50 protein-coding genes and 1 pseudogene (1 of these 51 cut by a window edge) are annotated in these 55,105 nt (G+C 72.3%); 25 read left to right on the top strand and 26 right to left on the bottom strand.

Annotation, left to right across the window (positions count from 1 at the left end; all coding sequences use genetic code 11):
- Positions 1–673: pseudogene (locus tag ACZ45Z_RS28920) on the bottom strand (alpha-amylase) (its annotated part extends 740 nt beyond the left edge of the window); the annotation flags it as partial.
- Between the two features lie 263 nt (positions 674–936).
- Positions 937–1,362, bottom strand: a complete 426-nt coding sequence (locus ACZ45Z_RS28915; protein WP_468368429.1) for an ATP-binding protein — start codon at positions 1,360–1,362, stop codon at positions 937–939.
- 205 nt (positions 1,363–1,567) lie between these two features.
- Between ACZ45Z_RS28915 and ACZ45Z_RS28910 the strand changes: the two genes are divergently transcribed.
- Together ACZ45Z_RS28910 and ACZ45Z_RS28905 are read left to right on the top strand one after the other, a co-directional pair.
- Complete coding sequence (locus ACZ45Z_RS28910) at positions 1,568–2,401, top strand: helix-turn-helix domain-containing protein (RefSeq protein ID WP_468368427.1); 834 nt, start codon at positions 1,568–1,570, stop codon at positions 2,399–2,401.
- On the top strand, positions 2,398–2,646 hold the full coding sequence (locus tag ACZ45Z_RS28905) for a DUF397 domain-containing protein (protein WP_468368425.1): 249 nt from the start codon (positions 2,398–2,400) through the stop codon (positions 2,644–2,646). The genes ACZ45Z_RS28910 and ACZ45Z_RS28905 overlap by 4 nt, the downstream gene beginning before the upstream one ends.
- 1 nt (position 2,647) lies before the next feature.
- Here the strand turns inward: ACZ45Z_RS28905 and ACZ45Z_RS28900 are convergent, their stop codons facing one another.
- Genes ACZ45Z_RS28900 through ACZ45Z_RS28880 form a run of 5 tightly spaced genes read right to left on the bottom strand, consistent with a single transcriptional unit; the run spans position 2,648 to position 8,393 of the window.
- The gene (locus tag ACZ45Z_RS28900) at positions 2,648–3,694 is read right to left on the bottom strand and encodes a LacI family DNA-binding transcriptional regulator (RefSeq protein ID WP_468368422.1); all 1,047 of its coding nucleotides are present in this window, start codon (positions 3,692–3,694) and stop codon (positions 2,648–2,650) included.
- The gene (locus ACZ45Z_RS28895) at positions 3,682–5,349 is read right to left on the bottom strand and encodes a glycoside hydrolase family 13 protein (RefSeq protein ID WP_468368420.1); all 1,668 of its coding nucleotides are present in this window, start codon (positions 5,347–5,349) and stop codon (positions 3,682–3,684) included. The genes ACZ45Z_RS28900 and ACZ45Z_RS28895 overlap by 13 nt, the downstream gene beginning before the upstream one ends.
- 1 nt (position 5,350) lies before the next feature.
- Positions 5,351–6,178: a sugar ABC transporter permease gene (locus ACZ45Z_RS28890; RefSeq protein ID WP_468368417.1), complete on the bottom strand. Its 828-nt coding sequence runs from the start codon at positions 6,176–6,178 to the stop codon at positions 5,351–5,353.
- 2 nt (positions 6,179–6,180) lie between these two features.
- On the bottom strand, positions 6,181–7,059 hold the full coding sequence (locus ACZ45Z_RS28885; RefSeq protein ID WP_468368560.1) for a carbohydrate ABC transporter permease: 879 nt from the start codon (positions 7,057–7,059) through the stop codon (positions 6,181–6,183).
- 53 nt (positions 7,060–7,112) lie between these two features.
- Positions 7,113–8,393 carry an extracellular solute-binding protein gene (locus ACZ45Z_RS28880; protein WP_468368415.1) on the bottom strand — a complete coding sequence of 427 codons (1,281 nt, stop codon included), beginning with the start codon at positions 8,391–8,393 and terminating at the stop codon, positions 7,113–7,115.
- A gap of 249 nt (positions 8,394–8,642) precedes the next feature.
- On the opposite strand from ACZ45Z_RS28880, the gene ACZ45Z_RS28875 reads away from it, so the two are divergent.
- The 3 genes from ACZ45Z_RS28875 to ACZ45Z_RS28865 all read left to right on the top strand — a co-directional run bounded on the left by ACZ45Z_RS28875 (position 8,643) and on the right by ACZ45Z_RS28865 (position 12,344).
- The gene (locus tag ACZ45Z_RS28875) at positions 8,643–10,304 is read left to right on the top strand and encodes a glycoside hydrolase family 13 protein (protein WP_468368413.1); all 1,662 of its coding nucleotides are present in this window, start codon (positions 8,643–8,645) and stop codon (positions 10,302–10,304) included.
- A 24-nt stretch (positions 10,305–10,328) separates the two neighbouring features.
- A complete protein-coding gene (locus tag ACZ45Z_RS28870; protein WP_468368410.1) occupies positions 10,329–11,378 on the top strand; it encodes a LacI family DNA-binding transcriptional regulator in 1,050 nt (349 codons plus the stop codon).
- Between the two features lie 192 nt (positions 11,379–11,570).
- Positions 11,571–12,344 (top strand): phosphatase PAP2 family protein, encoded by a 774-nt coding sequence (locus ACZ45Z_RS28865; RefSeq protein WP_468368407.1) that lies wholly within the window; start codon positions 11,571–11,573, stop codon positions 12,342–12,344.
- Here ACZ45Z_RS28865 and ACZ45Z_RS28860 read toward each other — a convergent pair.
- Entirely contained in the window at positions 12,333–12,743 is a 411-nt protein-coding gene (locus tag ACZ45Z_RS28860; protein ID WP_468368404.1) for an RICIN domain-containing protein, read from the bottom strand. The two genes, ACZ45Z_RS28865 and ACZ45Z_RS28860, sit on opposite strands and share 12 nt — an antisense overlap.
- A gap of 298 nt (positions 12,744–13,041) precedes the next feature.
- Between ACZ45Z_RS28860 and ACZ45Z_RS28855 the strand changes: the two genes are divergently transcribed.
- From ACZ45Z_RS28855 to ACZ45Z_RS28840, 4 genes are all read left to right on the top strand, one after another.
- On the top strand, positions 13,042–14,283 hold the full coding sequence (locus ACZ45Z_RS28855; protein WP_468368402.1) for a helix-turn-helix transcriptional regulator: 1,242 nt from the start codon (positions 13,042–13,044) through the stop codon (positions 14,281–14,283).
- A gap of 207 nt (positions 14,284–14,490) precedes the next feature.
- Positions 14,491–14,799 carry a hypothetical protein gene (locus tag ACZ45Z_RS28850; RefSeq protein ID WP_468368399.1) on the top strand — a complete coding sequence of 103 codons (309 nt, stop codon included), beginning with the start codon at positions 14,491–14,493 and terminating at the stop codon, positions 14,797–14,799.
- Entirely contained in the window at positions 14,796–15,026 is a 231-nt protein-coding gene (locus ACZ45Z_RS28845) for a DUF7848 domain-containing protein (RefSeq protein ID WP_468368396.1), read from the top strand. Before ACZ45Z_RS28850 ends, ACZ45Z_RS28845 begins: the two co-directional genes overlap by 4 nt.
- Positions 15,027–15,218: 192 nt before the next feature.
- Positions 15,219–15,551 carry a hypothetical protein gene (locus tag ACZ45Z_RS28840; protein WP_468368393.1) on the top strand — a complete coding sequence of 111 codons (333 nt, stop codon included), beginning with the start codon at positions 15,219–15,221 and terminating at the stop codon, positions 15,549–15,551.
- A 504-nt stretch (positions 15,552–16,055) separates the two neighbouring features.
- Here ACZ45Z_RS28840 and ACZ45Z_RS28835 read toward each other — a convergent pair.
- A complete protein-coding gene (locus tag ACZ45Z_RS28835) occupies positions 16,056–19,079 on the bottom strand; it encodes a bifunctional [glutamine synthetase] adenylyltransferase/[glutamine synthetase]-adenylyl-L-tyrosine phosphorylase (protein ID WP_468368391.1) in 3,024 nt (1,007 codons plus the stop codon).
- Between the two features lie 27 nt (positions 19,080–19,106).
- Positions 19,107–20,468, bottom strand: coding sequence for a type I glutamate--ammonia ligase (gene glnA / locus ACZ45Z_RS28830; RefSeq protein WP_468368389.1), 1,362 nt, complete (start codon positions 20,466–20,468; stop codon positions 19,107–19,109).
- A 193-nt stretch (positions 20,469–20,661) separates the two neighbouring features.
- On the opposite strand from glnA, the gene ACZ45Z_RS28825 reads away from it, so the two are divergent.
- Complete coding sequence (locus ACZ45Z_RS28825; protein ID WP_468368387.1) at positions 20,662–22,416, top strand: NAD+ synthase; 1,755 nt, start codon at positions 20,662–20,664, stop codon at positions 22,414–22,416.
- A 7-nt stretch (positions 22,417–22,423) separates the two neighbouring features.
- Here the strand turns inward: ACZ45Z_RS28825 and ACZ45Z_RS28820 are convergent, their stop codons facing one another.
- The 4 genes from ACZ45Z_RS28820 to ACZ45Z_RS28805 all read right to left on the bottom strand — a co-directional run bounded on the left by ACZ45Z_RS28820 (position 22,424) and on the right by ACZ45Z_RS28805 (position 27,257).
- Positions 22,424–23,662 (bottom strand): MFS transporter, encoded by a 1,239-nt coding sequence (locus ACZ45Z_RS28820; protein WP_468368385.1) that lies wholly within the window; start codon positions 23,660–23,662, stop codon positions 22,424–22,426.
- A gap of 167 nt (positions 23,663–23,829) precedes the next feature.
- A complete protein-coding gene (locus tag ACZ45Z_RS28815; RefSeq protein WP_468368558.1) occupies positions 23,830–24,750 on the bottom strand; it encodes an endonuclease/exonuclease/phosphatase family protein in 921 nt (306 codons plus the stop codon).
- Between the two features lie 258 nt (positions 24,751–25,008).
- A complete protein-coding gene (locus ACZ45Z_RS28810; protein ID WP_468368383.1) occupies positions 25,009–25,647 on the bottom strand; it encodes a TetR/AcrR family transcriptional regulator in 639 nt (212 codons plus the stop codon).
- Positions 25,644–27,257 (bottom strand): MFS transporter, encoded by a 1,614-nt coding sequence (locus ACZ45Z_RS28805; protein ID WP_468368380.1) that lies wholly within the window; start codon positions 27,255–27,257, stop codon positions 25,644–25,646. The genes ACZ45Z_RS28810 and ACZ45Z_RS28805 overlap by 4 nt, the downstream gene beginning before the upstream one ends.
- Before the next feature lie 201 nt (positions 27,258–27,458).
- Between ACZ45Z_RS28805 and panB the strand changes: the two genes are divergently transcribed.
- The 3 genes from panB to ACZ45Z_RS28790 all read left to right on the top strand — a co-directional run bounded on the left by panB (position 27,459) and on the right by ACZ45Z_RS28790 (position 30,455).
- Positions 27,459–28,358, top strand: coding sequence for a 3-methyl-2-oxobutanoate hydroxymethyltransferase (panB, locus tag ACZ45Z_RS28800; protein ID WP_468368378.1), 900 nt, complete (start codon positions 27,459–27,461; stop codon positions 28,356–28,358).
- 220 nt (positions 28,359–28,578) lie between these two features.
- Positions 28,579–29,628, top strand: a complete 1,050-nt coding sequence (locus ACZ45Z_RS28795) for an ATP-binding cassette domain-containing protein (protein WP_468368375.1) — start codon at positions 28,579–28,581, stop codon at positions 29,626–29,628.
- On the top strand, positions 29,625–30,455 hold the full coding sequence (locus ACZ45Z_RS28790) for an ABC transporter permease (protein WP_468368372.1): 831 nt from the start codon (positions 29,625–29,627) through the stop codon (positions 30,453–30,455). Before ACZ45Z_RS28795 ends, ACZ45Z_RS28790 begins: the two co-directional genes overlap by 4 nt.
- Before the next feature lie 21 nt (positions 30,456–30,476).
- Here the strand turns inward: ACZ45Z_RS28790 and ACZ45Z_RS28785 are convergent, their stop codons facing one another.
- Positions 30,477–33,968, bottom strand: a complete 3,492-nt coding sequence (locus ACZ45Z_RS28785; protein ID WP_468368370.1) for an AfsR/SARP family transcriptional regulator — start codon at positions 33,966–33,968, stop codon at positions 30,477–30,479.
- Between the two features lie 240 nt (positions 33,969–34,208).
- On the opposite strand from ACZ45Z_RS28785, the gene ACZ45Z_RS28780 reads away from it, so the two are divergent.
- Positions 34,209–35,015: a site-2 protease family protein gene (locus tag ACZ45Z_RS28780; RefSeq protein ID WP_468368367.1), complete on the top strand. Its 807-nt coding sequence runs from the start codon at positions 34,209–34,211 to the stop codon at positions 35,013–35,015.
- Positions 35,016–35,047: 32 nt separating this feature from the next.
- Here ACZ45Z_RS28780 and ACZ45Z_RS28775 read toward each other — a convergent pair whose 3' ends face one another.
- Together ACZ45Z_RS28775 and npdG are read right to left on the bottom strand one after the other, a co-directional pair.
- Positions 35,048–35,275, bottom strand: coding sequence for a hypothetical protein (locus ACZ45Z_RS28775; RefSeq protein WP_468368365.1), 228 nt, complete (start codon positions 35,273–35,275; stop codon positions 35,048–35,050).
- Between the two features lie 99 nt (positions 35,276–35,374).
- A complete protein-coding gene (npdG, locus tag ACZ45Z_RS28770; protein ID WP_468368362.1) occupies positions 35,375–36,115 on the bottom strand; it encodes an NADPH-dependent F420 reductase in 741 nt (246 codons plus the stop codon).
- Positions 36,116–36,211: 96 nt separating this feature from the next.
- On the opposite strand from npdG, the gene ACZ45Z_RS28765 reads away from it, so the two are divergent.
- Positions 36,212–36,835, top strand: coding sequence for a hypothetical protein (locus ACZ45Z_RS28765; RefSeq protein WP_468368361.1), 624 nt, complete (start codon positions 36,212–36,214; stop codon positions 36,833–36,835).
- A 74-nt stretch (positions 36,836–36,909) separates the two neighbouring features.
- Here the strand turns inward: ACZ45Z_RS28765 and ACZ45Z_RS28760 are convergent, their stop codons facing one another.
- A complete protein-coding gene (locus tag ACZ45Z_RS28760) occupies positions 36,910–37,155 on the bottom strand; it encodes a hypothetical protein (protein ID WP_468368360.1) in 246 nt (81 codons plus the stop codon).
- A gap of 67 nt (positions 37,156–37,222) precedes the next feature.
- On the opposite strand from ACZ45Z_RS28760, the gene map reads away from it, so the two are divergent.
- Entirely contained in the window at positions 37,223–38,080 is an 858-nt protein-coding gene (gene map, locus ACZ45Z_RS28755) for a type I methionyl aminopeptidase (RefSeq protein WP_468368359.1), read from the top strand.
- A gap of 59 nt (positions 38,081–38,139) precedes the next feature.
- On the opposite strand, the gene ACZ45Z_RS28750 is transcribed toward map, so the two are convergent.
- Positions 38,140–38,346, bottom strand: coding sequence for a hypothetical protein (locus ACZ45Z_RS28750; protein ID WP_468368575.1), 207 nt, complete (start codon positions 38,344–38,346; stop codon positions 38,140–38,142).
- On the opposite strand from ACZ45Z_RS28750, the gene ACZ45Z_RS28745 reads away from it, so the two are divergent.
- Complete coding sequence (locus ACZ45Z_RS28745; protein WP_468368555.1) at positions 38,291–38,920, top strand: biliverdin-producing heme oxygenase; 630 nt, start codon at positions 38,291–38,293, stop codon at positions 38,918–38,920. The genes ACZ45Z_RS28750 and ACZ45Z_RS28745 overlap by 56 nt on opposite strands.
- 35 nt (positions 38,921–38,955) lie before the next feature.
- Here ACZ45Z_RS28745 and ACZ45Z_RS28740 read toward each other — a convergent pair whose 3' ends face one another.
- A complete protein-coding gene (locus ACZ45Z_RS28740) occupies positions 38,956–39,621 on the bottom strand; it encodes a PhzF family phenazine biosynthesis protein (RefSeq protein WP_468368356.1) in 666 nt (221 codons plus the stop codon).
- 283 nt (positions 39,622–39,904) lie between these two features.
- Here ACZ45Z_RS28740 and efeO point away from each other — a divergent pair, with 283 nt between their 5' ends.
- From efeO to ACZ45Z_RS28720, 4 genes are all read left to right on the top strand, one after another.
- Positions 39,905–41,059, top strand: coding sequence for an iron uptake system protein EfeO (gene efeO / locus ACZ45Z_RS28735; protein WP_468368353.1), 1,155 nt, complete (start codon positions 39,905–39,907; stop codon positions 41,057–41,059).
- A 39-nt stretch (positions 41,060–41,098) separates the two neighbouring features.
- Entirely contained in the window at positions 41,099–42,418 is a 1,320-nt protein-coding gene (gene efeB / locus ACZ45Z_RS28730; RefSeq protein ID WP_468368350.1) for an iron uptake transporter deferrochelatase/peroxidase subunit, read from the top strand.
- A 75-nt stretch (positions 42,419–42,493) separates the two neighbouring features.
- The gene (gene efeU / locus ACZ45Z_RS28725) at positions 42,494–43,486 is read left to right on the top strand and encodes an iron uptake transporter permease EfeU (protein WP_468368347.1); all 993 of its coding nucleotides are present in this window, start codon (positions 42,494–42,496) and stop codon (positions 43,484–43,486) included.
- Positions 43,383–44,348 (top strand): SCO2278 family lipoprotein, encoded by a 966-nt coding sequence (locus ACZ45Z_RS28720; RefSeq protein WP_468368344.1) that lies wholly within the window; start codon positions 43,383–43,385, stop codon positions 44,346–44,348. Before efeU ends, ACZ45Z_RS28720 begins: the two co-directional genes overlap by 104 nt.
- A gap of 111 nt (positions 44,349–44,459) precedes the next feature.
- Here the strand turns inward: ACZ45Z_RS28720 and ACZ45Z_RS28715 are convergent, their stop codons facing one another.
- Complete coding sequence (locus ACZ45Z_RS28715; protein WP_468368341.1) at positions 44,460–45,206, bottom strand: bifunctional DNA primase/polymerase; 747 nt, start codon at positions 45,204–45,206, stop codon at positions 44,460–44,462.
- A 142-nt stretch (positions 45,207–45,348) separates the two neighbouring features.
- Complete coding sequence (locus tag ACZ45Z_RS28710) at positions 45,349–45,945, bottom strand: TetR/AcrR family transcriptional regulator (protein WP_468368338.1); 597 nt, start codon at positions 45,943–45,945, stop codon at positions 45,349–45,351.
- A gap of 123 nt (positions 45,946–46,068) precedes the next feature.
- Between ACZ45Z_RS28710 and ACZ45Z_RS28705 the strand changes: the two genes are divergently transcribed.
- Positions 46,069–46,287, top strand: a complete 219-nt coding sequence (locus tag ACZ45Z_RS28705) for a DUF6243 family protein (protein WP_468368335.1) — start codon at positions 46,069–46,071, stop codon at positions 46,285–46,287.
- A gap of 34 nt (positions 46,288–46,321) precedes the next feature.
- Here the strand turns inward: ACZ45Z_RS28705 and ACZ45Z_RS28700 are convergent, their stop codons facing one another.
- From ACZ45Z_RS28700 to ACZ45Z_RS28685, 4 genes are all read right to left on the bottom strand, one after another.
- Complete coding sequence (locus tag ACZ45Z_RS28700) at positions 46,322–47,308, bottom strand: small ribosomal subunit Rsm22 family protein (RefSeq protein WP_468368333.1); 987 nt, start codon at positions 47,306–47,308, stop codon at positions 46,322–46,324.
- A 102-nt stretch (positions 47,309–47,410) separates the two neighbouring features.
- Positions 47,411–48,502, bottom strand: a complete 1,092-nt coding sequence (locus ACZ45Z_RS28695) for a serine hydrolase domain-containing protein (RefSeq protein ID WP_468368330.1) — start codon at positions 48,500–48,502, stop codon at positions 47,411–47,413.
- A gap of 89 nt (positions 48,503–48,591) precedes the next feature.
- The gene (locus tag ACZ45Z_RS28690) at positions 48,592–49,914 is read right to left on the bottom strand and encodes a multidrug effflux MFS transporter (protein ID WP_468368327.1); all 1,323 of its coding nucleotides are present in this window, start codon (positions 49,912–49,914) and stop codon (positions 48,592–48,594) included.
- A gap of 53 nt (positions 49,915–49,967) precedes the next feature.
- Complete coding sequence (locus ACZ45Z_RS28685) at positions 49,968–51,620, bottom strand: alkaline phosphatase D family protein (protein WP_468368324.1); 1,653 nt, start codon at positions 51,618–51,620, stop codon at positions 49,968–49,970.
- Positions 51,621–51,836: 216 nt separating this feature from the next.
- On the opposite strand from ACZ45Z_RS28685, the gene ACZ45Z_RS28680 reads away from it, so the two are divergent.
- The 3 genes from ACZ45Z_RS28680 (at position 51,837) to ACZ45Z_RS28670 (ending at position 54,980) form a co-directional block, all read left to right on the top strand.
- Complete coding sequence (locus ACZ45Z_RS28680; RefSeq protein ID WP_468368321.1) at positions 51,837–52,757, top strand: DUF4429 domain-containing protein; 921 nt, start codon at positions 51,837–51,839, stop codon at positions 52,755–52,757.
- 138 nt (positions 52,758–52,895) lie between these two features.
- Positions 52,896–53,894 carry an SDR family oxidoreductase gene (locus ACZ45Z_RS28675; RefSeq protein ID WP_468368318.1) on the top strand — a complete coding sequence of 333 codons (999 nt, stop codon included), beginning with the start codon at positions 52,896–52,898 and terminating at the stop codon, positions 53,892–53,894.
- Positions 53,895–54,074: 180 nt separating this feature from the next.
- Entirely contained in the window at positions 54,075–54,980 is a 906-nt protein-coding gene (locus ACZ45Z_RS28670) for a PhzF family phenazine biosynthesis protein (protein WP_468368315.1), read from the top strand.
- Positions 54,981–55,105 lie beyond the last annotated feature (125 nt).

The following is a 55,105-nucleotide window of genomic DNA, read 5'->3' as shown; positions in this document are numbered from 1 at the left end:
GGTCGGCGGCCGGTATGTGCTTGGCGGCGTCGACGCGGAAGCCGTCGACGCCCAGGGACAGCAGGTCGTTGAGGTAGGCGGCGATCCGGCCGCGTACGTACGGCTCGCCGGTGTCGAGGTCGGCGAGGCCGACCAGCTCGCAGTGCTGGACGTTCCAGCGGTCGGTGTAGTTGGTGACGTGCGCGGTGCAGTCGTCGAAGTCGAAGGCCGAGTAGGTGCCCGGATAGTCGTACTTGGTATACGACGAGCCGCCGGTGCCGGAGCCGGCCGCCATGTGGTTGATGACGGCGTCGGCGACGACCTTGACGCCCGCGGCGTGGCAGGCGGCCACCATGTGCGCGAACGCCGCGCGGTCGCCGAGCCGGCCGGCGATCCGGTAGCCGACGGGCTGGTACGAGGTCCACCACTGGCCGCCCTGGATGTGTTCCTGGGGCGGCGACACCTGGACGTAGCCGTATCCGGACGGCCCGAGGGTGTCGCGGCATTCCGCGGCGACGGACTCGAAGCGCCACTCGAAGAGGACGGCGGTGACGTCCTTGGTGCCGGGCGTCGCGGCCTGGGCCGGCCGCGGCTGCTGCGGGACGAGGAAAGCCGCCGCGCCCGCCACGAGGGCCAGGGCGGCAGCCGCGGGTCTGCGGAGGGTTCGTTTGAGGGGGGTCAGGCGGTGGAGCATGGCTTCTCCTGAGGGGGTGGAGTGACCTCGCTCGGCAACGCGCCGTGCCCGGAAGGCCGTTGAGGGGAGCACCGCGCCGACGGTGCCGTTGATGATGATGGTTGTAGTCGCCGGAACTCCACGTTGCAAGGTCTTACGCAAAACATTGCAACGGTGTTACGTTCAAACGGCGAGCCCCGGTCCGGCCGGCCGGGGGGACGGCCGACGCGTCGGCCGGACCCCACGCGCCCGGCCTGCCGGACCGGCACCATCGGGCTCCTCCCCTACGCGCGGCGCGGCAGGTCCAGCTCGGCCCGCACGGTCTTGCCCACCGCCGGCCGGTCCACCACCTCCCAGCGACTGGCGAGCGCGGCGACCAGCAAAAGGCCGCGCCCCGTCTCGGCGTCGGACGGCGGCGGGGCGAGCGCGCCGGGGGACGGCGGCCGTTTCTCGGTACGGGTGTCGGCCACCTCGACGCGGAGCGTTCCGGGGCGGGCGCGGTCCCCGAGGAGGACGAGCCGCACCTCGAAGTCGCGGCCGGGCACGCGCCCGTGGGTCGCGGCGTTGGCGGCCAGCTCGGCGACGATCGCGGCGACGGCGTCGGACACGTCACCGCCGTACCCGAAGCCCCACGCGTCGAGCTGCTGCACGACGAGATACCGGGCGAGGCGGGCGCCCCGGGGGGTGGCGCTGAAGCGCTGCGTGAACATACGTACGGTGAGCGGCGCTTGGGGGATGGGGGGAGATACCTGGGGTGGCATGGCGCCCACGGTGCCCACCGACCAGGCAGTTCACCACGGTCTGCACTCGTACGCTGAGTCAGCGTACGAGTGCGAAGGGTAGACGGGCGGGGCAACGGACCGTAACGATGGGTGACTTGCGAGGCGGCACGAGCGAGACCCGGGGGGACCCGACATGACAGACGAGCGTTACGGCACCAGCGAACCCGAACCATCCGACAGCCTCAAGACCTTCGGCGCGGTCTACCAGGCGTTCCGCGAGAACGCGGGATTCACCCAGGAGTCCCTGAGCCCGGTGATCCGCTATTCCTCGCACTACATCGGCTCCGTCGAGCAGGGCCGGCGGCTCCCGTCGAAGAACTTCGTCGACCGCTCGGAGGATGCGCTGGACGCGCGCGGGGTCCTGCGCAAGGCCGCGACGCGGCTTACGAGGCAGCGGGGGCTGGCGTCGTGGTTCCGGCACTGGGCGGGGCTGGAGGAGACGGCGCTCAGCCTGTGTATCTACGAATGCCGGGTTCTTCCGGGGCTGTTGCAGACGAAGGCGTACGCGCGGGCGGTGAACTTGAGCGTCCCACCCCCGCCGGACGAGGATGAGGTCGAACAGCGAGTGGCCGCGCGGATGGCTCGCCAGCAGTTGCTGCACCGCAGGCCACCGATCGCGTTCAGCTTCATCATCGAACAGGCACTGATCGAACGGCACACGGGTGGAATCGAGGTCACCAAGGACCTCATCGACAACGTGCTGTGCTGCGCTGAATTGTGGAATGTCGAGTTGCAGATCATGCCGCTCCACCAGCCGTACCACGCAGGTCTCGACGGGCCCATGGAGCTGCTGGAGACACCGGACAACACGTGGCTCGGCTACAGCGAAGGGCAGAAGACAGGGCAACTGATCTCCGGTCCGAAAGATGTCAGCGTGCTCCAGATGCGGTATGCCAAACTGCGCTCGCAGGCCCTCACCCCCGAGGATTCCGCGGGCCTGTTGAAGCGATTGCGAGGAGCGCTATGAGCACCCCCGGGCTGGCCTGGTTCAAGAGCAGCTACAGCGGAAGCGAAGGCAGCAGTTGCGTCGAAGTCGCCCTCTCCTGGCGCAAGTCCAGCTACAGCGGAAGCGAAGGCGATAGCTGCGTGGAGGTCGCCACCTCCCCCACCACCATCCACATCCGGGACTCCAAGGACAAGCAGGGCCCGCAGCTCGCCGTGCCGGCCGACGCCTGGGCGGCGTTCGTGTCGTACGCCGCCCAGGGGGGTTGAGTCAGCTCGCGACCCGGCCCGTGGAGCCGCGTACGACCAGTTCGGGCTGGAAGACGAACTCGGTGCGCTGGACGGGGTTTCCCTGGATCTCCTCGATCAGCGCGCCGACGGCGGCCGTCGCCATCGCCTTGACCGGTTGCCGCACCGTGGTCAGCGGTGGGTCGGTGAAGGCGATCAACTGGGAGTCGTCGAAGCCGACCACCGAGACGTGCCCGGGTACGTCCAGTCCGCGCTGGCGCGCGGCCCGTACGACCCCCAGCGCCATCAGGTCGCTGCCGCACACGACGCCGGTGCAGCCGTCGTCCAGCAGCGTCGCGGCCGCCGCGTGGCCGCCCTCGACGCTGAACAGCGTGTGCCGTACGCGTCGTTCGGCCTGCCCCCTCGACAGGCCGAACGACTCGCCCAGCGCCGCCACGAAGCCCTCGGCCTTGCGGCGCGAGGGCACATAGCGGGCCGGGCCGACGGCGAGTCCGATCCGCTCGTGGCCCAGCTCGGCCAGGTGGCGTACGGCCATCCGGGCCGCCGCGCCGTCGTCGGGCGAGACGAACGGCGCGTCGACGCGCTCGTTGAAGCCGTTGATGAGCACGAACGGCACACCCCGGCTGGTCAGCCGGGCGTAGCGGGCCGGGTCGGCGCCGGTGTCCGCGTGCAGGCCGGAGAGGAACACGATGCCGGTGACACCGCGCTCCTCCAACTGTTCGACCAGCTCGTCCTCGGTCGCGCCGCCCGGCATCTGGGTGCACAGCACCGGCGTGTAGCCGTGGCCGGCCAGTGACTGCTCGATGATCTGCGCGAACGCCGGAAAGATCGGGTTGGTCAGCTCCGGGATGACCAGCCCGACCAGTCCCGCGCTGCGCCGCCGCAGCCGCAGGGGCCGCTCGTAGCCGAGGACGTCGAGCGCGGCGAGCACCCGTTGCCGGGTGGCCGCCGCGACGCCCGCCTTGCCGTTGAGGACGCGACTGGCGGTCGCCTCGCTGACCTGGGCCTGCGCGGCGATGTCGGACAGGCGCGGGGTGGCGCGGGATGCGTGCAGGGTCACACCTCCCACCAGACGGCGGTGTCCGCGGGGAGGGTGAACTCTCCGCTTCCGGCGTCCGGTTCGCGGGCGTCGACTGGGCGGGCGTCGAGCGGGTGGGCGTCGACTGGGCGGGAGGCGAGGAGCAGGCTGCCGGGGGCGGCCGGCAGGACGGCCGGCTCCTGCGTCGTGTTGACGGTGCAGACCAGTCCGCCGGGGCGCCGGAAGGCCAGGACGCCGTCGGGCGCGTCCAGCCACTCCACGGCGTCACCCGCGCCGAGCCCGGGGTGGGAGCGCCGCAGGGCCAGGGCGGCGCGGTAGAGCTCCAGGGTGGAGGCGGGGTCGCCGGTCTGCGCCTCGACGGACAGCGCGGCCCAGTCGGCGGGCTGCGGCAGCCAGCTACCGCCGCTGCCGAAGCCGTACGACGGCTCCTCGCCCGACCACGGGATCGGCACCCGGCAGCCGTCGCGCAGGCCGTCCTGACCGCTCTCGCGGAAGAAGGAGGGGTCCTGGCGCACCTCGTCGGGCAGGTCGGTGACCTCGGGCAGGCCGAGTTCCTCGCCCTGGTAGACGTAGGCGGAGCCGGGCAGGGCCAGCATCAGCAGCGCGGCGGCGCGGGCCCGGTCCAGGTCGCCGCCGAGGCGGGTGCGGTGGCGTACGACGTCGTGGTTGGACAGCACCCAGGTGGTGGGGGCGGCGACCGGTCGCATCGCGTCGAGCGAGGAGTCGATGGCCTCGCGCAGGTCGGCGGCGTCCCAACCGGTGCTGAGGTAGTGGAAGTTGAACGCCTGATGCAGTTCGTCGGCGCGGAGGTAGAGGGCGGTGCGTTCGGCGCTGGGGGTCCAGGCTTCGGCGACCGCGATCCGGTCCCCGGAGTATTCGTCGAGGACGGTCCGCCAGGAGCGGTAGATGTCGTGCACGCCGTCCTGGTCGAAGAACGGCAGCACCTGGTTGCCGAGGAGTTTGAGCTGCTCGCCCCGGCCCATGTCGGGCAGGCCGGGGGCCTTGACCAGGCCGTGGGCGACGTCGACGCGGAAGCCGTCGACGCCCAGGTCCAGCCAGAAGCGCAGGATGGAGCGGAACTCGTCCTGGACCGCGGGGTGTTCCCAGTTGAAGTCGGGCTGTTCGGGGGCGAAGAGGTGCAGGTACCACTCGCCGTCCGGCTCCGGCAGACGGGTCCAGGCGGGGCCGCCGAAGATGGACTCCCAGTCGTTGGGCGGCAGTTCGCCGTGCGCGCCCTTGCCGGGGCGGAAGTGGAAGCGGTCGCGCAGCGGGGAGCCGGGGCCTTCGCGCAGCGCCCGCTGGAACCATTCGTGCTGGTCGGAGCAGTGGTTGGGGACGAGGTCGACGATGATGCGCAGGCCCAGGTCGTGGGCCTCGCGGATCACCGCGTCGGCGTCGTGCAGGGTGCCGAACATCGGGTCGATGGCGCGGTAGTCGGCCACGTCGTAGCCGGCGTCGGCCTGCGGGGAGGCGTAGAAGGGGCTGAGCCAGACCGCGTCGACGCCCAGGTCCTTGAGGTAGGGCAGCCGGCTTCTGATGCCTTCGAGGTCGCCCATGCCGTCGCCGTTGCCGTCGGCGAAGCTGCGCGGATAGACCTGGTAGATCACCGCGTCGCGCCACCAGCCCGTCGTGGCGCGCGGGTCGCGGCCGGTCCGGGTGGCGGGGTCGGCGTAATGCTGGGTCATGTCATCCCTTGGTGGTGCCGGCGGTCAGTCCGGATACGAGGTGGCGCTGGGCGAAGGCGAAGACGAGCGCGGCCGGTACGGCGATGATCACGGCGGCGGCGGTCATCGATCCCCAGTCGTTGGTGTACTGGTTGACGAAGGTCTGGAGGCCGCCGGCGAGGGTCAGGTTCTCCTCGCCGGTCATGAACGCGGAGGCGTAGGCGACCTCGGCCCAGGCGGTGACGAAGGTGTAGAAGCCGGTGACGGCCAGTCCGGGGCGGGCCAGCGGCAGCACGAGCCGCCAGAAGGTGCCGAACGGGTTGAGGCCGTCGACCCGGCCGGATTCGTCGATCTCCACCGGGATGGTGTCGAAGAAGCCCTTCATCATCCAGGCGCAGAACGGCACGGCGATGGTCAGGTAGGTGATGACCAGGCCCGCGGGCTGGTTGAGCAGGCCGAGGTTGGCCAGCAGGTTGTAGAGCGGGACGATCAGCACCGCGACGGGGAACATCTGGGTGATCAGCAGCAGCCACATCAGGGGGCGCATTCCGGGGAAGCGGAAGCGGCTGACGGCGTAGCCGGTGGTGGCGGCGATGAACACACCGAGGACGGTGGTGAACCCGACGATGATCACGGAGTTCCCGAACCAGGTCAGGAACGCGGTCTCGCCCAGTACGTGCGTGTAGTTGGCGAGGGTGAAGTTCTTGACCGGCGCGGTGGTGAAGGCGTCGTTGCGCGGCTTGAAGGAGGTCACCAGCAGCCACAGCGGCGGGAAGACCGCGACGACCGCGGCGAGGGCGAGGCCGGCGTGCAGCCCCACCGAGGCCAGCGGGTTTCGTTTGGCACGCATGGTCACCACACCTCTCCCTGCTTGCGCAGCGCCCGGCGGTAGACCACCGCGACGAGCGCGAGCATGACCAGGATCAGGACGCCCCAGGCCGCGGACTCGGAGAAGTTGCGGGGGCTGTCGATGAAGGAGAGCCGGTAGGCGTACGTCACCAGGATCTCGGTGGCGTCGCCCGGCCCGCCCCTGGTGAGCAGGAAGATCACCGGGAACATGTTGAAGGTCCAGATGGCGGAGAGCAGGATCACGGTGCTGCTCACCGCGCGCAGGCCCGGAAGCGTGATGTTGCGAAAGCGCTGCCAGGCGCCGGCGCCGTCCATCTCGGCGGCCTCGTACAACTCGCCGGGGATGGACTGGAGGCCGCCGAGCAGCGCGACGAGCATGAAGGGCACGCCGAGCCAGACGTTGCAGGCGATGACCGACAGCTTCGCCCAGGTGGGGTCGTTCAGCCACGGGACGGCGTCGATACCGCCGCCGGCGAGGATCTGGTTGAGGATGCCGTTCTTCTCGTTGTAGAGCATCCGCCAGGTGAAGATGGAGATGAAGGCGGGGACGGCCCAGGGCAGGATCAGGGCCAGCCGGTAGAAGGTGCGGCCCTTGAGCTGCCGGTTGAGCATGTTCGCGAGGGTCAGGCCCAGCAGGAACGTGATCGACACGCAGCCGACGGTCCACAGGACGGTCCAGCCCAGGCGGTCCCAGAAGACGCTGTTGGTGAGGATCGCCTGGTAGTTGTCCAGGCCGGTGAACTTGTAGGTGGCGGGGATGTGGTTGACGCCGATGGTCCGCTCGACGTTGGCCTCGTTGGCGTCGGTGAGCGAGAGGTAGGCGCCGCGCACCAGTGGATAGCCGATGATCACCCCGAGTACGAGCAGTACCGGGGCGACCATCGTCCATGCGTACCAGTGGGTGCCCAGCGCCCGGCGCACCCGTACAGCGAAGGTCACTTGTAGTCCTTGAGCAGCTTCCGGTAGGCGGCGCCGGTGGCCTTGGCGGCTTCCTCGGGCGAGGAGGCACCGGTGAGCACCTTGTTCATCTGCACCTTGACCGGCTCGAAGAGGGAGTTGGCCTGGGCGATCCAGGGGCGCTGGACGGCGCCGTCGACGGCGGGCTTGAAGAACTTGACCATCTCGTTGTTCTTGACGGCCGGCACGTCGTACACGGACTTGCGGGTGGGCAGCAGGCTGAGCTTCGCGGTGGTCTCCTGCTGGATCTTGGCGGAGCTCATGTACTTCACGAAGGCGTAGGAGGCCCGGAGGTTCGGGGAGCCGGCGTAGACGGAGAGGTTCCAGCCGCCCTGCGGGGAGCCCTGGGCCTTGCTGCCGCCGGGGACGGGCGCGACGCCGAGGTTGTCCTTGTCCTTGAACGCCTTGCCGGAGCGGGCGCCCTCGATGTCCCAGGGGCCGTCGACCGCCATCGCGACCTTGCCGTCCTTGAGGGCCTTGAGCTGGTTCTCCTGGCCGTCGGTGGCGTCGGTGACGGCGGCCTTGGAGTCCACCAGGGACTTGATGGTCTTGAACGCCCGGACGCCGGCGTCGTCGTCGATCTCCACGATCTTGTCGCGGGCGTCGACCATGTCGCCGCCCTCGCCGTAGAGGTAGGGCAGGAACCAGTAGGGGTCGTCGCCGCGCAGGTAGAGGGCGGTGGCGCCGGTCTTGTCCTTGATCTTCTTGGCGGCGGCCGTCAGATCGGCGAAGGTCTTGGGCACCTCGACGCCCGCGTCCTTGAGGATCTTCTTGTTGTAGAAGAGGCCGAGGGTGTCGATGACCTGCGGCGCGGCGTAGGTCTTGCCGTTGAACTCGGTGCTGCCGACCGCCTGCGGGAGGTAGTCCTCGGTCTTGTCGAGGGCGGGGGTGCCGTCGAGCGGGGCGAGGTAGCCGAGGTTGGCGAAGTCGGCGACCCAGGCGACCTCGGTGCGCATCACGTCGGGGGCGCCGGAGTTGCCGCCGGCCGCGTTCTTGAACTTGGCGTTGGCGTCACCGAAGGGCACGCTCACATACTTGACGTGGACCTTGGGGTGCTCCTTCTGGAAACCCTCCGCAAGCTTGCGGTAGGTCGCCTTTTCGGCGTCGTTGGAGGTGTCCCAGAAGGTGACGGTTCCGGACAGTTCGCCGCCGCTGTCCTGGTTTCCGTCGCCCTCACCCCCGCCACCGCACGCCGTCGCCGCCAGCGCAAGCCCCGCTACCAGCGCGGTGGCCGTAATGCCACGTATGCCACGCCGCATGTGAACTCCTTAGGAATATGCCCGAGATGGCGGTCAGGAACGTAACAGCGCCGCAAACAAACCGAAAGACCTTGCGGCAAATTTCTGCAAGACCGGGGGATCGAATTGCAGCCCTTTGGCCGGAAGAGCCCCCTCCGCACCCCCGTCGCACCGTCACCCCGCGCCCGCCCGAGCGTTGATTGGCGTGAAGCGTGATCGTTTCGTCGACTCCGTGACACACGGTCGACTCGACCTCGACAGGGACGGCAGATGACCCAGGAGCTCACCTCCCCCACCCCCGCCCGCCAGGCCCCCGCGCCGACCGGAGGGCCGCAGTGGTGGCGCGACGCCGTCATCTACCAGGTATACGTCCGCTCCTTCGCCGACAGCGACGGTGACGGCGTCGGCGATCTGCGCGGCGTCCGCGCGCGCCTGCCCTACCTCCGGCACCTGGGCGTGGACGCCCTCTGGCTCACACCGTTCTACGCCTCACCGCAGGCGGACGGCGGCTACGACGTGGCCGACTACCGCGCCGTCGACCCGCTCTTCGGCGACCTCCAGGACGCCGACGACCTGATCCGCACCGCCCACGAGACGGGGCTGCGGGTCATCGTCGACATCGTGCCCAACCACACCTCCGACCGGCATCCGTGGTTCCAGGACCCCGAGCTGGCCCGCGAGCGCTACATCTTCCGCCCCGGCCGGGGAGCCGACGGCGAGCTGCCGCCCAACGACTGGGAGTCGGTCTTCGGCGGCCCCGCCTGGACCCGTACCGACCGGGGCGACTGGTACCTCCACCTCTTCGCCCCCGAGCAGCCCGACCTCGACTGGGACCGCCCCGAGGTGCACGCCGAATTCGCCGCGATCATGCGCTTCTGGCTCGACCTCGGCGTGGACGGCTTCCGCGTCGACGTCGCCCACGGCATGGTCAAGGCCCCCGGCCTGCCCGACATCGGACACGGCCAGCAGGCCAAGCTGATCGGCTCCCAGGTCCTGCCGTTCTTCGACCAGGACGGGGTGCACGCCATCCACCGCACCTGGCGCCAACTGCTGGACAGCTACGACGGCCCGCGCATCGGCGTCGCCGAAGCCTGGGCCCCCACCCCCGAGCGGCTGGCCCTCTACGTCCGCCCCGACGAGCTGCACCAGGCGTTCAACTTCCAGTTCCTCAACGCCGCCTGGGAAGCCGACGCGCTGCGCCAGGTCATCGACGCCTCACTCGCCGCCACCACCTCCGTCGGCGCCCCCACCACCTGGGTGCTCTCCAACCACGACGTCGTACGGCACACCACCCGCCTCGGCGGCAGCCTCGCCCGCGCCCGCGCCGCCACCCTGCTCATGCTCGCGCTGCCCGGCTCCGCCTACCTCTACCAGGGCGAGGAACTGGGCCTGCCCGAGGTCACCGACCTGCCCGACGAGGTACGCCAGGACCCGGCCTTCTTCCGCGGCGGCCGGGCCACCGGCCCCGCGGGACCGGGCACCGACACCGAGGCCGCCCCGGACGGCCTGGCCGGCACCAGCGGCCAGGACGGCCACCGCGACGGCTGCCGCGTCCCGCTCCCCTGGTCCGGCACCCACCCGCCCTACGGCTTCGGACCCGGCGGAAGCTGGCTGCCGCAGCCCGCCGACTGGGCCGCGCTGACCGTCGAGGCACAGACCGGCGACCCGGCCTCCACCCTGGAGCTCTACCGCGCCGCCCTCGCCCTGCGCCGCCGGCTGCCCGGCCTCGGCGACGGCGAGATGACCTGGCGGCCCGCCCCCGACGGGGTGCTCGCCTTCGCCCGCCCCGGCGTGCTGTGCACCGTCAACACCCTCGGCCGCCCCGTCGAGCTCCCCGCGCCCGGAAACCCGCTGCTCTCCAGCGCCCCGGCGAGGGTCGACGGCGCCCGCGCGGTGCTCCCCGGCGATAGCTGCACCTGGTGGGCAATCTGACACGCGAACGGTACAGTCCCACCCATGACCGCCCGCCTGGCCGATATCGCAGCGCAGGCGGGTGTCAGCGAGGCCACCGTCAGCCGGGTTCTCAACGGGAAGCCCGGTGTCTCCGCCACCACCCGCCAATCGGTGCTGGCCGCCCTCGACGTACTGGGCTACGAACGCCCCGTCCGGCTGCGGCAGCGCAGCGCGGGCCTGGTCGGCCTGATCACGCCGGAGCTGGAAAACCCGATCTTCCCGGCGTTCGCGCAGGTCATCGGGCAGGCGCTGACCCGCCAGGGCTACACCCCGGTCCTCGCGACGCAGACGCCCGGCGGCTCCACCGAGGACGAGCTGACCGAGATGCTCGTCGACCGCGGGGTGGCCGGCATCATCTTCGTCTCCGGGCTGCACGCCGACACCTCCGCCGACATGCAGCGCTATGAACAGCTCCGCGGCCAGGGCGTGCCGTTCGTCCTCATCAACGGCTTCTCCGACAAGGTCCAGGCCCCGTTCGTCTCCCCCGACGACCGGGCCGCGGTGGACCTGGCCGTGACCCATCTGGTGGCGCTCGGCCACCGGCGGATCGGCCTGGCCCTCGGCCCGAAGCGCTTCGTGCCCGTCCAGCGCAAGATCGAGGGTTTCCTGCGCAGCGTCCAGGAGCAGCTCGACCTGGGCCCCGCCGAGGCGGAGCAGTACATCCAGCACTCCCTCTACACCCTGGAGGGCGGCCAGGCCGCCGCCGGCGCCCTCATCGACCGGGGCTGTACGGCCCTGGTCTGCGCCAGCGACATGATGGCGCTCGGCGCGATCCGCACCGCCCGGCAGCGCGGCTTCGACGTGCCGCGCGAGATGTCCGTCGTCGGCTTCGACGACTCCCCCCTCATCGCCTTCACCGACCCGCCGCTGACCACGATCCGGCAGCCGGTGCCCGCCATGGGCCAGGCGGCGGTGCGGGCGCTTCTGGAGGAGATCGGCGGTACGCCCGCCCCGCACAGCGAATTCGTCTTCCACCCCGAGCTGGTGGTGCGCGGCTCCACCGCCTCCGCGCCCAAGGCCGCGAAGGTCCCCAGGCCCCTGCGGACGCGCTGAGGCGGGGGTCGGGCGTCCCTCTCAGGTACCGTACGCGGCCTCGAATACCCGACCGAAGGATGATCGCCGGTACGTCCCTTTCTGGCAGACTGTCTGCCTATGGGTGATGCGCATGTGAGAACTCTGGACGGTCGGCCGGCCACCGAGCCACCCAACGCAGAGCGTGGCGCTCGCCCGTCGGGGGGCGGCCGGATGGCCCGCCTGCGCGTTCCGCGCACACCCCGGCTCTGGTTCGAGATCCTGCTGATCGCCGTCAGCTACTGGACGTACTCCCTCATCCGCAACGCCGTGCCCGAGCAGCGGGCGCACGCGCTGCGGAACGCCGACTGGATCTGGCGCGCCGAGCACGCGCTGGGCATCGCCGTCGAACACACCGTCAACCACGCGGTGGACTCGGTGACATGGCTGATCGTGACGATGAACTACTACTACGCCACACTGCACTTCATCGTGACGATCGGCGTCCTGGTCTGGCTCTACCGCTGGCACCCCGGCCGCTACACCGCCGCCCGCACCGCCCTGTTCGCCACCACCGGCATCGCCCTGATCGGCTACTACTTCTATCCGCTGGCGCCGCCGCGGCTGATGCCGGGCGGCGGATTCGTGGACACCCTGATCAAGCACGACACGTGGGGCTCGATGGCCTCCGGCAACCTCGCCTCGATGTCCAACCAGTACGCCGCGATGCCGTCGATGCACATCGGCTGGTCGCTGTGGTGCGGCATCACCATCGCGCTGCTGGCCGAGCCGCTGTGGTGCAAGGTCGCCGGTGTGCTCTACCCGACGGTGACGCTGCTGGTCATCGTCTCCACCGCCAACCACTTCTGGCTGGACGCCGTCGGCGGTGTGCTCTGCCTGACGTTCGGCTTCGCCTTGGCCCTTGCCTGGTACGGCGCGCTGCCGCACCGTCTGGCGCGCCGGGTGGGGGCGGCGGGAGCGGACGCGGCCCGCCCGTCACCGGGCTGAGGGAGCGGGGCGGACCAGGAAGCGCTGGTCCGCGCCCCCTGAGCACGGCTCCAGGACCACTTCCGTCCCGGCGGACGTGGGGTCGCCGTTCAGACCCCAGCACCGGTGGTCGGCCGCGTCGGCGGCGCGGATCCGGACGGTCCCGGCGCCCGCCGCGTCGATGCGGAACGTCTGGTCCGCCGGGCGTGACCGGCAGCCGTCCCAGGGCTCCAGCAGGCCGCGGCGGATGACGGTCAGGCAGCCGCGGCCGAGGTCGGGGTCGGGGTGGTGCCACTCGACGAAGAAGCGGCCCGCGCCCGCCGGTGTCAGGCGCGTCCGCGGCAGGGCGGCCCGGTCGCACGGCAACTGGACCGCGACGGCCCGCGCCGGGTCGCCGCCGCGCTCGCGTCCCTCGGTCACACACCGGCGCGGCGAACGGGCCGGCCGGAGGGTGACCCAGCCGCCGGGGGCGGTGACGGGGGTGGTCGCGGTGGCGGCGGGTGCGGAAGGGGTTGACGGGGTCGGGCCCGATCGCGTGGTGGGGGCGCCGGGGAGCAGGAGCCAGGCGGCCACAGCGGCCGGCAGGGCGGTGGCGAGGCCCGCGAGGAGGAGGCGGCGGGTGGCGGGGTGGCCGGACTTGCCTTCGCTGGCCTCTGGCTTGACCGATCAGCGTTGCTCCGGTAAGCGGCGGGCATACCCTTGACGCGAGGTGGTGCCGATGTCTACAGGGTTGGCAGACAACGTCAAAAAGTACCGGCGCACGGCCGGACTGAGCCAAGAAGCGTTGGCCGAAGCGGCTGACCTGTCGCTGAGCACGGTTCGCAAGGCGGAGCAAGGTGGGCACGTGAGCATGGACACCCTTGCCGCCCTTGCCCGCGCGCTGGGGGTCTCAACTTCCGACCTGTTCGCCACCGAGACACCGAAGTCCGTTGTTGGTGCGGAGGATGAGGCGAACCGCCGCTATCTGGCAGAGCTGAGGCGTTCCCTCATGCCCCCTATCGGGCTCTCAGCGTCCCTGTCAGAGCCTGGTGAAGCCGGGGAAGTCTCCACCATCCGGCAGGGCGTACAGGACGGCCACGCGCTCTACCAGGCGGACCGGTACACGTCCGTAGCGCGGAAGCTGCCCGGCTTGCTGCGGTCCTCTGAGGCCGCCGTGGCCACCCTTGAAGGCGAAGATCAGCAACACGCCATGATTGCGCGCGCTCACGCGCTGCTGCTTACGGGCAAGTACCTCACTCAGGTACGGCAGTACGACATGGCTTACTTCGCACTCGCTGAGGCAATCCGGCTTGCTCGCGAGACTGGCCAAACTCAGTTGGCAGCCACGGGAGTTGTGGGACTGGGCTGGCTTCTTCTGCGGCAGGACCGATTCGACGAGAGCGAACAGCTTGCAGCGCAGACGGCAGCGGAGATCGAACCGCGCATGTCTTCTGCGACTCCGGCGCAGCTTGCCGTCTGGGGTGAGTTGTGGCTCAGGGTTGCCGCTGCTGCACGGCGGAACAACCGGCCGGATGTGGCAAAGCACGCCCGTCGAATGGCGGCGACCGCTGGGGGTGCTCTGGAGCGGGAACACACGGACTTCCCTTCACACTGGAGCGCATTTGGCCCCGTGACCGCTGAGGCGAAGGCCGTTGAGGACCTTGCTCTTGTGGGTGATGCGCGCGGTGTTCTCCGTCGAGCCGATGAAGGCCCCCTGAGCCCCAAGGCCGTGAAGAACTTCGGTCGGTTGAGTACGAACAACTGGGGCCGCCACCGACTGGACGTTGCCCGCGCTCACGTCTTGCTGGGGTCTCACCAGGACGCCATGGATGAGTTGGTCAACCTTCGTGAGACGGCCGATGTATGGCTGACGCATCAGCCCATGGCGCGACGCGTGATGGGGGACATCCTCAAGAACCGTAAGCGGACGCTGACGGAAGAGATGCGCAGCATGGCAGCTCATCTTGGGCTTGCCGGGTAACTACTGCGGAACGTGGTGGTTCGCTGCGCTGGTTTGCTGAACTACCGCTCTGCGCACGTGGATTGAAGCCCTCTGTGCTCATACGGTTCCCCTACCGACCGAACAGCGAAGGGGGCCGAAGCAATGCAGAGAACGGAAGGTGACCGGCGGCGACGGGAACACCTTGCCGACGTGTCGACGGGACACACGCCCCGGTTACTCCCGTGGGTGACTGAGGACGGCAAGCGGTGCATGTTGAGCACCGGCGACGAAGGCGGCTTCTTGTCTGGGCTCGCTGACGACTTTGAGGCCGTGCAGCTTGCCATGGGTGAGGACGTTCTCAAGCAAGCGCGCAAGGTGCTGGACGACCCTATGACCCCGAACGCTGAGGTGCGGTACACGGCGCTACGCCTGTCCGAGTGCCTGACTGACGCGCTGCGGATTGCCGAGAGTCGAGGGCTCCGTCTGCCTGCGCCGGACACCAGCGAGGATGACGACGACGAAGACCCGGCACAGTCCGGTGAGGCGTCCGCATGACCCGCGCTGTCCTTCGGTTCGTGAAGCACGGCATCCGGCACGTGGAAGAAGGCGGGTGGATCTTCGAAGCCTTCTGCGCGACCACGTCGGAGTGTGAGGAGACATCCGGCCCCCAGGGTGAGCAGGAAGACGCTCAGGACTGGTGCCTTCGCCATACCGGGCAGACCGGTCATGACCTCTTCCGCCGTGTCGTCACAGACCATGCCCGAGTCGCTCGGGACGAATGACCCCGGCGCGCTGAGACGGCGAATCAAGGCTCAGCGTGTCGGCTGCCCCGTCTGTGCGTACGTCCCCCCGTGGCGCATAGGCGGGGCTTTCTCGTCCCCCTCCGAACCACCGAAAACCAAAGCGCCCCGACAGACCGATTAGGCCCGGTCCATCGGGGCTTGCCGAACAGCTTGCATAGGAGCTGAACGACCATGCGCGATGCTATCGCCCGCGCCCTTCTCTGGGTGCTCTCCGTACTGCCATGGACCCGCCGGAGCAACCCCGGACGCCATTCCGCCGCATTCCTCGCCGAGTGCATCGATCCCGTCCCTGTCAGTCCGTGGTCCCAACCGTGGACCGGACCGACCAAAGCGCAGACCCAAGAGCTGTTCCGGCAGCAAGCGGAAACCACCCTGGAACTCAACCTGACTCGCCAGCGTCGCCGTGCTGCCGCGCTGGCCACCATGGGCGTTGACTACCCGTACACGTGCGAGGGTGCCCCGTTCCCGGCTGCTGCGTTCGTCCCAGCGAAGGTAGGCGGGTAGACCCTGAGCAGACACCAAACAGCCCTCGTCGTGTGTCGCTCTGACACATGGCGGGGGCTTCCGCATGCCCGCTGACCTGTGGTCTTTCTGAGTTGCAAGGGTGTAGGGTCTACCGGCGGTAGGTCAGTCCGGAGCTTTCCTTGAGCTGCCGCAGCAAGGCGACGAACTCGGCCGTGTCGCACGCGACTTCGGGACGTAAGGCGCGGCCGGATTCCCCCATGGTTACCACGCCGGTGTCCTCGCCCTGTCCCTCGCCGGTGGTCTGGCGGCCACCGCCGTGGCCCCGGCGCAGGCCCGGCCGGCACCCGAGCCGACCGCGTCGCCCGCCGCCAGCCGAACGGCCGGCAGGGCTCGGTCGAGTCGGAGAGGTGGACCGACCGCAACCCCAACGACTACTACTCCAACGGGTGCGTGAAGCTCGACCCCGCCGCCGTCAAGGGCCTGTTCGGCAAGGTGGACCGGATCGGCTGGTCGCACCTGAGGAAGCTCCGGGTCGTCAGCTAGTCAGGCTCCGTAGAACAGCTCCTCCACCACGCCCCGCGCCCGCCGGGTGATCCGCCGGTAGTCGTCCAGCATCTCCCCGACGTGGCCCTCCTCGTAACCGAGGTAACGGCCCACCGCGGCCAGCTCCCGGCCGTCGACCGGGAAGGTGTCGCCGGGGCGGCCGCGGACCAGCATCACGGCGTTGCGCACCCGCGCCGCGAGCACCCACGCCTCGTCCAGGACGCGGGCGTCGTCGGCGGCGATCAGCCCGGCGGTCCGCGCGGCGGCCAGCGCGGCGCGGGTGCGGGTGGTGCGCAGCCCCGGGACGTCCCAGCCGTGCCGCATCTGGAGCAGTTGCACCGTCCACTCGACGTCGCTGAGCCCGCCGCGCCCCAGCTTGGCGTGGGTGGTCGGGTCGGCGCCGCGGGGCAGCCGTTCGGACTCCATCCGGGCCTTGAGCCGGCGGATCTCGCGGACCGCGTCCTCGCCCAGGCCGCCGGCCGGATAGCGCAGCGGGTCGACCAGCTCGATGAAGCGCCGCCCCAACTCGGCGTCGCCCGCGACCGGTTCGGCCCGCAGCAGGGCCTGCGCCTCCCATACCAGCGACCAGCGCCGGTAGTAGGCGGCGTACGAGGCGAGGGTGCGCACCAGCGGGCCGGACCTGCCCTCGGGGCGCAGGTCGGCGTCGATGGGCAACGGCGGGTCGGAGGAGGGCAGTTGCAGCAGCCGGCGTATTTCGTTGGCCACCGCCTGCGCGGCCTTGGCGGCCTCCTGCTCGTCGGCGCCCTCGCGGGGCTCGTGGACGAACAGGACGTCCGCGTCCGAGCCGTAGCTGAGTTCGTGGCCCCCGAAGCGGCCCATCCCGATCACCGTGAAGCGGGTGGGCAGGGTGTCGCCCCAGGTGTCGCGGACGGCGGCGCGCAGGGCGCCGGCGAGGGTGGCGGCGTTGAGGTCGGACACCGCGGCGCCGACCGTGTCGACGGCCTGGCCGCGGTCCTCCGCCGCCGGGGTGCCCTCCGTGCCGTACGCGCCGATCAGGTCGGCGGCGGCGGTGCGGAACAGCTCCCGGCGGCGCACCCCTCTGGCCGCCGCGACGGCCGCCTCCGCGCCGACCGCGCGGCCGACCGCCGCCAGCACCTCCTGTTCCAGGGCGGCCCGACCGCGCGGCCGCAGCCCGTCCGGCGCGCCGAGCAGCGCGACGGCCTCGGGGGCGCGCAGCAGCAGGTCGGGCGCGAGGCGTCCGGCGGACAGCACCCGGGCGAGGTTCTCGGCGGCGGCGCCCTCGTCGCGCAGCAGCCGCAGATACCAAGGGGTCTTGCCGAGCGCGTCGGAGACCTTGCGGAAGTTGAGCAGTCCGGCGTCCGGGTCGGCGGAGTCCGCGAACCAGCCGAGCAGCACCGGCAGCAGCGTCCGCTGGATGGCGGCCTTGCGGGTGACGCCGGAGGACAGGGCCTCCAGGTGGCGCAGCGCGGCCACCGGGTCGGCGTAGCCGAGGGCTTCCAGGCGCTGGCCGGCGGCCTTGGCCGACAGCCGGGTCTCGCCGGGCTCCAGATGCGCGACGGCGTCCAGCAGCGGCCGGTAGAAAAGCTTCTCGTGCAGGCGGCGCACCTCGCGGGCGTGCCACTTCCACTCCTTGCGCAGGGTGAGGACCGGTTCGGTGCGCAGGCCCAGCGAGCGGGCCAGCCGCCGCAGGTCGGCGTCCTCCTCGGGCATCAGGTGGGTGCGGCGCATGCGGTAGAGCTGGATGCGGTGTTCCAGGGTGCGCAGGAAGCGGTAGGCGGAGTCCAGCGCGGCGGCGTCCTGGCGCCCGACGTAGCCGCCGGCCGCCAGCGCCTCCAGTGCCTCCAGCGTCGTGGCGCTGCGCAGCGTGGCGTCGCTGCGGCCGTGCACCAACTGGAGGAGCTGGACGGCGAATTCCACGTCGCGCAGGCCGCCGGGGCCGAGCTTGAGTTCGCGGTCGACCCGGTCGGCGGGGATGTTCTCGACGACCCGGCGGCGCATCTGGCGCACATCGGCGACGAAGTTCTCCCGCTCGGCGACCTGCCAGACCATCGGCGAGAGGGCGTCGACGTACTCCTGTCCCAGCTCCAGGTCGCCGGCCATCGGGCGGGCCTTGAGCAGGGCCTGGAACTCCCAGGTCTTGGCCCAGCGCTGGTAGTAGGCGAGGTGGCTGGTGAGGGTGCGCACCAGGGGGCCGTTGCGGCCCTCGGGGCGCAGATTGGCGTCCACCGGCCAGATGGTGCCCTCGGCGGTGATGTCGGAGCAGAGCCGCATCATGCGGGAGGCGAGGCGGGTCGCGGCGGGCAGCGCCTTGGCCTCCTCCGCACCGTCCCGGGCCTCGGCGACGAAGATGACGTCGACGTCCGAGACGTAGTTCAGCTCGCGCCCGCCGCACTTGCCCATGCCGATGACGGACAGCCGGCAGGCGGCGGCGTCGCCGGGCTGCTCCTCGCAGGCGATCTCCAGGGCGGCCCGCACCGTGGCGGTGGCGAGGTCGGCCAGCTCCGCCGCGGCCTCGGTGACGTCGGTCGTCCCGCACACGTCGCGGGCCGCGATGCCCAGCAGGGACCGGCGGTAGGCGGCGCGCAGCGCGTCCGCCCGGGAGCGGCCCGCGCCCCGCTCGCCCCAGATGCCCTCGGCGAGCGCCTGCTCGAACTCGGGCGTGGTGGGGTGCAGATCGACCGACTCGTACGTGATCAGCGAGCGCCAGTCGTGCGGATGGCGGGCCAGATGGTCGGCCAGCGCCTCCGAGGCCCCCAGGACGCCCAGCAGCCGGTCGCGCAGCGGTTTCGCCGCGACCACGGTGCTCAGCAGCGCCTGCTGTTCCTCCGGCTCCTGGGCCTCCACCAGACGGACCAGGCCGTGCAGCGCGAGGTCGGGATCGGCGGTCGCGCCGAACGCTTCGAGGAGCACCGAGTCGTCGCGCACGGCGGCGAACGCGGGGGCGTCGAGCAGCCGCCCGGCCGCCGAGGGGTCGGTGAAACCGTGCCTCAGCAGCCGGGTGAAGGCGCTGCTCCGCCGTCCCTGCGGAGCGGGTAGTGCCATGATGCGGCCTCTCGGTGGCTGGTCGGCTCAGAGCACGGGCAGCATCTTGCGCAGCTCGAAGGCGGTGACCTCGGAGCGGTACTCCTCCCACTCCTGCTTCTTGTTGCGCAGGAAGAAGTCGAAGACGTGCTCGCCGAGGGTCTCGGCGACCAGCTCGCTGCGCTCCATCAGCTCGATGGCCTCGCCGAGGTTCTGCGGCAGCGGCTCGATGCCCATCGCCCGGCGCTCGGAGTCCGACAGCGCCCAGACGTCGTCGTCGGCGCCGGCCGGCAGCTCGTAGCCCTCCTCGATGCCCTTCAGACCGGCGGCGAGCAGCACCGCGTACGTCAGGTAGGGGTTGGCGCCGGAGTCGATCGAGCGGACCTCGACGCGGGTGGAGCCCATCTTGCCGGGCTTGTACATCGGGACGCGGATCAGCGCGGAGCGGTTGTTGTGGCCCCAGCAGATGTAGGAGGGGGCCTCGCCGCCGGCGCCCGCGGTGCGGTTGGCGCCGCCCCAGATGCGCTTGTAGGAGTTGACCCACTGGTTGGTGACGGCGGAGATCTCGCCCGCGTGCTTGAGCAGGCCGGCGATGAAGGAGCGGCCCACCTTGGAGAGCTGGTACTCCGAGCCCGACTCGTGGAAGGCGTTGCGGTCGCCCTCGAAGAGCGAGAGGTGGGTGTGCATGCCGGAGCCGGGGAACTCCGAGAACGGCTTGGGCATGAACGTCGCCTGCACGCCCTGCTCCAGCGCGACCTGCTTCATCACCAGCCGGAACGTCATGATGTTGTCGGCGGTCGACAGCGCGTCGGCGTACCGCAGGTCGATCTCCTGCTGGCCGGGCGCGCCCTCGTGGTGGCTGAACTCCACCGAGATGCCCATGGACTCCAGCATCGTGATGGCCTGGCGGCGGAAGTCCATGCCGACGTTCTGCGGGGTGTGGTCGAAGTAGCCGGAGGAGTCGCCGGGCGTCGGCCGCTGGCCGTCGACGGGCTTGTCCTTGAGCAGGAAGAACTCGATCTCGGGGTGGGTGTAGAAGGTGAAGCCGAGGTCGGAGGTCTTGGCCAGGATGCGCTTGAGGACGTAGCGCGGGTCGGCGTACGACGGGGAGCCGTCCGGCATGAGGATGTCGCAGAACATCCGGGCGGTGCCGGGGGCCTCGGCGCGCCACGGCAGGATCTGGAAGGTGCCCGGATCCGGCTTGGCGATCATGTCGGATTCGTACACCCGGGCGAATCCCTCGATGGCGGAGCCGTCGAAGCCGATGCCTTCGTCGAATGCCTGCTCCAGCTCCGCGGGGGCCACCGCGACGGACTTGAGGAACCCGAGCACGTCGGTGAACCACAGTCGTACGAAGCGGATGTCGCGCTCCTCGAGCGTTCGGAGCACGAACTCCTGCTGCTTGTCCATGGGTCACCAATCCTTGCAGGTCAATCGGCCTGTCCACGCTCGTGAGCAAACGCGGCGTGGCACACCAGTATCACGTGAGGCGGTTACCGTCACATTACGCACCCTTGGCCATAATCAGAACCGCGGACCCGTTACCTCCCGCCGGAGCCGCCGACACCCCCCATCGCGTCAGAAAGACGATTACACTGGCGGGGTGCCTCAACTTCGTCTCGCCCTCAATCAGATCGACTCCAGCGTCGGCGACCTCGCCCAGAACGCCGAGACGATCGTCCGCTGGACCCGGCACGCCGCCGACCAGGGCGCGCACCTCGTCGCTTTCCCCGAGATGGCACTGACCGGCTACCCCGTGGAGGACCTCGCGCTGCGCTCCTCCTTCGTGGAGGCCAGCCGCTCGGCGCTGCGCGCGCTGGCCGGCCGGCTGGCCTCGGAGGGGTTGGGCGAGGTCCCGGTCATCGTCGGCTATCTGGACCGCTGCGCCCAGGACCGGCCGCGTTACGGACTTCCGGCCGGCGCCCCGCAGAACGCCGCCGCCGTGCTGCACCGCGGCGAGGTGGCGCTGAGCTTCGCCAAGCACCACCTGCCCAACTACGGCGTCTTCGACGAGTTCCGCTACTTCGTGCCCGGCGACACGCTGCCCGTGGTGCGGGTGCACGGCGTGGACGTCGCCCTGGCCATCTGCGAGGACCTGTGGCAGGAGGGCGGGCGGGTGCCCGCGGCGCGCAGTGCGGGCGCCGGGCTGCTGGTGTCCATCAACGCCTCGCCGTACGAGCGCGAGAAGAACGACACCCGTCTGGAGCTGGTGCGCAAGCGGGCCCAGGAGGCCGGCTGCACCACCGCCTACCTGGCGATGATCGGCGGGCAGGACGAGCTGGTCTTCGACGGCGACTCCATCGTGGTCGACAAGGACGGCGGGGTGATCGCCCGGGCGCCGCAGTTCGCCGAGGGCTGCGTGCTGGTCGACCTGGAGCTTCCGGCGGCGGCCGAGCGGCCCCCCTCGGGCGTGGTGGACGACGGCCTGCGCGTCGAGCATGTCGTCCTCTCCCCCGACCCGCTGCCGCCGTATCCGCCGCAGACGCTCGGCGGCGAGGCCGAACGGCTGACGGCCCTGGAGGAGATCTACACCGCGCTGGTCGTCGGACTGCGCGCGTACGTCGCCAAGAACGGCTTCCGCAGCGTGGTGCTGGGGCTGTCCGGCGGGATCGACTCCGCGCTGGTGGCCACCCTCGCCTGCGACGCGCTGGGCGCCGGCCACGTGCACGCCGTCGCGATGCCGTCCCGCTATTCGTCGGACCACTCGATCACCGACGCCGCCGACCTCGCGCACCGCACGGGACTGACCTTCCGCACGGTGCCGATCGCCCCGATGTTCGACGCCTACATGGAGGCCCTGCAACTGACCGGGCTCGCCGAGGAGAACCTCCAGTCGCGGCTGCGCGGGACGACGCTGATGGCGATCTCCAACCAGGAGGGGCACCTCGTGCTCGCCCCGGGCAACAAGTCCGAGCTGGCGTGCGGCTATTCGACGCTCTACGGCGACTCGGCGGGCGGGTACGGGCCGATCAAGGACGTCTACAAGACCGTCGTCTTCCAACTGGCCCGCTGGCGCAACCAGGCCGCCGTCGAACGCGGCCAGACCCCGCCGATCCCGGAGAACACCCTCACCAAGCCCCCGAGCGCCGAGTTGCGCCCCGGCCAGGTCGACACCGATTCGCTGCCCGACTACGACACCCTCGACCGGATCCTGGAGCTGTACGTCGACCGCGACCGGGGCCGCGAGGAGATCGTCGCGCGCGGCTACGACGAGGAGCTGGTCACCCGCATCCTGCGGATGGTGGACCGCGCCGAATACAAGCGGCGCCAGTATCCGCCGGGCACCAAGATCTCCGCCAAGGGCTTCGGCAAGGACCGGCGGCTGCCGATCACCAACCTGTGGCGGGAAGGGATCTGACGGCAGGTCAGCGGCCCCGGGGTCCGGGAGGGGCGGACCGTCCCGCCCACTCCTGGGCGCCGGCGCCCAGGGCGTCCTCGCCGCGCGCGACGATCCGGGAGGCTTCGCCGCGGTCCAGCAGGCCGGCCGTCACGGCGACGACCAGGCCGAGTGCGGCCAGGACCGCGCCGACCAGGGTCGGAGAGGTCCAGCCCCAGTCGGCCGCGAGGGCCAGACCGCCGGCCCAGGCGCCGCCGGCGTTGGCGAGGTTGAAGGCGGACTGGTTGGAGGCGGCGGCCAGGGTGGGGGCCTGGTGCGCCTTGTTCATGACCAGCATCTGGAGCGGGGTGGTGGTCATGAAGCCGACGGCGCCGATGAGGACGACGGTGACCATGGCCGCCCATTTCACCTCGGCGGTGAAGTGGAAGGCGGCCAGGACGACGGCGAGCGCCGCCAGCGACCCGTACAGCGTGGGGCGCAGCGCCCGGTCGGTGAGCGGGCCGGCGGCGAGGGCGCCGAGGGTCATGCCGATGCCGAAGAGGGCGAGGACGACCGGCACGGAGGTCTCGGAGAAGCCGGTGACCTTGGTCATCATCGACGCGAGGTAGCTGTAGACGGCGAAGACGCCGGCGAAGCCGAAGACGGTGGTGAGCAGGCCGAGCAGCACCTGGCGGTTGCCCAGGGCGCGCAGTTCCCGGCCGAGGCCGGTGCGCTCCCGGTCCGGCAGCGGCGGGAGGAGCCGGGCCAGGGAGGCCATCGCGACGAGGCCGATGGCGGCCACGACCAGGAAGGTCACCCGCCAGCCGAGGTGCTGGCCGAGCAGGGTCGCGGCGGGCACTCCGACGATGTTGGCGATGGTCAGGCCGAGGAACATCGTGGCGACCGCGCGGGCCTGGCGGCCTTCGCGGACCAGCCGGGCGGCGACCACCGCGCCGACGCCGAAGAACGCGCCGTGCGGGAGTCCGGCCAGCAGCCGGCCGGCGAGGAGGGTGCCGAAGCCGGGGGCCAGGGCGGAGGCGAGGTTGCCGACCGTGAAGAGGCCCATCAGCAGGACGAGCATCCGCTTGCGGGGGACGCGGGAGCCGAGGGCGGTCAGGAGCGGGGCGCCGATGACGACGCCGAGGGCGTAGGCGGAGACGAGGTAGCCGGCGGTGGGCACCGAGGTGCCCAGATCGTCCGCGACGTTGGGCAGCAGGCCCATCATCACGAATTCCGTGGTGCCGATACCGAAGGCCGAGATCGCGAGCGCGAGCAGAGCCAAGGGCATGGAGAACCTTTCCGGGGACGGGGTGGGGCAGGGGGACAGGGTTATGTTCTCTTACGGAACAAAGTCTCTCAGCCGCGGTATTCCGTCCGGCGAACGGGGTGTGACAAACGGATGTCGGCGTGACCCGTAGCAGGTCACGCCGACCGGTCCGGCCCGGGATCCGGCGTCTAGATCTTCACGGACGCCGCGATCGGCAGATGGTCGCTGCCGGTGGCCGGCAGCGTCCAGGCCCCGACCGGGTCCATCCCCTTCATCATGATCTGGTCGATCCGGGCCATCGCGAAGCCGGCCGGCCAACTGAAGCCGAAGCCGTCGCCCGCCGCGCCCTGCGCGGACCGCATCTGGGAGGTGACGGGCGCCAGCGACCGGTCGTTCATGGTGCCGTTGAGGTCGCCGAGCAGCATGACCTTCTTCAGCGGGTCGGCGGCGATCGCCTCCCCCAGCGCCTCGGCGCTGCCGTCGCGCTGGTTGGCGGTGAAGCCCGCCTCGACCTTGACGCGCACCGAGGGCAGGTGGGCGACGTAGACGGCGAACTTCTGGCCGTCGGCGGCGGTGACGGTGGCACGCAGCGCGCGCGTCCAGCCCATCTTGATGTCCACCGGCCGGGCGTCGGAGAGCGGACGCTTGCTCCACAGGCCGACCGTGCCCTGGACCGTGTGGAAGGGGTAGGTCTTGGCCAGCCCGGCCTTGTAGACGGGCAGTGCCTCGCCGGTCAGCTCCTCCAGCGCCACCACGTCGGCGCCGGACGCCACGATGTCGCGGGCGGTGGCGGCCGGATCGGGGTTGCCGGCATCGACGTTGTGGGTCGCGACGGTCAGATCGCCGCCGGCGGCCGCCTTGTCGGTGATCAGCCCGCCGAAGAGATTGACCCAGGCCACGACGGGCAGCAGCAGCGCGACGAGCGCGGTCGCCGAGCGGCGCAGCACCGCCAGGCCCAGCAGCAGCGGGACTCCCAGGCCCAGCCACGGCAGGAACGTCTCCAGCAGACTGCCCAGGTTTCCCACGGCGTTGGGGATGCGGGCGTGCAGGATCATCAGCAGCCCGAGGAGTACGGCGAGCACCGCCGGAACGATGCCGCGCCGCCACATCCCTTCCGGGCGCCACCAGTTCACGAGGCGTCCGGCTCGGGAGCCGGCCCGCCCAGGGCCCTGACCCTGTCCCGGCTCCGTGATGTATGCCTGCGCCATTCCGCTGTCCTCACTGCCTTGCTCCGGTGCGCCTCGCCTGTGGTCCTCGACCCTAGGCGATGGTCCGTAACGCGCTTTCTTAGAAGTGAGGACGGCGGGGTGGCGGGTCGGGGTTCCGGCACGGCCGCCGATGAGGGCGGCTGTGACAGAACGGGCATGTCAGCGGGCGGCCGGCGACGCGCCCTGGGGGCGTACGCCCTCCAGCACCATGTCGACGATGTCCTCCGCGAGCCCTTCGGGGAGTTCCTTCCATTCGTGGAGCATGGCGCGGGCCAGCATCGGGCCGACGAAGAGGTCGGCGATCGTCTCGATGTCGTGGTCGGTGCGGATCTCCCCGCGCTCCATGCCGCGCCGCAGCACGGCGAGCAGCGCCTCGTGACGGGCGCGGACCACCGTCTCGTGGTACTCCGCCCACAGCTCAGGCTGCGCCTGGACATGGCTGACCAGCGTGCGCAGCAGCGCGGAGCTGCGTTTGGCCAGACCGCGCCGGCGCAGGAACTCCAGGAGGGAGACGAGGTCGTCGCGTACGGAGTCGCCGTTCAGGGGCGGGGCCGGGGCCTCCATCGAGCGCATGACGTCGAGCATCAGCGCGCTCTTGCCGGGCCAGCGGCGGTAGACGGTGGCCTTGCCCACGCCCGCCTCGCGGGCGATGCGTTCCATGGACAGCTCGCCTATGGAGGCACCGTCCTCGATCATGCGCAGGACGGCCTCGATGATGGCGGAGTCGGCCGCGGCGCTGCGTGGCCGGCCGCGGCGCTCGGGGGCCACCGCCCCGGTCTCTCCCGCCGCCCCGCTCATCGCTGTGCGCCCGCCTTCCGCTCGTCCCGCGGCTCCGCCGCCCGCCGCGGCGCTCCTATTCTGCCGGGCAGGAAGGCGGCGACCACCGCGGCCCCGATCACCGCGACACCGGCCGAGGAGAGGGCGGTGACGTGCATGGCATGGACGAAGGCGTCCTCGGCGGCGCTGACCAGACCGCGGCCGGCCGGTCCGAGGCGGCCGGCGAGGCCGAGGGTCGCCTCGATGGACTCACCGGCGGCGTGCCGGGCGCCGGCGGACAGGCCGGGCAGCGCGTCGAGCCTGTCCTGGATGCCGTCGCGGTAGGTGGTGGACAGCACCGAGCCGAGGACGGCGACGCCGAGGGTGCCGCCGACCTGCCGGAAGGTGTTGTTCAGGGCCGAGCCGGAGCCGGCCTTCTCGCGCGGCAGCGACTGCATGATCGAGACGGTGACCGGCGTCATGATGTGCGCCATGCCGGTGCCCTGGGCGAAGAACAGCACCTCCAGGACCCAGATGGGGGTGTCGGTGTCCAGCAGCAGCATGCCGGTCATGGTGACGGCGACCAGCAGCATGCCGGCCGTGCACACGGCGCGGGCGCCGAACCGGTCCACGGCGTGCCGGACCCGCGGCGCGAAGATGAGCTGGGCGGCGGCCAGCGGCAGGATCAGCAGGCCGGCCTGGAGCGGGGTGTAGCCGCGCACGCTCTGGACGTAGAAGACGATGAAGAACGTGACGCCCATCAGCGCGAAGAAGACCAGCGCGATGGCGGCGACGGCGGCCGAGAAGGCGGGCTTGCGGAAGTAGCCGATGTCGATGGACGGATGGTCGCTGCGCTTTTGGTGCAGGACGAAGCCGGTCAGGACGGCGAGGCCGCCCAGCACGGCGCCGAGCACCTTGGGGTCGGTGAAGTCGGCGATCTGGCCGCCCCGGATGATCCCGTAGACCAGCAGGACGAGACCGACGACGGACAGCAACACGCCGACCGGGTCGAGCCGGCCGGGGCTGGGGTCCTTGGAGTCGGGCACCAGGAACAGCATCGCGACCAGGGCGAGCAGCACGATCGGGACGTTGACGAGGAAGACCGAGCCCCACCAGAAGTGGTCGAGCAGCAGGCCGCCGGCGATCGGGCCGATGGCGATGGCCAGGCCCACGCCGCCCGCCCAGATGCCGATCGCCTTGGGCTGCTCCTCGCGCTCGAAGACGTTCATCAAGATGGCGAGGGTGGCGGGCATGACCAGGGCGCCGCCCATGCCCATGACGGCGCGGAAGACGATGAGCTCGGTGGGCGAACCGGCGAACGCGGCGAGCACCGATCCGGCGCCGAACACCACCAGCCCGGTCAGCAGCACCTTCTTGCGGCCCAGGCGGTCGCCGAGCAGGCCAGAGGTGAAGAGCAGCCCGGCGAAGACCAGGGTGTAGGAGTTGATCCCCCACTCCAGCTCGCTCTGGGTGGCGCCGAGGCCGACGGGCGCGGGGGTCGCGATCGTCTTCATCGCGACGTTGAGGATGGAGTTGTCCAGCACGACGATCAGCAGGCTGAGCATGAGGACGGACAGGATCGCCCAGCGGCGGCCGTGGATGCGTTCGGGTACGTGGCGGGCGTCGGGCGCGCCGGGTGTGGTGGTGGCCATGCACGCCACTGTACTGGTTTCGATACGGTCCCGTTCCGTATCGGTGAAAGTCGGTGTCGCCGCCCTGCCGCCTCCCCCGCCGCCTCCCTTACGTCTCCCCCGTCACCTCCCCTTTCCCTTTCCACTCCGGGCGTGCCAGCATGGATGCGAGTCCGGGGACGCCGTCAGGGCGCCTCGAGATGACGAACAGGAGCCGTCACCATGACGCAGCTTTCGCCTGCCGCGAAGCCGGCCGGAGAGCCCTCTGCCGCGACGCCGCCCGCCCCGGGCACCAGCAAGTCGCTCTACGGCGGCACGAGTTCGCGCCGGATCACCGTCCGCGACATCGCGGCGGCCAAGGAGCGCGGCGAGAAGTGGCCGATGCTCACCGCCTACGACGCGATGACCGCCTCCGTCTTCGACGAGGCCAAGATCCCCGTCCTGCTCGTCGGCGACTCGATGGGCAACTGCCACCTCGGCTACGAATCCACCGTGCCGGTCACGATGGAGGAGATCACCCTCCTGTCCGCCGCCGTCGTCCGCGGCACCCGGCGCGCCCTGATCGTCGGCGACCTGCCCTTCGGCTCGTACCAGGAGGGCCCCGTACAGGCGCTGCGCAACGCCACCCGGCTGGTGAAGGAGGCGGGCGTGGGCGCGGTCAAGCTGGAGGGCGGCGAGCGCTCCGCGCACCAGGTGGAGCTGCTGGTCTCGTCCGGCATCCCGGTGATGGCGCACGTCGGGCTGACCCCGCAGTCGGTCAACGCCTACGGCGGCTACCCCGTCCAGGGCCGCGGCGAGGAGGCCGCCCAGCAGTTGCTGCGGGACGCCAAGGCGGTGCAGGACGCGGGCGCGTTCGCGGTCGTCCTGGAGGCCGTGCCCGCCGAGCTCGCCGCGGAGGTCACCCGCTCGCTGCACATCCCCACCGTCGGCATCGGCGCCGGCCTGGAGTGCGACGCGCAGGTGCTGGTGTGGACGGACATGGCCGGCATGACGGCGGGCCGCGTGCCGCGGTTCGTCAAGCAGTACCTCCAGATGCGGGAGCTGCTGGGCGGCGCGGCCAAGGCGTTCGCCGAGGACGTCGTCGGCGGCACGTTCCCCGCCGAGGAGCACACCTTCCACTGAGCCCGCCCGCCCCGGGTCCACCGAGCGCCTGGGCCCCCTCCCCTCGGGGTCCAGGCTCGAAACGGCGGCCGGAACACACCGTTCCGGCCGCCGTCGGCCTGTGCCGACCGCTCGTCGTCGCGTACCGGTGACGCTGTCGGCGACTTGTCGGTGGTGGTGTCGGTGGTGCTGTCGGTGGCTTGTCGGTGCGCTGTCGGTGGCGGCTGGCACCTTTGGGGCCATGACGCGACAGACGATAACCACCAAGGGCGGCAACGCCGTGGAGGTGCGCGGCCTGGTCAAGCACTTCGGTGACGTGAAGGCCGTCGACGGCGTGGACCTGGACGTGCGCGAAGGCACCGTGCTCGGTGTGCTCGGCCCCAACGGAGCCGGCAAGACCACCCTCGTGCGCTGCCTGTCCACCCTCTTGGTGCCGGACGCCGGCAGCGCCTTCGTGGCCGGCTACGACGTGGTGCGCCAGCCCCGCGCGCTGCGCCGCACGATCGGCCTGACCGGGCAGTACGCCTCGGTCGACGAAAAGCTCTCCGGCTGGGAGAACCTCTACATGATCGGGCGGCTGCTCGATCTCTCCCGCAAGGACGCCCGCAAGCGCGCGGACGAGATGCTGGAGCGGTTCTCACTGACCGAGGCCGCCAAGCGGCCCGCGGCCAAATACTCCGGCGGCATGCGCCGCCGGCTGGACCTGGCCGCCTCCATGGTCGGCCAGCCGCAGGTGCTGTATCTGGACGAGCCGACCACCGGCCTGGACCCGCGCACCCGCAACGAGGTGTGGGCGGAGGTGAAGCGGATGGTGCGCGAGGGCGCCACCGTGCTGCTCACCACCCAGTACATGGAAGAGGCCGAGCAACTGGCCCACGAGCTGACGGTCATCGACCGCGGCCGGGTCATCGCCGAGGGCAAGGTGGACGAGCTGAAGGCCAAGGTCGGCGGCCGGACGCTGCAGATCCAGCCGACCGACGCCGGCGAGCTGGACCGGATGGCCGGCGCCATCACGCGGGCCGGGCTGGACGGCATCGCCGGCGCCACCGCCGACCACGACGGGGGTGTGGTCAACGTACCGATCATCAGCGACGAGCAACTGACCGCCGTGGTCGGCGTCCTGGGCGAGCGGGGCTTCGCCCTGGCCGGTATCAGCACCCATCTGCCCAGCCTGGACGAGGTGTTCCTGGCCCTGACCGGCCAGAAGACCTCCGACGCGGCGGCCGGCGACGACCCCACGGACACCTTGGACCAGCAGCACGACCAGCAGTACGCGGAGGTATCGGCATGAGTGCCGCGACGATAACGGCCCCCCGCACCAAGCCGGGCGCCGACGAGGGCCGGATCGGGGCCCGCGCCAACCTGCGGCACATCGGCGCGCTGGCGCGCCGCAACGCCCTGCAGATCAAGCAGGACCCGGAGTCGATGTTCGACGCCCTGCTGATGCCCATCATCTTCATCCTGCTGTTCGTCTACGTCTTCGGCGGCGCCATCGCCGGCAAGGGCAACCAGCAGGACTACGTGCAGTATCTGGTGCCCGGCATGATGGCCATGATGGGCATGAACATCGCCATGGCGGTGGGCACGGGCGTCAACGAGGACTTCCGCAAGGGCGTCATGGACCGCTTCCGGACCATGCCCATCGCCCGGTCCTCGGTCCTGATCGCCAAGATCGTCGTCGAGATCGGCCGGATGCTGATCGCCACCGCGATCCTGCTGGCCATGGGCCTGTTGCTGGGCCTGGAGATCAAGGGCGGCATCCTCGAATTCCTCGGCGCGATCGTGCTGTCGACGGCCTTCGGCGCCGCCCTGATGTGGATCTTCATCCTGCTGGGGCTGTCCATGAAGACCCCGCAGGCCGTGCAGGGCATGGCGATGCTGGTGCTGATGCCCCTCCAGTTCGGCTCCTCGATCTTCGCGCCGCCGACATCGATGCCCGGCTGGCTGGAGGGCTTCACCGCGGTCAACCCGCTGTCCAACCTGGCGGACGCGGCCCGCGCCCTGATCAACGGCCAGGGCGCCGTCGCGCAGCCCACCCTGATCACCCTCGGCTGGGCGGTCGCCATCACGGCGATCACGATGCCGCTGGCGGTCCGGAAGTTCCGCACCAAGACCTGAGGTCGCGCGGCGGGAACCGCGTCAGACCAGGGCGGCGGCCTCTTCGAGAGAGAGGGCGCCGCCCTCGGCGTACGCCCGGTCGTACGCCTCGTCGCCCAGCAGCGCCCGCGCCGCCGCCTCCGTACGCGCCCGGTCGACGCGGATGACCCGCGTCGGCACGTGGACGCGGGAGCGCAGCGCGTCGTACGCCCCGACCAGCCGCGCCGCGTCCGGCCCGCCGCGCGCCCCGCCGAACGCCATCAGCAGCCGCGCGCCGGTGAGGAGTTGGACCACCGGAAGGTCCGGCGCGACGATCTGCGTCAGAGGGTCGCGCACCAGCTCCATCGCCGCCCGGAACCGCGGCAGCAGATCGCCGCCGAGCCCCTCGTCGAGCTCCAGCGAGATCAGCGACGCCTCCAGCATCCCGGCGAACATGTCCGGGGCGCGCGGCCCCATCAGCTCCCGCACGGCGAGCAGCTCCTCGCGGGCCTGTGCCGTGCGGCCGGTCAGCACCAGCAGCATCGCCAGCGTCATCCGCGCGAACGGGGCCGCCTCCCGGGAGCCGTTCTGGTCGTCGACCCGCTCCAGGACCTCGCGCAGCATCCGCTCGCCCGCCTCGTCCTGCCCCTCCTCGATCAGGACGCCACTCAGCCGGGTGCGCAGCAGCAGGGTCTGGCCGTGTGCGCCGAGCGCCTCGGCGTGCACCATCGCCGCGCGGTAGTCCCGCGCCGCGGACCCGTACTCGCCGCGTTTCTCGCGGGCCTCGCCGCGCCCCGACAGCGCCTCGGCCGCGCCCCAGGCGTCACCGATCCGCAGGAAGATCCGCAGTGATTCGTCGGCGTCGCGGGTCGCCTGGTCCAGGCCGCCGGGTCGGTCGTTGAGGATCTTGGCGCGCAGTTGCAGGACGAAGCCGAGCTCCCAGTCGTAGCCGAGGTCGCGGCAGGCGAGGATCGCGCTGTCGACCAGCTCCGCCAGGTCCTCGTACTTGCCGTTGATCATCACCGCGTAGAACCACATGATGCCCGGCACCTTGCAGGTCTGCGGCATCCCGCCACGGTAGGCGGCCAGGATGCCGTCCAGATCGCCCCGCAACCGCGGACTGCGCAGCGCCTCCATATCGCTGTCCAGGCTGGCCAGCGCCACCAGCCGGACCTCGCGGCGGGCCTCTTGGAGCTGTTCGGGGTCCATCGGCGGCGGCCTGTCGATCGGCCTGTCGTACAGGTCGGGGGCGGGGGCGACGGGCGGGGTGAAGGGGTCGGGGCCCAGCGCCGCGGCCGCCACCGACCAGGTGCGGGCATCGGTGCGGTGGTCGCGCAGGGACCAGAACCACTGCAGGGACAGCACCAGGCACAGCACCTCGTGCTCCTCGTGGGCGGCGAGGGCGCGGCGCAGCGCGGTGCGCAGGTTGTCGTGTTCCAGCTCCAGCCGGTCCATCCAGGTCAGTTGGGCGGGGCCGCGCAGCAACGGATCGGCCGTACGGGCCAGTTCGCGGTAGGCGACGAGGTGGCGGCGCTCGGCCGCGGCCCGCTCGCCGGCCTCGTCCAGCCGCTCGCCGGCGTACTCCCCCACGGTCTCCAGCAGCCGGTAGCGCATCTGCCCGCCGGCGGGCGCCGCGACCACCAGCGACTTGTCGATCAGCGCGCCGAGCAGCGCGGCCACGTCCTGGGCGGCCACGCCGTCGCCCGCGCACACCTCTTCCGCGGCGGCCAGGTCGCAGCCGCCGGCGAAGACCGACAGCCTGCGCAGGACCGCGCGCTCGGGCTCGTCGGTCAGGTCCCAGGACCAGTCCACGACCGCGCGCAGGGTCTGCTGCCGGGGCAGCAGCGTGCGGCTGCCGCTGGTCAGCAGCCGGAAACGGTCGTCCAGCCGGTCGGCGAGCTGCCGGGGGGAGAGCAGCCGCAGCCGGGCGGCGGCGAGTTCGATGGCGAGCGGCAGGCCGTCCAGGCGGCGGCAGATCTCGGCGCAGGCCGCCGGGTCGTCCTCGACGCGGAAGCCGGGCAGGGCGGCGGCGCCGCGGTCGGCGAGCAGCCGCAGCGCGACCGGGTCGGGCAGCGGCTCGACGGGCCGCAGCACCTCGCCCGGGACGGCCAGCGGCTCGCGGCTGGTGGCCAGGACCGTGACGCCCGGGCAGGTGGCGAGCAGCCGCTCGGCGAGGGCGGCGGCGGCGCCGATGACGTGTTCGCAGTTGTCCAGAACCAGCAGCATCCGGCGGCCGGCGCAGTGCTCGGCGAGCCGGGCGAGCGGGTCCAGGGCGGTCGGGTCGGTGGCGGCGCGCAGGCCCTCGGCGGTGGTGCTGCGTACGACGGTTTCGCGGGCGCCGAGCGCGGTGAGCACCGCTTCGGGCACGGTCTGCGGATCGTCCACCGGTGCCAGCTCCGCGAGCCATACGCCGTGCGGCCAGGCGTCCGGCGCCGCGGCGGCGGCCGCCTCGGCCCCCTCCTGCGACAACCGCGTCTTGCCGGCACCGCCCGGCCCCAGCAGCGTCACCAGCCGGTGCCCGGCCAGGTCGGCCCGCAGCGCCGCCAGGTCGGCGTCCCGGCCGACGAAGGAGGTCAGCCGCGCCCGGAGGTTGCCGGGGCCGCCGCGGGCGGTGCGTGTCCGTTCCCCCGCGCCCGCCGGCCGCTCTCCGTACGCGCCGTGCGCCGCGTGCCCGCCGTGTCGCCCCTCGTGACCGCCCGGCGCCACGGGGAGCGGAGCAGAGGCCCGCGCCACCGAGCCGGGGCCGCCGGTCGGCGCCACGGAGCCGGGGCCGCCGGTCGGCGCCACCGGGCCGGGGCTCCGGTCCCCGGGCTCCGGGCCGGGCCGGAGCAGTTCGGCGTGCAGGGCGCGGAGTTCGGGGCCGGGGTCGGCGCCGAGGCGGTCGGCGAGGTCGACGCGTATCTCCTCGTAGGCGGCCAGCGCCGCGGCCGGGCGGCCCGCGTCCCGCAGGGCGCGCAGGCGCAGGGCCTGGAGCGGCTCGTCCAGGGGATGGTCGCGGCACAGGGCGACGAGGGCGGGCAGCGCCTCACCGGCGCGGCCGAGGACCAGGTCGGCGGCCAGGCGGGTGCGCCGGGCGTCCAGGCGGCGGCTCTCGGCACGGGCCGCCTCGTTCGCCGCGTCCGGCAGGTCGGCGAGGGCGGGGCCGCGCCACAGGCCGAGCGCGTCGTCGAGCAGGGCGGCCGCGCGCGCCGGGTCGGCCGCGTCGAGCGCCCGGCCGCCCTCCGCCGCGAGCCGTTCGAAGCGGTGCAGGTCGACGGCGTCCGGCTCGGCGCACAGGCGGTAGCCGCCGTCGGCGGAGGCGACCGCGGCGCGGCCCAGGGCGCGGCGGAGCCGGCCGACCAGGGCCTGGAGCGCGCCGGCCGCGTCGGCGGGCGGGTCCATGCCCCAGATGTCGGCGATCAGCGCCTCGGGGGGCAGCGCCCGCCCCGGCCGCAGCGCGAGGGCGGTGAGCAGGGCGCGCAGGCGTGCGCCGCCGAGGGCGACGGGCGTGCCGTCGGCCCGGTCGGCCCGGGTCGTCCCGAGAATTCCGTAGCGCACCGAGTCATTGTCGTTCACGGCGGCGCACGTCACGCTCCGCTCACCCCCCGCTGTCCCCGAATCGTCCCCGATTCCGGCGCCCCCCGGCCCCGGACTTCCGTCAGGGTCCCACCTTGCCCGGAACCCGCCGCGCGGCGCGCCGCCTTTTCCGCGCACCCGGGCCGACGGTACGGGCGGGGCACCGCGCACGGTGCGCCGGCCGCCCGACCCCGGTTACGGTCATGGCTGCCCCTCATCCGCCACCCGGGAGTCCCGCACATGACCACAGCAATCCGGCGCGCCGAGCGCCGCGTCAGCCCGGTCTTCCTCGCCCTCGTCGCCGTGATGGCGGTGTCCGGCTGGGCCCTGTGGAGCGGGCAGCTCGCGGCGAGCCCCGGCGTCGCGGTGTTCTTCTTCGTGGTGTCGGCGTGGGTGGTGTCGCTGTGCCTGCACGAGTACGCGCACGCCCGCACCGCGCTGCACAGCGGCGACATCTCGGTGGGCGCCAAGGGCTATCTGACGCTGAACCCGCTGAAGTACACCCACGCCCTGCTCAGCATCGTGCTGCCGGTGCTTTTCGTGATCATGGGCGGGATCGGCCTGCCGGGCGGCGCGGTGTTCATCGAACACGGCCGGATCCGCGGCCGCTGGCGGCACAGTCTGATCTCGGCGGCCGGTCCGCTGACGAACGTGCTGTTCGCGGTGGTCGTCACCGCGCCGTTCTGGCTGGGCCGGCTCGACGGCGTCCCCGCGCCGTTCCGCTACGGCCTGGCGTTCCTGGCGCTGCTCCAGGTCTCCGCCGCCCTCCTGAACTCCCTGCCCGTGCCGGGACTGGACGGCTACGGCGTGATCGAGCCGTGGCTGTCGGCCAAGCTGCGGCGCCAGGTGGAGCCGTTCGCCCCGTTCGGCCTGCTGGCCGTCTTCGGACTGCTGTGGGTGCCGGAGGTCAACGCCGCCTTCTTCGACACGGTGCACGCCGTGCTGCGCCCGCTGGGCGTCTCCGACTGGTCGGCGTTCTGGGGCCAGGAGTACTTCCGGTTCTGGAAGGGCGAGCCGCAGGTCCCGACGATCGGCGGCATCGGGTAGCCCGTAGGGGCCGCGGCCGGCGGCTGCGCGGGTCAGCCGGCGGACGGGGTCCGCTGCGTGCGGGCCGCGGCGTCCAGCTTGGCCTTGCGGACGTAGAACCAGGCCATGTTGCTGGAGACGCCGGCCATCAGGATCCAGACGACGCCGAGCCAGCTTCCCTGGACGAAGGAGACGACCGCCGCGGCGACGGCGAGGACGCACACGACGACGGCCCAGAGAGCGAGTCGCGGGACCGGGCTGGTGGAGGGCGCGGTGGGCATGGGGGTCGGCTCCTGTCGGGGGTGGTGCGATCCCTCCCAGTGTCCCCCATGCCCGGTGCGTGCCCGGCCGGGGCCTTCGCGGCGCCGGGCCGGGGCGGCTCAGATGTCGGTGACCCGCAGGCCGGCGTGGGCCTTGTAGCGGCGGTTGACCGAGATCAGGTTGGCGACGAGCGATTCGACCTGGTGGGCGTTGCGCAGCCGGCCGGCGAAGACGCCGCGCATTCCGGGGATGCGGGCGGCCAGCGCCTGCACGAGGTCGGTGTCGGCCCGCGCCTCGCCCAGCACCATCACATCGGTGTCGATCTCGGCGATCTCCGGGTCCTGGAGCAGGACGGCGGAGAGGTGGTGGAAGGCGGCGGTGACCCGGGAATCGGGGAGCAGGGCCGCGGCCTGCTCGGCGGCGCTGCCCTCTTCGGGCTTGAGGGCGTAGGCGCCCTTCCTGTCGAAGCCGAGCGGGTTGACGCAGTCGATGACGAGCTTGCCGGCCAGCTCCTCGCGCAGGGACTCCAGGGTCTTGGCGTGGCCCTCCCACGGCACGGCGATGATCACTACGTCGCTGCGCCGGGCGCACTCGGCGTTGTCCGCGCCCTCGACGCCCAGGCCGCTGAGCTGCGGGTCGGCCGCCGCGGTCCGCGCACGGTCGGCGGCGCGGGAGCCGATGATCACCTTCTGGCCGGCCCGGGCGAACCGGTAGGCCAGGCCGCGGCCCTGGTCGCCGGTGCCGCCGAGGACACCGACCACCAGGCCGGAGACGTCCGGGAGGTCCCAGGGGTCGCGCTTGAGGGCGGCCTTGGCGCGGGTCGCGGCGTTCGGGGAGTTGGCAGCGTCAGAAGTAGTCATGACAGCGATCCTGTCACGCCGTCGCGGCGGCCCGTACGGGTGAGAGACCGGGAAGCGCCCACCGGAGGGGGCCGGCGCGCGGCATGATGCCGGGCCATGGATGCCGTACGGGTCGCGCTGCTGCGCGAGGTCCTGGCCGGGACGGAGTGGGTGCAGTCCACCCGCCGTTTCGCCGGGTCGTTGCGCGCCTCCGTCGCCGCGCACGACGGCGGGCTGCTGCTGGTGGGCAGCGCCGCCTACGAGCCGTGGCACCTGGCGGCCCACCTGGACGACGAGGCCGCCTGGTCGGGCCTGCCGGAGCTGTCGCCGACCCTGGTGCGGCACCGGGTGCCCGGGGGCGTGCCGGCTCATCTGTCGGTGGGGCTGGGCCGGCTGGCGGCGGCCGGACGCCGCGAGACGCTGCTGGTCGTGACGCCGGAGCGGCCGGGCGCCGGCCTGCTGGAGCGGGTGCACGACGCCCGCCGCAACGGCGCGACGGTGTTCGCGCTGGACGGCGGGGACCGCGATCTGCACGCCCTCGCCCATGAGTCGCTCGCCGCACCGCCCGCCGGGGCCGGGGCCGAGGAGGCGCGCGACCTCGATCTGGACACCGTCCAGCATCTGGTGAGCGCGGCGGCCGGGGAGAACAGCCTGCCGGCGCCGCGCCGCCACCGCCGGTTCCGCGACCGGCTGGCCCGCCTCGCCGAGGAACTGACCTCGCCGCCGCCCCCGCGCTGGTGACCCGGCGGGCCCGAAGCCCGGCCGCCGAGGCCGCGCGGGTGTGACCGCGGCGCCGTACGGACGCCCCCGGCCGATCAGCCGTTGCCGCCCTCCTCGCCGCCGGCGTTCTTCTCGTGCTTCTCGTGCCAGCGCGGGTCGGTCTCCCACTCCAGGTTGCGCTCGCGGGCGCTCTCCATGGCGTGCGCGGCCTCCTCGCGGGAGGCGTACGGACCGAAGCGGTCGGCGGCCCGGCATTGCGGGCCCTCCTCGACCATCTGGTGCTTGAGGCAGTAATACCACTCGCCGACCTTGCCGACCGTACGCCTCTTGAACAGCGCCATTGCCGCCTCCTGTGGCTGTTTTCCGTGCCGCAATCCTGCCCGATGGCCCGCGGATACACTCGCTTGCATGTCTGGCCAGTCGCTTCTTGTCCCGGGGAGCCTCTCCCCCACCCGCCCCGTACCCGCCTCGATCCCGCGCCCCGAGTACGTGGGGAAGGACGCGCCGACCCCTTATACGGGGCCCGAGGTGCAGGATGCCGAAACGATCGAGAAGATGCGGATCGCCGGCCGGATCGCCGCGCAGGCGATGGCGGAGGCCGCCAAGCTCATCGAGCCGGGCGTGACGACCGACGAACTCGACCGGGTCGCCCACGAGTTCATGTGCGACCACGGCGCCTACCCCTCGACGCTCGGCTACCGCGGCTTCCCCAAGTCCCTGTGCTCCTCGCTGAACGAGGTCATCTGCCACGGCATTCCGGACTCGACCGTCCTCAAGGACGGCGACATCGTGAACCTCGACGTCACGGCGTACATCAACGGCGTGCACGGCGACAACAACGCCACCTACCTGTGCGGCGACGTGGACGAGGAGTCCGCGCTGCTGGTGGAGCGCACCCGCGAGGCGCTGAACCGGGCCATCAAGGCGGTCCGGCCGGGCCGGCAGATCAACATCATCGGCCGGGTCATCGAGTCCTACGCCAAGCGCTTCGGCTACGGCGTGGTCCGGGACTTCACCGGCCACGGCATCAATTCCTCGTTCCACTCCGGCCTGATCGTTCCGCACTACGACAGCCCGCACCACACCACCGACATCAAGCCCGGCATGACGTTCACGATCGAGCCGATGCTGACGCTGGGCACGCACGAGTACGACATGTGGGACGACGGCTGGACCGTCGTGACCAAGGACCGCAAGCGGACCGCGCAGTTCGAGCACACCTTGGTGGTGACGGAGACGGGAGCCGAGATTCTCACGCTTCCCTGAGTCCGGCGGGGGTAGTCTTTTACCGACAGGGCGTCGGGAACAGATTGACTTAGGTAAACCTAAGCAGTTAGCTGAGCCGTAGTGGCGACGATCTGTTCCCGTCCGCTCCCCATCGGTCCCCGGAGGTCCGCCTTGGAAGCGCACAGCCCGATCGCCAGCACGCCGTCCGCGCCCACCGCCCCGCCCGCCGCGGGCACGCCGTTCTCGACGGTGATCCGCACGGCGTCGCACGCGCAGCACACGGAGGCGGAGAACTCCTCCTTCATGAGCGACCTCCTCGGCGGCAAGCTCGGCGTCCCGGCCTACCGGCGCTACACCGAGCAGTTGTGGTTCGTCTACGGCGCCCTGGAGGAGGCTTCCGAGCCCCTCGCCCACGACCCGGTCGCCGGCCCCTTCATCCGCCCGGAGCTGGCCCGTACCGCCGAGCTGGAGCGCGACCTCGCGCATCTGGGCGGGCCGTCCTGGCGCGCGGGCCTGGAGCCGCTGCCGGCCACCGCCGCGTACGCCGAGCGGGTGCGCGCCTGCGCCCGCGACTGGCCGGCCGGCTATGTCGCCCACCACTACACCCGCTACCTCGGCGACCTCTCCGGCGGGCAGATCATCCGCGGCACGGCCGAGAAGACCTGGGGCTTCGCGCGCAAGGGCGACGGCGTGCGGTTCTACGTCTTCGAGGACATAGCCAATCCCGCGGCCTTCAAGCGCCGCTACCGCGAACTCCTGGACGCGCTGCCGGTGGACGACCTGGAGAAGCAGCGGGTGGTCGAGGAGTGCAAGCGCGCCTTCGCGCTCAACAGCGCGGTCTTCCGCGAGCTGGGCGAACAGTTCCCGCTGAGCGCGTAGGCACACGCGGGCCCCGTCGCGACTCCCGACAGGGCTCAGGGCGTTTCGACGCGCACCAGTCCGCCGACCGCGATGGTGCCGTCCGGATACGGGCGGGTGCGGATCCGCGAGCCGGCGCCCTGGCGGATGTCGAGCGGGCGGCCGAGCTCGTGGGTCAGCAGCAGCGCCGCGGCGCCGGTGGCCTCGTCCTCGACGATCCCGTCGCCCCGGCGCGGAAAGGCCCGCGCCCGGATCACGCCCGCCGCCTCGTCCTGCCAGGCCCAGGCGTAGAGCCAGCCCTCGCCGGGCGGCGGGGCGGGCAGCGCCTCGACCTCCGCGACGGACGCCCGCCGCTCGGTCCGGCGCGCGGTCACCCACTCCGGGCGTCCGCGCACCCAGGTGACGTCCCCTTCGTAGCTCACCGGGACCTCACCGGCCGGCGGGCGCAGGGTGCGCGGCGGGCGCCCCAGGCCGCGCAGCAACCAGGCCAGGCCGACCAAAGGGTGGCCGGCGAACGGCAGTCGGACACTCGGCGTGCGGATGTCGACGGTGCCGCGCGCCGCGTCGTCCAGGAACACCGTCTCGCTGAAGCCGAGCCGGGCGGCCAGAGCGGCCCGCTCGACTCCCGGGGGAACGGCCGCGCCGTCGCGTACGACGCCCAGCGCGTTGCCGCCCGTCCCACCGGGCCCGCAGAACACCCGGAGCACATCGACTTCGGTCATGGGCTCATTCAAGGTCATCCGCTCATCGTGCGGCACGGCGTTGGCCGGATCGGGTCCGGCGGTAGATCCGGCCGTTACCCCCCTTCCCGACCCACGCCCCTTACCTTGACCGGTCATTGACGCTTCCGTGACTCGGCACCCATCGATCTGTGACCGGGCCGTTGTCCATGAGAGCGGGATCACGGGACTGGTTGGGCAAAATTCAGGTAAGCCTCAGATAAGTTAGGGCGGCCTTAGTGATACTGCCCTCCGTACCGCACCGACCGAAACGCCTGGAGCCCGTATGCGAGCCCTTCGCTCCTCCGTCGTCGCCGCCATCGCCGCGGCCGCGACCCTGACCGCCGTCGCCGGCTGCGCCGAGAAGAGCGACGCGAAGGGTGGCGCCGGCAAGGACACGATCACCGTGACCGCGACCGACACCGGTTGCGAGGTGTCGGCGAAGAAGTTCCCCGCCGGACAGGTCCACTTCGCGGTGCGCAACGAGGGCTCCAAGGTCACCGAGGTCTACGTCTACGCGCCCGGCGACCGGATCGTCACCGAGCGGGAGAACATCGGCCCCGGCACCAAGACGGACATCACCGCCGAGATCAAGGCCGGCTCCTACGAGATCGCCTGCAAGCCCGGCATGAAGGGTGACGGCATCCGCCAGAAGGTCACCGCCGACGGCAAGGCCCCGGCCGCCAAGCGCGACCCCAAGCTGGACACCGCCGTCGCCGCGTACCGCAAGTACGTCCAGGAGCAGGCCGACCAGACGCTGCCCGAGGCCCGGAAGTTCGCCGACGCGGTCAAGGCCGGCGACGTCGACGCCGCGAAGAAGGCGTACGCCCTCTCCCGCGTGGGCTGGGAGCGCACCGAGCCGGTGGCCGAGTCCTTCGGTGACATCGACCCCAAGGTCGACCTGCGCGAGGACGGCCTGGTGGCCGGCCAGAAGTGGACCGGCTGGCACAGGCTGGAGAAGTCCCTGTGGGAGAAGAAGAAGATCTCCGGGGACGACAAGAAGCTCGCCGACCAGCTCATCACCGACCTGAAGGACTGGCAGAAGCGCGTCGGCACCGCCGAGATCACCCCGACCAGCATGGCCAACGGCGCCAAGGAGCTGCTCGACGAGGTGGCCACCGGCAAGGTCACCGGTGAGGAAGAGCGCTACAGCCACACCGACCTGCTCGACTTCCAGGCCAACGTGGAGGGCGCGCAGAAGGCGTACGAGCTGCTCAAGCCGGTCGCCTCGAAGAACGACCCGAAGCTGGCCAAGGAGCTGGACAAGCAGTTCGCGGCGATCCGGGCGGGCCTGGACAAGCACCGTGACGAGGACTCCGCCGACGGCTTCGCCCCGTACGACACGGTCGGCAAGGCCGAGCGCAAGCAACTGCACGACGGCGTCAACGCGCTGGCCGAGCCGCTGTCCAAGCTGGCCGCCACCGTGGTCACCGCCAAGTAGTCCCTCGTCAAGCAGTCCATCGTCAAGCAGGGAGTCAGGATGACGACCGACGGCACGCAGCACGGTTCGACGGACGGCGCGGCGGATGACGCGCCCGGCGCCGGCGCCGCCCCGTCCCGGCGTTCGCTGATCGGCTGGGGCGGTGCGGGCCTGGCGCTGGGCGCGGTCGCGGCCGGCGGCACGGCGGCGGCGCTGCGGGCCGGCGGTGACGTCCAGCCCGCCGCGGCGGACGCCACCGCGGGTTCCGCCGTGCCCTTCCACGGCGCGCACCAGGCGGGCATCGCCACCGCCGTCCAGGACCGGCTGCACTTCGCCGCGTTCGACGTCACCACCGACGACCGCGACGAGCTGATCGCGCTGCTCAAGGAGTGGACGAAGGCGGCGGCGCGGATGACGGCGGGTGACGCGGTCGGTGCCGGAGCGGTCGGCGGGCTCGCCGAGGCGCCGCCGGACGACACCGGCGAGGCGCTCGGCCTGCCGCCGTCCCGGCTGACGCTGACCTTCGGCGTCGGCCCGTCCCTCTTCGAGAAGGACGGCGAGGACCGCTTCGGCCTGGCGGACCGGCGGCCCGAGGCGCTGATCGACCTGCCGCAGTTCCCCGGCGACAACCTCGACAAGGCGCGCAGCGGCGGCGATCTGTGCGTGCAGGCGTGCGCGGACGATCCGCAGGTCGCGGTGCACGCGATCCGCAACCTGGCCAGGATCGGCTTCGGCAAGGTGGCGATCCGCTGGTCGCAGCTCGGCTTCGGCAAGACGTCCTCGACGACGCCTGAGGCGCACACCCCGCGCAACATGTTCGGTTTCAAGGACGGCACCCGCAACATCGCGGGCACCGACAAGGCCGCCCTGGACAAGCACGTCTGGGTCGGCGAGAAGGACGCCAAGGGCGCGTCGGGCTGGATGGCCGGCGGGTCCTACCTCGTCGCCCGCCGCATCCGGATGCGGATCGAGACCTGGGACCGCACCCCGCTCCAGGAGCAGGAGGAGATCTTCGGCCGGGACAAGGGCGAGGGCGCGGCGGTCGGCAAGAAGCACGAGCGGGACGAGCCGCATCTGAAGTCGATGCTGCCGACCGCGCATGTGCGGCTGGCGCACCCGGACTCCAACGGCGGCGTGCGGATCCTGCGGCGCGGCTACTCCTTCACCGACGGCACCGACGGCCTGGGGCGGCTGGAGGCGGGGCTGTTCTTCCTCGCCTACCAGCGCGACGTACGCCACGGCTTCGTGCCGCTCCAGAAGAACCTGGCGCGCAACGACGCGCTCAACGAGTACATCCAGCACGTCGGTTCGGCCGTCTTCGCGGTGCCGCCGGGCGTCCGGGACGCGGGCGACTGGTGGGGCCGGGCGCTGTTCGCCTGATGTCGCCCCGCGAGACAGGGGCGACCGGGACGGCGCGATGACGGACGACTGTGTGAACGAAGGAGAGGGACCGGCGTGTTCGGCAACTATCTGATCGGGCTGCGCGAGGGCCTGGAAGCCAGCCTCGTCGTCTGCATCCTCATCGCCTACCTGGTCAAGACCGGCCGGCGCGGGGCGCTGCGCCCGGTCTGGCTCGGCATCGCGCTCGCCGTGGTGCTGTCGTTCGCGTTCGGCGCGGCCCTCCAGTTCGGCTCGCAGACGCTGACGTTCACGGCGCAGGAGGCGCTGGGCGGCTCGCTGTCGGTCATCGCGGTGTGCCTGGTGACGTGGATGGTCTTCTGGATGCGGCGTACCGCGCGGCATCTGAAGAAGGAGCTGCACGGCAAGCTGGACGCGGCGCTGGCGATGGGCACCACGGCGCTGGTGGTCACCGCGTTCTTGTCGGTGGGCCGGGAGGGCCTGGAGACGGCGCTGTTCGTGTGGACGGCCGCCCAGTCCGCGGACGACGGCGTACGGCCGCTGGTCGGGGCGCTGCTGGGCCTGCTGACGGCGGTGCTGCTGGGCTGGCTGTTCTACCGCGGCGCGGTGCGCATCAACCTGGCGAAGTTCTTCACCTGGACCGGCGGCATGCTGGTGGTGGTCGCGGCGGGCGTGCTGGCGTACGGCTTCCACGACCTCCAGGAGGCGGAGTTCCTACCGGGGCTGGGCAGCCGGGCGTTCGACATCAGCGAGCAGATCCCGGCGGATAGCTGGTACGGCACGCTGCTGAAGGGCATCTTCAACTTCCAGCCGGACCCGACCGTCCTCCAGGTCACGGTGTGGGCTCTGTATCTGATCCCCACGCTCGCGTTCTTCCTCGCCCCCGGTAGGGTTGCGCCGAATCGTGCCACCCCGGCGGCCTCTCCGTCCGCCCCGGTCGCCCCGAAGGAGCCCGAGCCCCATGACACGCAGGTCGCCGTTCCGGGTGCCCGCAACACTGACGTCGGCAGCGGCGGCGCTGGTGATACTGAGCGGGTGCATGACGGTGCACGGCGAGAGGGAGATACTGCCGGCGGTGTCGAAGGCTGAGGGCGCCAAGGCGCTCCGGCACTTCGCCGACCGCTTCAACGAGGCCAACCGCACGCTCGATCCGAAGCTGAACGCCTCCTACGAGTCGGGCCCGCTGCTGGCCATCGACCAGGCGGGCATCAAGGCGGCGCACGCCCTGCGGCCGCGGGGCAACCCGGACTTCACGCCGCTGACGTTCAAGGACGCCCACTTCACCATCCCCGAGCAGGCGGGCTGGCCGAAGTACTTCGTCGCGGACGCGGTCAGCAACCGCAAGGACCGGACCGGGGCGTTCACCCGCTGGTACCTGGCGTTCAGCCGCGACAGCGTCGACGCCCCGTGGCGCGCGGTGTATCTCGCGACCTTCGCCGCGAAGGACGCCCCGAAGTTCGCTGTCGGCAAGGACGGTCACGCCGAGGCGGTGCCCGCCGACGCCGCGTCCGGCCTGACGATGGCCCCGGGCAAACTCAGCCGGGCCTACGCGGACTACCTCAAAACCGGCAAGGGGCAGGTCTTCGCCCCGGGCCGGGAGACCGACGGCTGGCGGGCGACCCGCGCCAAGCTCACCAACCAGCCGGGGGTGCGCATCTTCTGGGAGGACCAGGCCGCGGACTTCCCGCCGGTGGCGCTGCGGTTGGCGGACGGCGGGGCGCTGGTGTTCTTCTCGACCTACTACCACCAGCAGCAAACGGTGTTCAAGGGCGGCACGATCACGGTGCCGGCGCGGCTGCGGGGCATCGTCGAGGGCCCGCTGAAGAAGACCGACAAGATGGAGTTCACGACGGTGTCGGGGCAGGCGGTCAAGGTGCCGGCCAAGGACGCGGGCGGCAAGGTCGTGGTACTCAACCGCATCGAGGCGAAGACCTCGGCGAAGGCGCTGTAACCGGCGTCACCCGACGGTGGCCGCCGCAGTGCGAAGGGGCCGTCGGTGATCCGACGGCCCCTTCGTCCTGTGGAGCCGGGGCGGGCGCGCCCCGTCGTGCGGGTGGGCCGTTCAGCGGCCGATCGGCCAGGCCGCCGGTTCGTGGCCGGCCGGCCGGCGGTCGTGGAATTCCGCGCACGCGTCGGTGAGCGATTCCAGCAGCGTCAGCGGGTCGGGCAGCGGGAGTTCGGGGCCGCGCAGCCAGGTCACGGCGGGCTGGTCACCGGGAAGCCGGGACGGCGGCAGCAGGACGTAGCTGCCGCGGCAGTGCCAGCGCAGTCCCGGGTGCTCGTCCAGGGTCTCGGGATGGCAGTCCAGTTCGCAGGGCCACCATTCGTCCTCGTCGTCCGGGGTGCCGCGGGTGGCGGTGAAGAACAGCATCCGGCCGTCGTCCGGGCCGACGCCGCTGAGGGTGATGGGCCCGACGTCGATGCCCGCCGCGTCCAGCCGCTCCAGGGCGCTGCGGCCCGCGTCGGCGGGCACGTCGAGCACGTCGTGGATGATGCCGGTGGCGGTGATGAAGTTGGCCTGCGGCAGGGTGCGGATCCAGGCGGCGACCTTGTCGCGGTCGGTGGTGGCGACGGTCTGCCAGCCGAAGGAGACGGGGTGCCGGCCGGGGGTGGGACAGCCGATGCGCTCACAGGAGCAGCCGTAGCCGGAGGGGTGCGCTGCCGGGGCGACGGGGAAGCCCGCTTCGGCCGCGGCCAGCAGCAGGTCCTCGCGGCCGCGGGCGGCCGTCGCTCCCGTGCCCGTATCGCCGCCGTCCGATCCGCTCTTCGGCCGGCGCAGCCACTGGGAGAACCTGCTCTTGCGTTCCATCTATCCCCTCACTTCGAGCGGTGGTCTGGGATCAATGCTGCCACCATCCTGGGCTCCGGGTGACCGGTGTGCGGATCCGGGGTGAACGTAGGGGGGACGAAGGGGGCGATTCGCACGATTGGCGACAGCGTGCCGGGTGTCGTCAGGAACGGGGCCGCAGACCGCCCAATACCTGGTCGACCAGGGTGTCCACGTACTCATGGGTCAATTCGCCGGTGCGCATCAGCCAGCGTTGTGAGAAGGGACTCAGGATCATCTCGGCGGCCACCCGGACGTCGACGCCCGCGGCCACCTCGCCCGCGGCCTGCGCCGTACGCAGCCGGTCGACGTAGGCGCCGATGCCCGGTTCCAACAGCCGGGTGACGAAGGTGCGCGAGACCTCGGCGTCGTTGGCGCCGGCCACCGCGAGGGCGCGGTAGGGGGCCTCGAACGCCGGGTCGTTGAATTCGTCGGCGGTGGCCCGCAGTACGGACTTCAGGTCCGCCGCCAGATCACCGGTGTCGGGCATCGCCTCGTCGTAGGTGTCCACGTCGACGGTGAACGCGTCCAGCAGGACGGCGGCCTTGGAGGGCCACCAGCGGTAGATCGTCTGCTTGCCGACCCCGGCCCGGGCGGCGATGCCTTCGATGGTGAGTTTGTCGTAGCCGACCTCGCCGACGAGCGCGAGGGCGGCGTCGAAGATCGCCCGGCGGGAGCGTTCGCTGCGGCGGGAGGAGTCGGGGGCTGTCTTGTTGGCCATGGACCGAGTCTACCGAGGGTGAGGCGAGACGTATCGTCTTGACAAGACGGCACGTCTCGCCTCACGATGAGGAGGCATCGAGACGCGGCGTCTCGCTAGGCGCCCGACGGAAAGGAACTCACCATGAGCAAGGGGAACGCGAGCGGCATGCTCGGCGTCGGAGGCACCCGCAGCAAGCTCTCCCGTGGCGCCCTGCGCGGCAACGCCAACGGCACCCGCCACGGCGCCGGCCACCCGGACCCGCAGGCGCAGCGCCGGGAGCTGCTGCGCAAACTCCAGGAGGCGCGGACGGAACGCGCCGGGAAGAAGGGCTCGGAGAAGAAGGACCCTCAGAGCCCGTAGAACGACCCGTGGGGCCCTGGGAGCCGTAGGGCCCTCAGGCCCAGTCGTCGCCCCAGGACGCGTCGCGGGCCGCGCGGTAGAGGGGGCCCTGGCGCTTGGTGACCGTCGCCCGGCGCAGGCCCTCCTCGGCCGTGCACAGGTCCAACAGCACCTGGCCCTTGCGCAGTTGGGGCTTGCGGACGATGCGGGACGGGGCCGGGGAGGCGTCGAGGCGGGTGGCCGCGACATAGCTGAACTTCTCGTCCTCGTACGCCAGGGAGCCGCCCTTGACCTGGCGGTGGAGGGAGGAGCGGCTGACCCGGGCGGAGAAGTGGCACCAGTCCCCTCCGCCCGCCGCCGGGGCCGCCCCGGCGCCCTGGACGAGCGGGACGATCGGGCAGGTCCCGCTGTGCGGGCAGGGCGCGACGATCCGCAGGCCCGCCTCGATCAGTTGGTCGCGGGCCTCACGGATGCGGAGGTAGCCGTCGGGGGTGCCCGGTTCGATCAGCACCACGACGCGGGCGTCGGCCGCGGCGGCCACCACGGCCCGGCGGTCCTCCGGCCGCAGCTCGCCCAGCACGTAGGAGACGGTCACCAGGTCCGTGCCGGCCGGCAGGCTCAGCCCGTCGCCGATGGCCCGCCGCTGCCACACCGTCTCCGGCAGCGTCCGCGCCGCCAGCTCCCGGCCGAGGTCCAGGGCGGGCTGCGCCCAGTCCAGGACGGTGCTGCGGTGGCCCTCCCAGGTGGCCGCGGCGGCCCAGGTGGCGGCGCCGGTGCCACCGCCGATGTCCACATGGGTGGCCGGTGTCCACCGCGGGATCCGATCGGCGAGGGCGCCCAGCGCGGCGCGCACCGCTTCGAAGGTCGCCGGCATCCGGTAGGCCGCGTAGGCGACCACGTCGGCGCGGTCCCGGAGCACCGGGGCGTCGGTAGGTGTGTCGCCCCGGTAGTTGGCGATCAGCCGGTCGACGGCCTGCGCGGCCTGCTTGGGCGGCAGGCCGTCGAGCAGGCCGGCCAGTGCGGCGCGCAGTTCCTCGTGCATTGGGCCAAGTTTACGGGGGCCGGGGCACGGTCCGGTCCGCGCGGCGGACGGTGGGTGCCCGAGGGCTGAGCGGCGGGTGAGCGGGGCCGCCAGGCCGGGCCCTCAGGCCGCGCGGTCCGGTCCGTCGGCGGCCGCCACCGCCCGGGCCAGGCACGTCGCGGCCGCCGCGCGGGGCGCGCTGCCGCCGTCCCCGCGACGCGGGTGGACGGTGTTGGCCAGCAGCACCAGAAAAGTGTCCGTGGCGCGGTCCAGGACCAGGCTGGTGCCGGTGAAACCGGCGTGCCCGGCCGCGCCCCGGCCCGCCAGCTCGCCCATGAAGTACGGCTGGTCGACGGCGAAGCCGAGACCGGGCGGGTCCAGGAGGGCGGCGACGGCCGCCGGGCCCAGGACGCGGGCGGTGCCGTACGCCCCGCCGTTGAGCAGCGTCCGGCACAGCACGGCCAGATCCTGGGCGGTGGAGAACAGGCCCGCGTGCCCGGCGACACCGCCCAGCGCCCAGGCGTTCTCGTCGTGCACCGCGCCGCGCAGCGGGCCCCGGTCCGCCTTCGCCCACGGCCGCCGCTGGTCCTCCGTCGCCGCCACGCCCTCGGGCGCCAGCGGGCCGTAGGAGGTGCTGGACATGCCCAGCGGACCGGTGATGCCCTCCCGCACGAGGGCGTCCAGGCTCCGCCCGGTGAGCCGCTCCAGGACGAGCTGAAGGGCGATGAGGTTGAGGTCGGAGTAGACGTGGGTGCCGAGCGGGCCGGACGGGGCCGACGCCTCCCGCCACAGCAGCGCGAGCTGGGCGGCGCGCCCGGGGTGCTCGTGGAAGGGCAGCTCGGGGGCGAGCCCGGAGGTGTGGGTGAGCAGCCGGCGCAGGGTGATGCCGGGTGCGAAGGCGGGCAGGTGGGCGCGGACCTCGTCGTCGAGATCCAGCCGGCCGCGCTCGGCCTGCTGGGCCGCGGCCAGGGCCGTGAAGAGTTTGCTGACCGAGGCCAGGTCGAAGACGGTGCCCACCCGCATCGGGGCCCGCAGGTCGGGCGGCAGTTCCACGCCGCGGCCCCGCTCGGGGTCGTAGCCCCGGTAGCGCAGCGCCCAGCCCGCGGCGGCCTCGGCGGCGACGACCGGGCCGCGGCCGGCGAGGACGACGACTCCCGCGCACCAGGCGGGCCGCCCCTCGGGCAGCGCCCGCACCCCGCTGACCAGGTGCCGCATCCACCCGGGGTCGAGCCGCGCCCCCTCCGGGGTGCCGGGCCGCAGGGTCGGGGCGCCCGCGTCCGGGGCGCCCCGTGCGTCCGATGCGTTCAGAGTCCGGCTCCCTCCGCTTCCGTGCCCCCGTCGGTGTCCTCCCTACGCTGCCACGGGCGGCACATCACCAGGAAGCTCAGGAGCGCGAGTGAGGCACACGAAAGTTGCACGACGGCCATCGGCACGGCGGTCCGCTCCCCCGCCACACCCACCAGCGGGGAGGCCACCGAGCCCATGAGGAAGGTCGAGGTGCCCAGCAGCGCGGAGGCGGAGCCCGCCGCCCGCCGGGTGCGCATCAGCGCCTGGGTGTTGGCGCTGGGCAGGACCAGGCCCAGGGCGGACATCAGGACGAACAGGCCGGCGGCGACCGGCGGCAGACCGACCTCGCCGAACACCCCGGCCGACATCAGCAGCAGGCTCACCGCGGCGAGCGTGATCAACGCCAGCCCGGCGGCCAGCACCTTGTCCAGGCTGACCCGGCCGACCAGCACCTTGCCGTTGAGCTGGCCGACCAGGACCAGGCCGACGGAGTTGACGCCGAAGAGCAGGCTGAAGGTCTGCGGGGAGGCGCCGTAGATCTCCTGGACGACGAACGGCGAGGCCGAGATGTAGGCGAACAGCGCGGCGAAGGCGAAGGCACCGACGAGGACGTAGCCGGAGAAGATCCGGTCGGCGAGCAGATCGCGCATGGTGCGCAGGGTCTGCCCCAGGCCCCCGGAGTGCCGGCGCGCGGGCGGCAGCGTCTCGTGCAGCGTGCGCCAGACCAGGAAGGTGAGCAGCAGTCCGACGGCGGTCAGGACGACGAACACCCCGCGCCAGTCGGTGACCTGGAGGATCTGGCCGCCGATCAGCGGCGCGACGACCGGGGCCACGCCGGAGATGAGCAGCAGGGTGGAGAAGAACCGCGCCATCGCCACGCCGTCGTAGAGGTCGCGCACGACCGCGCGGGCGATGACGATGCCGGCCGCTCCCGCCAGGCCCTGCAACAGGCGGAAGGCGATGAGGAGTTGGACGTTGGTGGCGAGGGCGCACAGGGCGGTCGCCAGGACGTAGACCACCATGCCGGCGAGCAGCGGGCGGCGGCGCCCCCACTTGTCGCTCATCGGGCCGACGACCATCTGCCCCAGGGCCATGCCGGCGAGGCAGGTGGTGAGGGTGAGCTGGACGGTGGCGGCCGGGCTGTGCAGGGCGGCGGTGACCTGCGGCAGGGCCGGGAGATACATGTCCATGGAGAGCGGCGGGACCGCCGTGAGGCCGCCGAGGACGAGGGTGACGAGGAGGCTGGTGCGGCGGGACGCGACCGGTGCCGGTGCCGCGCCCCGCTCTGCTATCGGGGGAGTGTCCTGGGTCTCGGCCGGGCCGGAGCCGGGGTCCGTCATGTGCGTCTCCATGGTTCATCGATGACCGCACCATGGTGTCATGCGGCCCCGCCTCAGACGGGCTTCAGGCCGGGATCGCCCGCCTCCGTGACGAAGGACGCGGCGGTGGTGACCGGCGCGCCGGGGGTGGTGACGGCCGACACCGTGCGGTAGTCGGCGCGCGCGGTGTCGTGGCCGAGGGTGACGGTGACGTAGCCGCGCCGCCCGTTGTAGAACTTCAGATGCGGGTTGGCGGCCATGTACGTGGCCCAGTTGGCGGGCTTGTCCGCCCCGTCCCGGCCGCTGGCCATCGAGGACGTCACGAACTCCACGCCCGCGGTGCGCGACGCGGGGTCCCCCGCCTCGCGCTTGATGTCGAAGGCGTAGTGGACGTGCACATCGCCGGTGAGCACGACGAGGTTGTCCACCCCGGCCGCCTCCGCGCCGGCCAGGACCCGCTCGCGGGAGGCCGGGTAGCCGTCCCAGGCGTCCATGCTGAGCTGGTAGCCGGGGCCGGTGGCGTTGCGCCGTTCGGAGAAGGTGACCTGCTGCGGCAGGACGTTCCAGCGCGCCGTGGACTCCTGCCAGCCGTCGATCAGCCAGCGCTCCTGGGCGGCGCCGGTCAGGGTGCGGCGGGGGTCTCGCGAGGCGGGGCCGGGCGCGTGCCAGCCGTCGCCGTACGCCTGGTCGGAGCGGTACTGGCGGGTGTCGAGGATGTCGAACTGGGCGAGCTGTCCGTAGCGGACGCGGCGGTAGAGGCGGGCGTCGGCGCCGCGCGGCCGCTGCGGGCGGCGCAGCGGCTGGTTCTCCCAGTACGCGCGGTAGGCGGCGGCCCGGCGGACGAGGAACTCCGCGGGCGGCAGGTCGTCCTCGCTGATGTCGGAGGCGTAGTTGTTCTCCACCTCGTGGTCGTCCCAGGTGACGAGGAAGGGGTGGGCGGCGTGGGCGGCCTGGAGGTCCGGGTCGGACTTGTACAGGCCGTAGCGCAGCCGGTAGTCCTCCAGCGTGACCGTCTCGCGGTTGAAGAGGGCGGGCAGCGTGCGGTCGGTGTAGGCGCGGGCGCCGCCCACCGCCGTCACCGGGTACTCGTACAGATAGTCCCCGAGGTGGAAGACGACGTCGAGGTCCTCGTGCGCGAGATGCCGGTAGGCGGTGAAGTAGCCGTCGTGGTACGCCTGGCAGGAGACCGCGGCGAGCCTGAGCTCGCTCAGCCGGGCGCCGGGGGCGGGTGCGGTGCGGGTACGGCCGACGGGGCTGATCCAGTCGCCGGCGCGGAAGCGGTAGTAGTAGACGCGGTCGGGGGCGAGGCCGGTGGGCTCGATGTGCACACTGTGGTCGAACTCCGGGTGCGCGTCGGCGCGTCCGCGGCTCGCGAGCTTCGTGAAGCGCTCGTCGTAGGCGACTTCCCAGCGGACGGTGACCCTGCCGGGCGGCATTCCGTTGCCTGGTTCATACGGCCGGGGGGCGAGCCGGGTCCACAGGACGACGGAGCCGGGCAGGGGGTCGCCGGAGGCGACGCCGAGGGTGAAGGGGTTGTCGCTGATCTTGCGCGGGTCGGCCTCGGTGGCGTGCGCGGCGCCCGTACCCGGCAGGTTGGTCGCGAAGGCGAGCGCGGCGGCGGCGCCGGTGGTGGTCAGGAAACGCCGCCGGCCGAAGTGCGCGGCGGCGGCCCGGATCTCCCGCTCGTGTGGTGCGGACTCCGGTCGGCGGACTGCGTGGTGCGTCATCTGCCCCTCCCCTGACGGTGGTTCACCAGTGATTGGAGGGGCGGGGGACGGCGCGGCGCTGTCCCGTGTCCGACGCATTCATGACAGCTTGATGAGGACTGGCGCCGCAACGGACGCCGCCGGACAATCGCGGCACCGGTGCGGACAGCGCGCCTGCCGTTACCCGCCGCGCGGGATCCGCGTCCCGTGCGCGGCGGGCTCCGTAGGATTCGCGGCATGGCTGAACTGATCGCGCGCGACGGCACCTGGACCTTCGACGGCGACGCCGTACGCATCGTGCCGGGCCGCGAGCGCGGTGTGCACGCGCTGCGCCAGGACCTCGGCGCCTTCACCGTGCCGCTGGAGGCGATCGCCTCGATCGCCTACGAACCGGCCCGCAAGGGTGGCCGGCTGCGGCTGCGGCCGCGCGACGGCGCGGACCCGTTGCTCCAGGTCACCGCCGGCGGTCTGCCGGACAGCGCGAACCCGTACCAGGTGGCCGTGGACCCCGGCCGGACCGGCGTCGCCGAATACTTCGCCGACGAGGTGCGCCAGGCCCTGGCCCTCGAACGGATCCCCGACGGCCCCACCGACCGCTATCTGCTGCCCGGCCCCGCCGTCCCCCTGTCGGCCGCCGGCGTCGACGGCGTCGCCACCTTCGACGGCGAGCGGGTGCACGTCGAATGGCGCTGGAACACCAGCGAGACCAAGCGGCACGCGGGGCCCCGGGACTTCCCGCTGGCGGACCTGGAGGCGGTGGAGTGGCGGGCCGCCGCCGGCCTGGAGTCCGGCTATCTGCGCTTCCGGCCGCGCGGGACCGTCGCCCCTCCGAAGCCGGAGCACGACCCGAACTCCATCGAACTGTGGGGCTTCAAAAAGGAGAGCGGCACGACGGCGCTGCTGGCGGCGGCGGTCGCGGTGCGGCTGCCGCATCCGTCGGCCGCGGCTACGGGGCGGGGCGCGCCGGCTCCGGCGCCCGCCCCGGCCGCGGCCTCGGCCCCCGGCGCGGCCCAGCCGGACGACCATGACGCGCTGCTGCGCAGGCTGCGGGAGCTGGGCGAGCTGCGGCGGGACGGCATCCTCACCGAGGAGGAGTTCACCGCGGCCAAGGCGGCGGTGCTGGAACGGTTCGGGGGCGGGGCGGGCGGCGGTCGCTGACGGGCGGGCGGTGGTCGCTGACGGGCGGGCGGCCGGACGCGCCCGTCGGCGCGACGGCTCCGGCGGTGTCCCGTCGGCGCGACGGCTCCGGTGGCGCCCCACCCGCGCCGGCGCCCGTACGCCCCTTACGCTGCCGCCATGGCACAGCACACACAGGAAGACACCGCGGCCCCCACCGTCCCCGTATCCCGCACGGCTCCCCTGACGCCGAAGGCGCGGGCCGGGCACGTGGCCGGGACGGGCGCGACGGCGCGGGCGGCGGAGGCGGCCGAGGCGGCGGCCGGCCGGAGCGGTGAGGCCGGGGCGCGAGCCGGGACGGAGCCGGCGGCGCGAGCCGCGCGGGCGGACGGCGCGGCGGAGCCCGGGAGGGTCGCGGTGGTCACCGGCGCCGGTTCCGGCATCGGCCGGGCGGTGGCCCTCGCACTGGCCGCGGCGGGCTGGGATCTGGCCCTGGCCGGCCGGCGCGCGGAGGCCCTGGAGGAGACCGCCCGCCAACTGGCCGACGACAGCGGCCCGGTGTCCCCGTCCGGCGACCGGCCCGCCGTCCTGGCCGTGCCGACCGACGTGACCCGCCCCGAGGACGTCGACGCGCTCTTCACCGCCGTCCACGACCGCTTCGGACGCCTGGACCTGCTCTTCAACAACGCGGGCACGTTCGGCCCGCCCGTCCCCCTGGACGAGCTGTCGTACGACGACTGGCGCGCGGTCGTCGACGTCAACCTCACCGGCTCCTTCCTCTGTGCCCAGGCCGCGTTCCGGGCGATGAGGGCGCAGGACCCGCAGGGCGGCCGGATCATCAACAACGGTTCGATCTCCGCGCACGTCCCGCGCCCGCACTCCATCGCGTACACCGCGACCAAGCACGCCATGACCGGCCTGACCAAGTCCCTGTCCCTGGACGGCCGTCCGTACCGCATCGCCTGCGGCCAGATCGACATCGGCAACGCGGCGACCGAGATGACCGGCCGGATGCGGACCGGCATCCTCCAGGCAGACGGCCGCACGGCGGTCGAGCCGGTGATGGACGCGGCCGATGTCGCCCGCACCGTCGTCCATATGGCCGCGCTGCCGCTGGAGGCGAATGTGCAGTTCGCGACGGTGATGGCGACCAACATGCCGTACATCGGGCGGGGTTGATCCGCACGCGGGCGGCCGGGGCCCGGTCAGGTCGGCGCCCGCCCGGTGACCCGAGGTTGAGCCCGCGCGCGGGCGGTCGGGGCGGGTCGCGAAGGTGGGCCCGGGCTCCGGTCGCCCGCGCGGGACCGGCGGGCGGGGAGCGCGGGGAATAGCCGGCGGGGGCGGCCGGTTGTCCCGATCATGACTACCAACGACACCGCGAGCGGCGCCACTACGCGCACCCCGGAGATCCTCCGCTACACCGCCTTCTCCGACGACCCCCAGGGCGGCAACCCGGCCGGTGTCGTGCCGGACGCGGCGGGTCTCTCCGACGCCGAACAGCTCGCCATCGCCGCCGAACTCGGCTATTCCGAGACGGCGTTCCTCACCGCACCGCCCGAGGGACTGGGCGAGCCGGGCCGGGCCTTCACCATCCGCTTCTTCAGCCCGCTCGACGAGGTGGCGTTCTGCGGCCACGCCACGGTCGCCACGGCGGTCGCGCTCGCCGAGCGGATCGGCCCGGGCGACCTGGTCTTCGCCACCCAGGTGGGCCCGGTGCCGGTGACCGTCACCCTGGACGGCGGCGTCCCGCTCGCCACCCTGACCAGCGTCGAACCGCAGGTCACCGACATCGCACCGGCCGATCTGACCGAGGCACTGGCCGCCCTGGACTGGCCGGCCGGCGACCTCGACCCGGGCCTGCCGCCCCGTATCGCCTTCGCGGGCAACCGGCACCTCGTGCTGGGCGCCGCCACCCGTGAGCGGCTGGCCAAGCTCGACTACGACTTCGAGCGGCTGGCCGCACTGATGCGCCGACTCGACCTGACCACCCTTCAGCTCGTCTGGCGGGAGAGCGAGACGGTCTTCCACGTGCGCGACCCGTTCCCGGTCGGCGGCGTGGTCGAAGACCCGGCGACGGGCGCGGCGGCGGCCGCCTTCGGCGCCTACGCCCGCGTTCTCGGCCTGGTCGCCGCCCCGACGACCCTCACCCTCCACCAGGGCCACGACATGGGTCGCCCCGCCCTGCTGACCGTCGACCTCCGGCACGGCGACCCCCGCTCCCACGTCAGCGGCACCGCCACCGCGATCACGCCGACCACCGCCTGACACGCACACACCCCGGTGGGGGGGGGGGGGGGGGGGGGGGGGGGCAGCCCCCCCCACCCCCCCCCCCCCCCCCCCCCCCCCCCCCCCCCCCCCCCCCCCCACGACCAAGAGTTGTGGGTGGGAGG

Source organism: Streptomyces sp. NPDC031210, from assembly GCF_055570395.1.
The sequence above is the reverse complement of the archived record's forward strand: the minus strand, read 5'-3'. Positions and strand labels throughout refer to the sequence as shown.

Excerpts from the sequence above, each read along its gene's own strand:
- ACZ45Z_RS28915 (WP_468368429.1), bottom strand. The coding sequence starts at position 1,362 with ATGTTCACGCAGCGCTTCAGCGCCACCCCCCGGGGCGCCCGCCTCGCC.
- ACZ45Z_RS28910 (WP_468368427.1), top strand. The coding sequence starts at position 1,568 with ATGACAGACGAGCGTTACGGCACCAGCGAACCCGAACCATCCGACAGC.
- ACZ45Z_RS28905 (WP_468368425.1), top strand. The coding sequence starts at position 2,398 with ATGAGCACCCCCGGGCTGGCCTGGTTCAAGAGCAGCTACAGCGGAAGC.
- ACZ45Z_RS28895 (WP_468368420.1), bottom strand. The coding sequence starts at position 5,349 with ATGACCCAGCATTACGCCGACCCCGCCACCCGGACCGGCCGCGACCCG.
- ACZ45Z_RS28890 (WP_468368417.1), bottom strand. The coding sequence starts at position 6,178 with ATGCGTGCCAAACGAAACCCGCTGGCCTCGGTGGGGCTGCACGCCGGC.
- ACZ45Z_RS28885 (WP_468368560.1), bottom strand. The coding sequence starts at position 7,059 with ATGGTCGCCCCGGTACTGCTCGTACTCGGGGTGATCATCGGCTATCCA.
- ACZ45Z_RS28880 (WP_468368415.1), bottom strand. The coding sequence starts at position 8,393 with ATGCGGCGTGGCATACGTGGCATTACGGCCACCGCGCTGGTAGCGGGG.
- ACZ45Z_RS28875 (WP_468368413.1), top strand. The coding sequence starts at position 8,643 with ATGACCCAGGAGCTCACCTCCCCCACCCCCGCCCGCCAGGCCCCCGCG.
- ACZ45Z_RS28870 (WP_468368410.1), top strand. The coding sequence starts at position 10,329 with ATGACCGCCCGCCTGGCCGATATCGCAGCGCAGGCGGGTGTCAGCGAG.
- ACZ45Z_RS28865 (WP_468368407.1), top strand. The coding sequence starts at position 11,571 with ATGGCCCGCCTGCGCGTTCCGCGCACACCCCGGCTCTGGTTCGAGATC.
- ACZ45Z_RS28855 (WP_468368402.1), top strand. The coding sequence starts at position 13,042 with ATGTCTACAGGGTTGGCAGACAACGTCAAAAAGTACCGGCGCACGGCC.
- ACZ45Z_RS28845 (WP_468368396.1), top strand. The coding sequence starts at position 14,796 with ATGACCCGCGCTGTCCTTCGGTTCGTGAAGCACGGCATCCGGCACGTG.
- ACZ45Z_RS28840 (WP_468368393.1), top strand. The coding sequence starts at position 15,219 with ATGCGCGATGCTATCGCCCGCGCCCTTCTCTGGGTGCTCTCCGTACTG.
- ACZ45Z_RS28835 (WP_468368391.1), bottom strand. The coding sequence starts at position 19,079 with ATGGCACTACCCGCTCCGCAGGGACGGCGGAGCAGCGCCTTCACCCGG.
- glnA (WP_468368389.1), bottom strand. The coding sequence starts at position 20,468 with ATGGACAAGCAGCAGGAGTTCGTGCTCCGAACGCTCGAGGAGCGCGAC.
- ACZ45Z_RS28820 (WP_468368385.1), bottom strand. The coding sequence starts at position 23,662 with ATGCCCTTGGCTCTGCTCGCGCTCGCGATCTCGGCCTTCGGTATCGGC.
- ACZ45Z_RS28815 (WP_468368558.1), bottom strand. The coding sequence starts at position 24,750 with ATGTGGCGGCGCGGCATCGTTCCGGCGGTGCTCGCCGTACTCCTCGGG.
- ACZ45Z_RS28810 (WP_468368383.1), bottom strand. The coding sequence starts at position 25,647 with ATGAGCGGGGCGGCGGGAGAGACCGGGGCGGTGGCCCCCGAGCGCCGC.
- ACZ45Z_RS28805 (WP_468368380.1), bottom strand. The coding sequence starts at position 27,257 with ATGGCCACCACCACACCCGGCGCGCCCGACGCCCGCCACGTACCCGAA.
- panB (WP_468368378.1), top strand. The coding sequence starts at position 27,459 with ATGACGCAGCTTTCGCCTGCCGCGAAGCCGGCCGGAGAGCCCTCTGCC.
- ACZ45Z_RS28795 (WP_468368375.1), top strand. The coding sequence starts at position 28,579 with ATGACGCGACAGACGATAACCACCAAGGGCGGCAACGCCGTGGAGGTG.
- ACZ45Z_RS28790 (WP_468368372.1), top strand. The coding sequence starts at position 29,625 with ATGAGTGCCGCGACGATAACGGCCCCCCGCACCAAGCCGGGCGCCGAC.
- ACZ45Z_RS28780 (WP_468368367.1), top strand. The coding sequence starts at position 34,209 with ATGACCACAGCAATCCGGCGCGCCGAGCGCCGCGTCAGCCCGGTCTTC.
- ACZ45Z_RS28775 (WP_468368365.1), bottom strand. The coding sequence starts at position 35,275 with ATGCCCACCGCGCCCTCCACCAGCCCGGTCCCGCGACTCGCTCTCTGG.
- npdG (WP_468368362.1), bottom strand. The coding sequence starts at position 36,115 with ATGACTACTTCTGACGCTGCCAACTCCCCGAACGCCGCGACCCGCGCC.
- ACZ45Z_RS28765 (WP_468368361.1), top strand. The coding sequence starts at position 36,212 with ATGGATGCCGTACGGGTCGCGCTGCTGCGCGAGGTCCTGGCCGGGACG.
- ACZ45Z_RS28760 (WP_468368360.1), bottom strand. The coding sequence starts at position 37,155 with ATGGCGCTGTTCAAGAGGCGTACGGTCGGCAAGGTCGGCGAGTGGTAT.
- map (WP_468368359.1), top strand. The coding sequence starts at position 37,223 with ATGTCTGGCCAGTCGCTTCTTGTCCCGGGGAGCCTCTCCCCCACCCGC.
- ACZ45Z_RS28750 (WP_468368575.1), bottom strand. The coding sequence starts at position 38,346 with ATGAAGGAGGAGTTCTCCGCCTCCGTGTGCTGCGCGTGCGACGCCGTG.
- ACZ45Z_RS28740 (WP_468368356.1), bottom strand. The coding sequence starts at position 39,621 with ATGACCGAAGTCGATGTGCTCCGGGTGTTCTGCGGGCCCGGTGGGACG.
- efeO (WP_468368353.1), top strand. The coding sequence starts at position 39,905 with ATGCGAGCCCTTCGCTCCTCCGTCGTCGCCGCCATCGCCGCGGCCGCG.
- efeB (WP_468368350.1), top strand. The coding sequence starts at position 41,099 with ATGACGACCGACGGCACGCAGCACGGTTCGACGGACGGCGCGGCGGAT.
- ACZ45Z_RS28715 (WP_468368341.1), bottom strand. The coding sequence starts at position 45,206 with ATGGAACGCAAGAGCAGGTTCTCCCAGTGGCTGCGCCGGCCGAAGAGC.
- ACZ45Z_RS28710 (WP_468368338.1), bottom strand. The coding sequence starts at position 45,945 with ATGGCCAACAAGACAGCCCCCGACTCCTCCCGCCGCAGCGAACGCTCC.
- ACZ45Z_RS28705 (WP_468368335.1), top strand. The coding sequence starts at position 46,069 with ATGAGCAAGGGGAACGCGAGCGGCATGCTCGGCGTCGGAGGCACCCGC.
- ACZ45Z_RS28700 (WP_468368333.1), bottom strand. The coding sequence starts at position 47,308 with ATGCACGAGGAACTGCGCGCCGCACTGGCCGGCCTGCTCGACGGCCTG.
- ACZ45Z_RS28695 (WP_468368330.1), bottom strand. The coding sequence starts at position 48,502 with ATGCGGCACCTGGTCAGCGGGGTGCGGGCGCTGCCCGAGGGGCGGCCC.
- ACZ45Z_RS28690 (WP_468368327.1), bottom strand. The coding sequence starts at position 49,914 with ATGACGGACCCCGGCTCCGGCCCGGCCGAGACCCAGGACACTCCCCCG.
- ACZ45Z_RS28685 (WP_468368324.1), bottom strand. The coding sequence starts at position 51,620 with ATGACGCACCACGCAGTCCGCCGACCGGAGTCCGCACCACACGAGCGG.
- ACZ45Z_RS28680 (WP_468368321.1), top strand. The coding sequence starts at position 51,837 with ATGGCTGAACTGATCGCGCGCGACGGCACCTGGACCTTCGACGGCGAC.
- ACZ45Z_RS28675 (WP_468368318.1), top strand. The coding sequence starts at position 52,896 with ATGGCACAGCACACACAGGAAGACACCGCGGCCCCCACCGTCCCCGTA.
- ACZ45Z_RS28670 (WP_468368315.1), top strand. The coding sequence starts at position 54,075 with ATGACTACCAACGACACCGCGAGCGGCGCCACTACGCGCACCCCGGAG.